Raw genomic sequence first — 57,671 nt, forward strand, 5'->3', positions numbered from 1 at the left:
CCGAAGACTTGCTCGGCTATCCCCTCTCCCATTGGCTGATCCCAGGCTTCTGGCGCAACATCATTCATCCGGCCGATCTGATCCGCGCCCAGACCTATTGCGATAATGAAGTGCTCGCCGGACGCGACCATTGCATCGATTACCGGGTCATCACCGCCGATGGTCGCTGCCTGTGGGTACGCGACATTGTCAGCCTGATCGAACATGGCCACGAGCCGGTGATGCGCGGGCTGATGATCGATATCAGCGAAGCCAAGCGCACCGAGGAGGCGCTGCGACTCTCCGAGCAGAAATTCGCCTCGGTGTTCCGTCAGTGCCCAGACATTCTGGTGATTGCGCGCCTGCTGGACGGCTGCTTGCTGGAGGTCAACAAAACCTTCGAAGAGCAGATTGGCCTGAGCGCCGACGAGGTGGTGGGCCAAACCGCGACCGAGCTGAACATCTGGGGTATCCAGGGCGTTGGCCCGAGCCTGCTGCAGCGCTTGCAGGCGGGGAGTATCCGCAACCTGGAGATGCCTTTTCGCCGCAGCAACGGCCAAGTGTTCACCGGGCTGATATCCGCCGAACCCTTCGACCTCGACACCACGCCAGCCCTGGTCGTAGTGGTGCGGGACATCAGTCAACTCAAGAAAACCCAACAACAACTGCAAACCTCCGAAGAGAAGTTCGCCAAGGCGTTCCACGCTTCGCCTGACGGCTTGCTGTTGTCCCGACAAAGCGACGGCCTGCTGATTGAGGTCAATGAAGGCTTCAGCCGCATTACCGGCTTCAACAGCGCCCTGTCGGTGGACCGCTCCACCCTGGACCTGGGGATCTGGGTCAACCTCAACGAGCGTAAGCAGATGCTCGACCTGCTGCAGCGTGACGGCTACGTCAAGGACTTCAGCTGCCATATCCGGCGCAACGACGGGCAGATACGACTCTGCGAAGTCTCCAGCCGCCCGTTACCCATCGGCAATGAAGACTGCATGCTGACCATCGCCCGAGACATCACCGAACGCCATCTGATGCAGGAAAAACTGCAACAGGCCGCCACCGTGTTCGAAAGCACAGCCGAAGGCGTTCTGATCACCGATACACAACAGCACATCAGCGCCGTGAACCGCGCCTTCAGTGAAATCACCGGCTATAGCGAAACCGAAGCCTTGGGCCATACGCCACGGCTGCTGGCCTCCGGCTTGCACGACAGCGCATTCTACGCCGCGATGTGGCACCAGTTGACGGCAGAGGGACATTGGCAGGGAGAGATCTCCAATCGCCGCAAGAACGGTGAGCTGTACCCCAGTTGGCTGACCATCAGCGCAGTGCGCAATCGTGATCAGCAGGTCACCCATTTCGTCGCCGTCTTCGCCGATATCTCCAGCCTCAAACACGCCCAGGCCAAGCTCGACTACCAGGCTCACCACGACCCGCTCACTGGTCTGCCCAACCGCACGCTGTTCGAAAGCCGCTTGCTGACGGCCCTCAACAACCAGCAGGAAAACGGTGGGCAGGGCGCGGTGCTGTTCCTGGACCTTGACCGCTTCAAGCACATCAACGACAGCCTGGGACATCCGGTCGGCGACCTGCTGCTCAAGGGCATCGCCGTGCGCCTGCGGGAGCAACTGCGTGATATCGATACCGTGGCGCGGCTGGGCGGCGACGAGTTCATCATCCTGCTGCCGGGCCTGCAGCAGCCCAGCGATGCCGAGCATATAGCCCTGAAGCTGCTGAACTGTTTCGCCGCGCCGTTTCAGGCCGGCGAACACGAGTTCTTCATCAGCGCCAGCATCGGCACCAGCCTCTACCCCCAGGATGGCTGCGACGTCGCCACACTGGTCAAGAACGCCGATGCGGCGATGTACCGCTCCAAGGCCAAGGGCCGCAACCGGGTGGAAAGCTACACCCGCGACCTCACCGCCCAGGCCAGCGAGCGCGTGGCCATGGAGTACGAACTGCGCAGGGCAATTGAACGTAACGAGCTGTCACTGTCCTTCCAACCGAAAATCAGCCTCGCCGATAACCGACTGGTGGGCGCCGAAGCCTTGGTTCGTTGGACCCACCCGACGTTTGGCGAGGTGCCACCGGAACACTTCATTCCCCTGGCGGAAGAAAACGGCATGATCCTGCAGATCGGCGACTGGGTCCTGGAGCGCGCCTGCCGACAGCTGTACGAGTGGAACAGTGCCTACGAAAGCCTCGGCCCACTGTCGGTCAACCTGGCCGGAGCGCAACTGCGCCAACCGAACCTGCTGATACGTATCGAACAACTCCTGAGAGAGAACCACCTGAAGCCCGGTTTACTGCAACTGGAAATTACCGAAAACTTCATCATGAGCCAGGCCGAAGAAGCCCTGACGGTGCTGCATCAACTCAAGAAGCTCGGTGTCCAACTGGCCATCGACGACTTCGGCACCGGCTACTCCTCCCTGAGCTACCTCAAGCGCCTGCCGCTGGACATTCTCAAGATCGACCAATCCTTCGTCCGCGGCCTGCCCGACGACCCCCACGATGCAGCTATCGTGCGGGCAATCATTGCCCTGGGCCGCAGCATGCAATTCACCATCATCGCCGAGGGCGTCGAAACCCTGGCCCAGCAGCAATTCCTGGCCGAAGAAGGCTGCGAACAGATCCAGGGCTATATTGTCAGCCTGCCCCTGGGCGCCGACGAATTCGCCGCGACGTTTCTGCGTATGACCGTATCGGATTTTTCGGATAGCACAGCTGAGAAACCGTCGCTATAATCCGCGGCCTACTGAGGGCCTATAGCTCAGTCGGTTAGAGCAGAGGACTCATAATCCTTTGGTCCACGGTTCGAGTCCGTGTGGGCCCACCATTTTGAAAGCCGCGCATTGCGCGGTTTTTTCATGCCTGCAAAATAGCTGATTCAGCTCCATACACAGAAATCAACCAAAGGTTTTCATAAAAGGCTCAGCACAGCTGCGGATCGCAGCCACCACATCAGGCGCCTGCTCACAAAACTCAGTCGAGCGAGCCAGCACATGCTCCAATGCCTGTAGTTGATTGCGAATTATCGTTTCCGGCTCGGCGATGCCACATACCTGAGCGAAGTCCAGCACACCTTGTCGAGAGGCAAACAGGGACTTGCTTCCAACCAGATCAAGTGCCAAAACGTCCGCAGGAATGTAGGCCGTCGTATTAACAATATCGTAGGCCGGAGCCAAGCGTGCGTTACGCTGAGTCGGCTCGGAGTACAACAGTCCAAAGTTTTTCAGGTGGGCATCACCGTTACCAACGATACAGCTCAAGGTTACGATGGCAAATAATTGCGCCAGTGAGTCCTCTATATGCTCCGAAGGGCAGAACAGGCGTATGGCCTTGGCAATAGCCGAATAGCTCTTACTATATTTTTGCTCGGCAGGAAGCCCCATCAGTACTGCCATATCCTCAAAACCAATGGGATTGAGTTGCTCGTCCCGGTCAAAGCGTCGCATGACAAACAGTTTGGCATTATCGGAAAGGTAAAACTCCGGAACAGGAATTCCCGCCTCTCTGGCCACGGACATGCACAGGAATTCGTTGATTGCCAATCCAGGAAATTCATCACGACCGCTTTTGATGATCAGATCAGAGGTTTTCGAGGTGAAACGCTGTGTGGCGCTATCCTGGCGCTCTGGAACCAGGACTTTGGGCTGCACACCCGATATCCCTGCACGCAAGATGTAGCGATCGACCAAATCGACAAAGATATCCTCCGCACCATCCCAGGCCAGGATCTCCTCCAGCTTTTCTCCAGGAAATTCTTGACGTCGCAGGAGTGTATCGACGTTCGCTGAGGTGATTGCCACTCGCCCGATAGGCGAGCTACTGCCAGACAAGGCCAGCAGCAGCATGGGATCGACGTTTGCTACTTTAGCCAAACGGTTACGCAACTGCTCCAGAACGTAACCCTCCGGCAAGTTCATCTGGAAGATTGGGTGCAGGTCGCGATGGCGATACTCATCCAGACGTACTGGCATCAACAAACTGATCGCCGCCTGTGCTGCCGCCTCTTCGCGGTAGCGAAACAGATAGTGCCCAGCGCTGCTGAGGATCTTTCCGCTGTCGCCCTCTGGCGTCGTAACCTGCAATGAGGCAACCATCAATCAAACACTCCTTGTATTTCATCCAGCGTAGGCATGACGGCAGTAATGACTGAAAGTTCGCAGTCCAGGGCTGCCACAACCCGTGCATAAGCAGCCATGCCCACCGAGAGGTCACCCTTTTCAATTGCGATGACTTTCTGTCGGGTAATACCAGCTAACCCCGCTAGCCTGGCTTGTGTCAGCCCACGATTGAGACGACGCTGCTTAAGCTGCTCGCCAAGCCGAACGGTGATGAGAGAATAATCCATGTTCTTTATACGTAACAATTATAGATAAATGTAGTGTATACAGGACTTTCCAAGTAAAGAAAAACAAATTCCCTTCAATGTTAGGAAGCACCTCCGTCTTTAGGCGCGCATTGCACGGTTTTCCTGTTTTTGAGAGGGTAGCCGCCTCACCAAGCCCGTTACCTAGCCCCCTCACCGAGAAGCCCATCATCGCCACCCCTACCCTCCCCCGACTGTTCCTAGAGCTATTCTGGCAACTCGCCATCCTGCTGGTGCCGGCCTTTTTCGTCACGGTGCTGCCTCCCCCGCTGGCTTTACTGACGGTGCTGTTCTTCGGTCTGTTGATGGGACTTGCGGCGCGCCTGGGCTTTCTGTCAGTGGGACGGGGCTGTGCCCGGTTGATGATTGGAGCCGTGTTTGGCCTGGGTTTCAGCCTGGGCAGGGCGCTGCCCGAGTGGTGGGGGATTCTGGTGGCAATCGTCGCCATCATCGGCGGGCTCGCCTGTGTCAGCAAATGGGAGCGACGTCTCGGCCTGGTGTCGCCCCCTGTCAAAGGACCCAGTGCCTGGGGCGGATCCGAGCCACAACTGACTCCGGAGGGTGAGTCGATCCGGACGTTCAACCACGGCGAAATCGCCATGGGCGGGCCGACCTATTGCGACTATCTGTTTCCCGATGGGGTGCTCCTGCAAGGCCTTGGTTCCTCAGCGGTGTTTTCCAGCGATGGGCGTTATTTCGCCGCGCCGGTGCCGTCCCGGCAGAGCTGGGGGCTGCTCGTTCTCGACCGTCATCAACGCCGGGTCTACCGCTGCGACAACAGTGAGTTCTGGGAGCTGGACACGCTGGACCTCAACAGCCTGAGCGGTCGCTATAGCCCGTTGGTGGACAACAGTGTTCGCCAGACCCGAATCGATGAACTGCTGCAAACCGCCGATGCCGCCAATCTGGTGCCCGTTGCTGATCTCTGGCTGGAGCCTGGCAGTTATCCGGACAATATTGCGCACACCTTCGAACGGCGCTCCGCTGACGGACAACAATGCCTGATAGGTGACATCGTCTTGCCCCCGGCTTTTCGCGATCTGCCCCAGCCTTTGGAACCATTGCGTTCACCGCGTTATGCCATCAGCGTCAATGGACAACCGTCAGCCCTGCTGATGGCTGCCAACACAGCATTGGTATGGAGCACCGATCAGCGCGCGCTGGTGTGTCAGGCCCAGGAGCACACCGAGCATCCGAGCGGCGACCGCTACTGGTTGTGGCAAGTTGATCAGGGCTGGCGGGCACTGCCTTCGCCGTGGGTGAAGCGTGAGGCCGAACCCTCTTTTTATTGGCATGACGTGTCGGGCCTCGACGCGCACCATGTACATATCGAGTCGTACCTCGACTACCCGCGTCCATCCCTTGGCCGCTATGGCTATCGCCTCGACAGCATCCACAGCGATACCGAAATCCAGGCGGGCCATGACGCCCAAGGTCGGGTGCAGGTCGCCGAGTTTCAATTGACCCGGATGAGCATTGCCATGCCATTGGACAGTCAGGGCCGGCGAGGTGAGTCGTTCATAGCGACGCAGCCGATGCTGGACGGTATCTGCGCGCATCTGATCTGGCTCTGCGACAACAACGAGGGGCTGGGGGCTTATCGCTGTCAGATCGGTGACTGGCAGTTGCCCGGGCGTTGGTTACTGGATCATCGAGTCTCCGACTGCGGCCGTTACCTGGCGCTGTTGCCTTTTGCAGACTCGATGACAGTCGCCACTCACGCCGCCGTTGTCGACGTGAAGGCGCGATGCCTTCTGGAGGGCCCCTCCATGTGGGTGGCCCGCCTACTCGATTTCCGTGATGGCCTGCTGAGCCTGGCGGCGATCATCGGCCGTCTGGATCAGAACCTGAACGGCAACGCACTGCAGCGCTTCAATGTGCCTGCGCCGAACGTCGGTAGCGATCCTTCGTTCTTTCATCCCGATGCGCAATCCCGTCTGTTCTACACCACCGTGGAATTGCAGGTGAGCGATTCACAGTTATGCCGTGTTGCCCCTTGGCGCCTGGTGGATCGACCGCAGGTTGCCATTGCCGAGGGCGACTTCATCCAGCCCTCTCCCACCCACCAGGATGCCGCCTGGCTGTTCGGCAGCGAGACGGAATATGCCGACAGTTGGGTTCGTGCGAATACGCCGCAGCTCGGAGGCCATCTGTTGACCGCATCCGGTTGCGCGTTGAGTGACCTTGCGCCCTCGATGATCTGGTCACCGGATGGCCGCTATCTCGCGCTGACCCGCATGGCCACCGATGTGACAGAACTTTGTGGAAGCTATCGCGGCTGGCAGTTGCTGCTACTCGATGTTCAAGCGCACACGCTACGGGTGCATTCGCAATGGTTGGGCAACCGTCCGCTGTTTGAAGGTTTCGACGACCAGCAGGTGCTCATACGCTGTTTTGAACGGGATTGGGAAGCGGAGGACGACGAGGACCCTGGTTCTATCCAGTCATTGCCATTGGCGCTATTGCTGCAACTGCCCGTTGAACAGCTGGTCTGCCAGGACGGTTTCTGGCTCAGGGCCTCGCACTTACATCTGGCGCCGTACTGGCAAGCGTTGGCGTTACCTGCCATCCACTATTTCGAGCACAGGAGCCTATAACATGCCTACCACCGATGCCCGCGCCGGAGCCCACCTTGTCTGACACCCGCCCTCCCGTCCTCGACGAAATCGATCGCCAATTGATTGCCGCCCTGCAAATCAATGCCCGGGAAAGCGTCGCCATGCTCGCTCGGCAACTGGGCATCGCCCGAACGACCGTGACCTCGCGGCTGGCCCGGCTGGAAAAAACCAAGGTGATTACCGGCTATGGCGTGCGCCTTGGACAGCGGGTGATCGATGGCGGCCTGCAGGCTTACGTCGGCATCAAGGTCCAACCGCGCTCCGGCAAGGATGTGCTACGGCGTTTGAGCGCCATGGCCCAGGTCCAGCAGTTATGCGCGGTCAGTGGCGAGTTCGATTATGTGGCCTGGCTGCGCACGGATTCGCCGGAACAGCTGGATCAGTTGCTGGACCAGATCGGCAGCGTGGACGGCGTGGAAAAGACCACCACCTCCATCATCCTCAGCAGCAAAATTGATCGGGGGCAGCCGGTCTAGGGCTGTGCCACCCGAATCAATGTGGGAGCGAGCCTGCTCGCGATAGCTTCAGTCCAGCCACCATCTACCTGGGCTGACAAACCGCTATCGCGAGCAAGCTCGCTCCCACAAGGAAGTGCGCTTCGTCATTACGACTTTTAAACGCATCAAAATGACGTTTAATAATTCATAACGACGACACATTGCGTCTTATTAACGTGTTTAACGCGCTCTAGAATGGCCGGCATCTTTCCTATACTCAGACGCGAGTCAGCGTCGAGTCGCCCCTCAAGGTCAGCCATGAACAAGCACAATCGCCACCCAGCAGACGGTAAGAAGCCCATCACCATTTTCGGGCCGGATTTTCCTTTCGCCTTTGACGACTGGATCGAGCATCCGGCCGGTTTGGGCAGTATTCCGGCTGACAATCTCGGAGCGGAGGTGGCGATCGTCGGGGCCGGGATCTCTGGCCTGGTGGCGGCGTACGAACTGATGAAGCTGGGCCTCAAGCCGGTGGTCTACGAGGCGTCGAAAATGGGCGGGCGGCTGCGCTCGCAGGCGTTCAATGGCGCCGAAGGGATTGTTGCCGAATTGGGGGGGATGCGCTTCCCGGTGTCGTCCACGGCGTTCTACCACTATGTCGACAAGCTGGGGCTGGAAACCAAGCCGTTTCCCAACCCGTTGACCCCGGCTTCCGGCAGCACCGTCATCGATCTCGAGGGCCAGACTTACTACGCGCAGAAATTGGCGGACCTTCCTGCGTTGTTCCAGGAAGTGGCCGACGCCTGGGCCGATGCGCTGGAGGACGGCTCGCGCTTCAGCGAGATCCAGCAGGCGATTCGTGACCGTGACGTGTCGCGCCTCAAGGCGCTGTGGAACACGTTGGTGCCGCTGTGGGACGACCGCACCTTCTATGATTTCGTCGCCACCTCCAAGGCATTCGCCAAGCTCTCGTTCCAGCATCGTGAAGTATTCGGCCAGGTCGGTTTCGGCACCGGCGGCTGGGATTCGGACTTCCCCAACTCGATGCTGGAAATCTTCCGCGTGGTGATGACCAACTGCGACGATCACCAGCACCTGGTGGTGGGCGGCGTGGAACAGGTGCCCCACGGTATCTGGAAACACGTGCCGGAACGTTGTGCACACTGGCCGAAAGGCACCAGCCTGAGTTCGCTGCACCTGGGCGCACCCCGCAGCGGTGTGAAGCGCATCGCTCGCGCCGAGGACGGCCGGTTCAGCGTGACGGACGTCTGGGGCGATACCCGGGAATACGCCGCGGTGCTGGTCACCTGCCAGAGCTGGCTGCTGACCACCCAGATCGAATGTGAAGAGGCGCTGTTCTCGCAAAAGATGTGGATGGCCCTGGACCGCACCCGCTACATGCAATCGTCGAAGACTTTTGTCATGGTCGACCGCCCGTTCTGGAAGGACAAGGACCCGGAAACCGGTCGCGACCTGATGAGCATGACCCTCACCGACCGCCTGACCCGCGGTACCTACCTGTTCGACAACGGCGACGACAAGCCAGGCGTTATCTGCCTGTCGTACTCCTGGATGAGCGATGCGCTGAAAATGCTGCCCCATCCCGTGGAAAAACGCGTGAAGCTGGCCCTCGATGCCCTGAAGAAGATCTACCCCAAAGTGGATATCGCCGCCCGGATCATCGGCGATCCGATCACCGTTTCCTGGGAAGCCGACCCGCACTTCCTCGGCGCCTTCAAGGGCGCCTTGCCGGGTCACTATCGCTACAACCAGCGCATGTACGCGCATTTCATGCAAGACGACATGCCGGCAGAACAAAGAGGGATCTTTATCGCTGGCGATGACGTCTCATGGACACCAGCCTGGGTTGAAGGCGCGGTACAGACCTCACTCAATGCCGTGTGGGGAATCATGAAGCACTTCGGCGGTGAAACTCACGCCGAGAACCCGGGTCCAGGTGATGTATTCAACGAGATCGGTCCGATCGCGTTGCCTGAATGACACGGCCCGAATAAAAGGAGTTGTCGATGCGCGTAGCCCTCTATCAATGCCCACCGCTGCCACTGGATCCGGTCGCCAACCTGCAGCGCCTGCATCAGGTGGCGCTGGAGGCCAGGGGCGCCGATGTGCTGGTGCTGCCGGAGATGTTCATGACCGGCTACAACATCGGCGTCGACGCGGTGAATGTATTGGCCGAGGTCTACAACGGTGAATGGGCGCAGCAGATCGGCCGCATTGCCAAGGCCACCGGCCTGGCGATTCTCTATGGCTACCCTGAGCGCAGCGAGGACGGGCAAATCTACAACTCGGTCCAGTTGATCGACGCCAAGGGCGAGCGCCTGGCCAACTATCGCAAGAGCCATCTGTTCGGTGACCTCGACCATGCGATGTTCAGCGCGGGTGATGACTCGCTGCCGATCGTGAGCCTCAACGGCTGGAAGCTCGGTTTCCTGATCTGCTACGACCTGGAGTTCCCGGAGAACGCCCGACGCTTGGCCCTGGCCGGCGCCGAGTTGATCCTGGTCCCGACCGCCAACATGCAGCCCTACGAATTCATCGCCGACGTGACGGTGCGCGCCCGGGCTATCGAAAACCAGTGCTTCGTGGCCTACGCCAATTACTGCGGCCACGAAGGTGAATTGCAGTATTGCGGCCAGAGCAGCATTGCCGCGCCGGATGGCAGCCGTCCGGCCCTGGCGGGACTGGATGAAGCCTTGATCGTGGGGGAGCTGGACCGTCAATTGATGGAAAACTCACGCGCAGCCTACAACTACCTGCATGACCGCCGTCCTGAGCTTTACGGCGACCTGCACAAGCACTGATTGAGAACATCCTGCAATCCGCTAGCATGAGCGCATCTCTGCCTTGGAAGCGCTCATGCCGGCCCCCGATTCCCTCCGCCCCTCCACTGAAACCCTGGTCAATGGCCTGAAGGTGACATTGCGTCATGCAGCCGGTCTCAAACGCAGCGCGGCCGTGCTGCGGGTAGCCGCCGGCAGCCATGATGCGCCATTGGCCTGGCCGGGCATGGCGCACTTCCTTGAGCACCTTTTCTTCCTCGGTACTGAGCGTTTTCCTGCGGGAGAACATTTGATGGCCTACGTGCAACGGCATGGCGGCCAGGTCAACGCACGCACCAGCGAACGCACCACGGACTTTTTCATCGAACTGCCGCCCGCTGCCTTCGCCGGCGGACTGGACCGGTTGCAGGACATGCTTGCCCATCCGCGCCTGGACGAAGCCGACCAGTTGCGGGAACGGGAAGTGTTGCAGGCGGAGTTCATTGCCTGGTCCCAGGACCCGGCGGCCCAGCGCCAGATTGCCCTGCTGGAAGGCCTCTCGATGGCCCACCCGCTGCGGGGTTTTCACGCCGGCAACCGTGACAGCCTGGCCGTATCGCAGCCTGAATTCCAGACGGCACTGCAGGACTTTTATCGACGGTTCTACCACAACGGCCAAATGACCCTGAGCCTGGTTGGCCCGCAAAGCCTCGATGAGTTGAGCGCTCTGGCAGAATCATTCGGCAACGACCTGCCCGCCGGCGACGTAGCTGCCCGGCAGTCACCACCGAAACTGATGGAATCGGCCGATACCGGTTATCAACAGCTCAGCGACCGTCGCCTCGATCTGCTATTCGCCTTCGAAGACCTGCCCAGCGCTTCACCCCAAGCTTTGGATTTTCTCTGCACCTGGCTGAACACCGGCAAACCGGGCGGCTTGCTGGCCACGTTGCGTCAACGTGGTCTGGCTGACAGCCTCAACACCACGCCGTTGTATGAATTTGACGGACAGGCGCTGCTGCACATCGAACTCAAGCTCGACGAGCCTCAACGGCACGACGAAATACAGCCGTTGCTGCGCGACTGGTTGGGATTTTTTGCCGCCCAGGATGACTGGGCATCCTTGCGCAAGGCGTTGACTGCCCTGCTCCATTGCCGGCAGGAGACCGCATCGGCGCTGCAATTGGCGCGCTCGGACAGTGAAAGGCGGGGACTCCCCCTGTCGGAGAACGATCTTGTGAGGCTCAGAGAAATCCTCAGGCAGCTGCACCCTGCGACTCACATCACCGAAGCATGGCAACTGCCCGCGCCCAACCCGTTCCTGCAAACGGCCGTCGAGCCACCCCGCGCCGGTCTGATACGCGGTCAGACAAGCGCCCACCGCGGTTTGCGGACCTTCGCCCAGGACCGCTCCCGGGGGCGACGCGACCGCTCACCCATGCAATTCAGACAGGGACTGACGGAGCACCCCCGTGAAGGCGTGGTGTACCTGCGCTGGCGACTGGCGGCTCAAACGCCTCACGGTCTTCAGTCCAGGCTGGAACAGCACCTGCAGGAATTGCGAGAGGAGGCCCGGCAGGCCGGTGTTGAAGTCACCATGGAGATCTCCGGAAACCAAAGCCTGCTGAAGCTGATCGGTTTGCAGCCACCGATACCGCTGGTGCTCGAACAGGTCCTGACAAAGTTGAGGGAACCGCTGCCCAACGCTGTAGACGAAACCCCGCTGATGCCGATTCGACATTTGTTGCAGGCGCTGGCGGATCACTGTCGACCGTCGTCTCCACCAGAAACCAGGCCACGGCCCGACAGCGACCAAAGCCTGTGGGCGACCGCCGAATGGGACGGCTTGGCCATCGGCCTTTCTGAAACAGCCCAGGGCGCCATGGGGCCTGCCCTGGCCAGGGTCCCCGGCATTGCCGCCCAGCCAGTCGAGCCGGCGCCGCTCTTGGCGCAGCGTATCTGGCACAGGTTGCCGACCCAGGGCGACGAGCAGGCCGTGTTGCTGTTTTGTCCGACACCCACCCTGGCGTTGCCCGACGAAGCCGCCTGGCGATTACTGGCACAGCTGTGTCAGACGCCGTTCTACCAACGCCTGCGGGTCGAGTTGCAGCTGGGCTACGCGGTGTTCAGCGGATTGAGGCAGATCGATGGGCAAACCGGTCTGCTGTTCGGTGTCCAGTCGCCCAGCGCCTCGGCGACTGAATTGATCACGCACATGGAACAGTTCCTGGAAGCGCTACCGCAACTGATCCGACAGATCGACGATTCGACCTTGCTCGGCCAGCAACGGGCACTCGCCTCCCAGTTCCACAGCGACACCCTGCCCTGCGCCCAAGCGGCCGAACTGCTTTGGCAGGGTAAACTGGCCGGCCGCCCGTCGGATTACCTTGAGCAACTTTGCGATGCGGTCGCCGGACTGAATCGCGAGCAATTGCTCGATGCCGCCCGACGCCTGATCGACGCCGAAGGTGGCCGGTATTGCCTGAGCAACGGTGTTTGCCCGGATGAACATTGGCACATAGCGAAATGATCATTACAGCGTCTGCAATGAGCTTTCTCGGAGAATCGAGGCGTGGAATTTTGTTTAATTTAGTAACATAGCAGCCTAAGCATCTGAACATCTCCGAACGGAGGTGGACTATATGTATAGATCTCAACCGTCCCACCCCAACCAAAGGAGTATTTCCATGTCCTGGTCCAAACCCGCATATATCGACCTGCGTATCGGTTTCGAAGTCACCATGTACTTCGCCAGCCGTTAATTGCTGCAGTCGGTTGAATGCGCAGCAAACGCCTCGGTCTCCCGGGGCGTTTTTTATTTCGGTTTGCAGATGGAGCGGCCATGTTCGTCCAGATTCTAGGTTCCGCCGCTGGCGGCGGTTTCCCTCAATGGAACTGCAATTGCGCCAATTGTGCAGGTTTTCGCAACGGCAGCCTGCGGGCCCAGGCGCGCACCCAGTCGTCCATCGCGATTTCCGATGACGGAGTGAGCTGGGTATTGTGCAACGCCTCTCCGGACATCCGCGCCCAGCTCCAGAGCTTCGCGCCGATGCAGCCTGGCCGTTCCCTGCGCGACACGGGCATTGGCGCGATCATCCTGATGGACAGCCAGATCGACCACACCACCGGCCTGCTCAGCCTGCGGGAAGGCTGCCCGCATCAAGTCTGGTGCACCGACATGGTCCACGAAGACCTGAGCAGCGGTTTTCCCCTGTTCAACATGCTGACCCACTGGAACGGTGGGCTGAGTTGGAACCGCATCGAACTCGACCAGAGCTTCACCGTGCCAGCCTGCCCGAACCTGCGCTTTACCCCGCTACCCCTGCGCAGCGCCGCGCCCCCTTATTCGCCACACCGCTTCGACCCGCACCCGGGGGACAACATCGGCTTGATCGTCGAAGACCTGCGTACCGGCGGCAAACTGTTCTACGCACCGGGCTTGGGCAAGGTGGATGGACCGCTGTTGGAGATCATGGCCGGCAGCGATTGCCTGTTGGTGGATGGCACGATGTGGGACGACGATGAGATGCAGCGCCGCGGCGTCGGCACCCGCACAGGTCGGGAGATGGGCCATCTGGCGCAGAACGGTCCCGGCGGTATGCTCGAAGTGCTGGAGCAACTGCCCGAGCCACGCAAGGTACTTATCCATATCAACAATACCAACCCGATTCTTGATGAAGATTCACCGGAACGGGCCGAACTTGTACGCCGAAAGATTGAAGTGGCCTACGACGGAATGAGTATTGAGTTGTAGCAAGGGTGGGATGATTGTGGGAGTGAGCGTGCGCTGTGTCAGCCTGGTTGTGCTGGCCGGGCTGGCCCCATCGCGAGCAGGCTCGCTCCCACAGTAGTCCGAGTGCGCCACAGAACCCATGTGGGAGCGAGCCTGCTCGCGATGAGGCCAGCCCAGACGCCACAGAACCCACGGTTATTCCCCGGAGAACCGCAATGACTGATACCCCCCTTTCCCCCGCCGAGTTCGAAGCGGCCCTGCGTGCCAAGGGTGCGTATTACCACATCCATCACCCGTATCACGTGGCGATGTATGAAGGCCGTGCCACTCGCGAGCAAATCCAGGGCTGGGTCGCCAACCGCTTTTACTATCAGGTGAACATTCCGCTGAAGGATGCTGCGATCCTGGCCAATTGCCCGGATCGGGAGATCCGCCGCGAGTGGATCCAGCGCCTGCTCGACCACGACGGTGCACCCGGCGAAGATGGCGGCATCGAGGCCTGGCTGCGGCTGGGCCAGGCCGTGGGGCTGGATCCCGATCAACTGCGTTCCCAGGAACTGGTGCTGCCAGGGGTACGATTCGCCGTGGATGCCTACGTCAACTTCGCCCGCCGGGCCAGCTGGCAGGAAGCCGCCAGTAGCTCGCTGACCGAGCTGTTCGCCCCGCAGATCCATCAGTCTCGCCTGGACAGCTGGCCACAGCACTACCCGTGGATCGATCCGGCCGGCTATGAATACTTCCGCACGCGCCTCGGTCAGGCCCGCCGTGACGTGGAGCATGGCCTGGCGATTACCTTGCAGCATTACACCACCCGCGCGGGTCAGGAGCGCATGCTGGAGATTCTCCAGTTCAAACTGGACATCCTCTGGAGCATGCTCGACGCCATGAGCATGGCCTACGAACTGAACCGCCCGCCCTATCACAGCGTGACCGGACAACGGGTCTGGCACAAAGGAATCCCCTTATGAGTTTCGACCGCAGCAAAACTCCTCGCTGGCGCCCCGGCTATCGCTTCCAGTACGAACCGGCGCAGAAAGGTCATGTGTTGCTCTATCCTGAAGGCATGATCAAGCTCAACGACAGCGCTGCGCTGATCGGTGGCCTGATCGACGGTGAACGGGATGTCGCGGCCATCATCGGCGAGCTGGCCAAGCAGTTTCCCGACGTGCCCGAACTCGGTGACGACATCGAGCAGTTCATGGAGGTCGCCCGTGCAGAGCACTGGATCGAACTTGCCTGACCAGCCGGCGATCGGCTTGCCGCTGTGGTTGCTGGCGGAGCTGACCTATCGTTGCCCGCTGCAATGCCCCTACTGCTCCAACCCGCTGGACTTCGCCGAGCAGGGCAAGGAGCTGAGCACCGAGCAGTGGTTCAAGGTGTTTCGCGAAGCCAGGGAAATGGGCGCCGCGCAGCTAGGCTTTTCCGGTGGCGAACCGCTGGTGCGCCAGGACCTCGCCGAACTGATCGGCGAAGCGCGCAAATTGGGTTTCTACACCAACCTGATCACCTCCGGCATCGGTTTGACCGAACAGAAAATCAGCGATTTCAAGAAGGCCGGCCTGGATCATATCCAGATCAGCTTCCAGGCCAGCGACGAGCAGGTGAACAACCTGCTGGCCGGCTCGAAGAAAGCCTTCGCACAGAAACTGGAAATGGCCCGGGCAGTGAAGGCCCACGGCTACCCGATGGTGCTCAACTTCGTCACCCATCGGCACAACATCGACAAGATCGACCGCATCATCGAGCTGTGCATAACCCTTGAGGCCGACTTCGTCGAACTCGCCACCTGCCAGTTCTATGGCTGGGCGCAGCTCAACCGGGTGGGGCTGCTGCCTACCCGGGAACAACTGGAGCGCGCCGAACGCATCACCAACGAATATCGCGCCAGGCTCGAAGCCCAGGGCCATCCGTGCAAGCTGATCTTCGTCACCCCGGACTACTACGAAGAACGTCCCAAGGCCTGCATGAACGGCTGGGGCAGCCTTTTCCTGACGGTGACGCCGGACGGCACCGCGTTGCCTTGTCACGGCGCCCGACAGCTGCCGGTGCAATTTCCCAACGTGCGCGACCACAGCATGCAGCACATCTGGTACGACTCCTTCGGTTTCAACCGCTTCCGCGGCTATGACTGGATGCCTGAGCCGTGCCGCTCCTGCGATGAAAAGGAACAGGACTTCGGCGGTTGTCGCTGTCAGGCGTTCATGCTCACGGGCGATGCCAGCAATGCCGACCCGGTGTGCAGCAAATCCGAACACCACGGGGTGATCCTCAAGGCCCGGGAAGAAGCCGAGCATGCCACCCAGACCATCGAACAACTGGCCTTTCGCAATGAACGAAACTCGCACCTCATCGCCAAAAGCTGACCCCTTCAGCGCCGCCCAGGCCGTTGCGGCGGGGATCGACTTCGCCGAGTTGAAGCTCGGCCCACTGGGTCTGTTCTGGAACGAATATCGCCCGGAAGACGGGGCCTGCCGGATCTGGCAGTGGCAAGACGCCCAGGCCCGCTGCCTGACCCCGGACGGCTTCAGCGCGCGCAGCCGGGTCTATGAATATGGCGGTGGATCGTTCTGCCTGGGCGACGACAGCGTGCTGTTCGTCAACGACGCGGACCAGCAGCTGTACCGCCAATCGCTGAACGGCGAGAGGCCCGTGGCGCTGACGTCGGGAGACTGTCGCTACGGGGATCTCGGTTTTGCCGCCGGCCAGGTATTGGCGGTGGAGGAGCAGGCCAACCGGCATCGCCTGGTAGCGATTGACCTGGCAGATCGACAACGGCATCTCTTGGTCGAAGGCGCCGACTTCTATGCCGCGCCAACCATGAGCCCGGACGGCCAACGGCTGGCCTGGATCGAGTGGAGCCGTCCGCATCAACCGTGGACAGCCACGCGACTGATGCTGGCCGAGCGCACCGCTTCCGGTTGGAGTGAAGCACACTGTGTGGCGGGCGACACTGAAGAGGAATCCATCCAACAGCCGCGTTTCGATCATGCCAGCCGCTTGTACTGCCTGAGCGATCGCGGCGGCTACTGGCAGCCGTGGGCTGAGTCGACGGACGGCTTGCAACGGCTGCCCTGCGCTGAAGCCGATCATGCTCCCGCACCCTGGCAACTCGGCGGTTGCACCTGGTTGCCATTGGACAGCACCACGTACCTGGCGAGCTGGACCGAGGCGGGTTTCGGGCGGCTCGGCCTGTGCCGCAGCGACGCTGGGCAGGAAGATTTCACCGGCGCCTACAGCCGCTTTCGCAGCCTGGCACTGGACGAGCGATTCATCTACGCCATCGTCGCCTCACCGGTCAGTCCGTCCGCAGTCATCGCGATCGAACGCCACAGCCACGACACACAGGTCCTGGCCGGCGGCGTCGCGCCTCTGCCCGTCGAGCAGATCAGTCGCCCGCAGACCCTGCACTATCCGTCGACGTCGGGCATGGCCCATGGGTTCTTTTACCCAGCCATGGGAGCGGAAACCAAGCCGCCATTGCTGGTTTTCATTCATGGCGGTCCCACCTCGGCCTGTTATCCCCTGTTCGATCCGCGCATCCAGTACTGGACCCAGCGCGGCTTCGCCGTCGCGGACCTCAATTACCGTGGCAGCAGCGGCTATGGCCGAGCCTATCGGCAAGCGCTGCATTTGAACTGGGGCGTGGTGGACGTCGAGGATGCCTGCGCGGTGGTTGGCTACCTGAACGAGCAAGGCCTGATCGATGGCCGCTGTGCGTTCATTCGCGGTGGCAGCGCCGGTGGCTACACGACGCTCTGCGCGCTGGCGTTTCACGACGTATTTCTTGCTGGCGCCAGCCTTTATGGTGTCAGCGATCCGGTCGCCCTGGGTCGCGCCACGCACAAGTTCGAAAGCGATTACCTGGACTGGCTGATCGGCGACCCGCAACAGGACGTCGACCGTTACCGCGCCCGTACCCCGCTGCTGCATGCCGACCAGATCCGCGCGCCGGTGATTTTCTTTCAGGGCGAACTGGACGCCGTGGTGGTGCCACAGCAAACCCGCGATATGGTCAGGGCACTGGAGGACAACGGCGTGACAGTCGAAACGCACTACTACGCGGATGAACGCCACGGCTTTCGCAAGGCGACGAACCAGGCCCATGCGCTGGAGCATGAGTGGTTGTTCTATCGGAAGGTGATGGCGTTGTAAGGAGATGAAGAACCTGTGGGAGCGAGCCTGCTCGCGATAGCGGTGGATCAGTCGACATCCATGTTGGATGACAGACAGCTATCGCGAGCAAGCTCGCTCCCACATGGGTTTTGCTGCAATGTTCAGCGTTTGGCGATGATATAGACCGCATGGACGATGCCGGGGATGTAACCCAACAGAGTCAGCAGAATATTCAGCCAGAAAGCCCCGCCGAAGCCGACTTGCAGGAACACGCCCAATGGCGGCAACAGAATGGCGATGATGATGCGAATGAAATCCATGGTGGGCTCCTGATGGGCGATGGCTACATTGCCATATAGCACATTGACCCATGACCGCTCGTCAGGGTTCAAACCATCAGTGAGTAGGGCGAAGCCAGGCACGAACAAAAAACGCAGGCAAAAGAAAACCCCGCCGAAGCGGGGCTTTGCAGACTGTTTCCCTGATATCCCTTTCACTCCACCTTCCTGGCGGAATCCTACGTGTCCGTGTTGTTTCTCTGCGCATCCTGCGCGACGTCCATGTGAAGTAGATTAGCCTTGGATCCAATCGACCGATAGAGGGAAATCGACATCACGTAATGTAAGCATTTGCTTACATTACCCTGTTTTCAGAACTGCGCCGCTTCCAGCAGGAACAGCGACTCACTGCCCGCCTTCACCGAAGCGCTCAAGGAATGGACCCGTGGCAGCAGGCGGGCGAAATAGAACCGCGCGGTTCCCAGCTTGCTGGCATAGAAGTCGTCCTGGCTTTCCTTGCCCAATGCCGCCTTGGCCATCAACGCCCACATGTAGGCGTAGGCGGTGTAACCGAACGCTTGCAGATACTCCACCGACGCCGCGCCGATTTCGTTCGGGTTGCTTTTCGCCCGGTCCAGCAGCCAGTCGGTCAGCTCGTCCAGGGTAGCGACGGCATCATTCAACGGCCGGGTGAACTCGGCTAGATCGCTGCTTGCAGTGGCGGTGAAGTGACGGATTTCGTCGGCGAACAGCTTGTAGAACGCGCCGCCGCTGCCGACGATCTTGCGCCCCACCAAGTCCAGTGCCTGGATACCGTTGGTGCCTTCGTAGATCTGGGTGATGCGAACATCACGCACCAACTGCTCCTGGCCCCACTCGCGAATATAACCGTGGCCGCCGAAAATCTGCTGGCCATGCACAGTGGTTTCCAGACCCAGATCCGTCAGGAACGCCTTCGCCACCGGCGTCAGCAACGCAACCAGATCTTCGGCGCGCTTGCGGGTGGCTGGGTCTTCGCTGAACTTGGCGGTGTCCAGTTGCATCGCCACGTAGGTGGAGAATGCCCGGCCACCTTCGTTCGAGGCTTTCATGGTCAGCAACATCCGGCGCACATCGGGGTGGACGATGATCGGGTCGGCGACTTTGTCCTTGTTCTGCGCACCGGTGGGCGAACGGCTCTGCAAGCGATCACGGGCGTATTCGATCGCGTTCTGGTAGGAGCGCTCACCAGACGCCAGGCCCTGGATACCAACACCCAAGCGTTCGTAGTTCATCATGGTGAACATCGCCGCCAGGCCTTTATTCGGCTCACCGACCAGATAACCCACGGCTTCGTCGAAGTTCATCACGCAGGTGGCAGACGCCTGGATGCCCATCTTGTGTTCGATCGACCCGCAGTTGGCCGCGTTGCGCGCGCCCAGGCTGCCGTCGGCATTGACCATGAACTTGGGCACCAGGAACAACGAAATGCCTTTCGGGCCAGCCGGCGCATCCGGCAGTTTTGCCAGCACCAGGTGAATGATGTTCTCGGTGAGGTCGTGCTCGCCGCCGGTGATGAAGATCTTGGTACCGCTGACCTTGTAGGAGCCGTCGGCCTGGGGTTCGGCCTTGGTGCGAATGATCCCCAGGTCCGTCCCGGCATGGGGCTCGGTCAGGCACATGGAGCCCGCCCAGATGCCGGCGTACATGTTCGGTAGATACGCCGCTTTCAACTCTTCGCTGGCATGGGCGTTGATCGACAGGCAAGCCCCGGCGGTCAGCATTGGGTACAGACCGAAGGACAGGCTTGCGGAGTTGACCATTTCTTCGACCTGGGCCGAAACGGCCTTGGGCATGCCCATGCCACCGTAGGCAGGATCGCCGCCGACACCGACCCAGCCGCCTTCAGCGTAAGTCTGGTAGGCCTGTGGGAAACCTGCCGGCGTGGTGACGGCACCGTTCGCCCAATGGCAGCCTTCTTCATCAGCGGCACGGCTGAGGGGCGCAATGCTTTTGCTGGTGACTTTGCCGGCTTCTTCGAGAATCGCTTCGACGGTTTCAGCGTCGACGGTCTCGGCCAGTGCCGGCAGCTCGGCCCAGAGTTTCGCGACCTCGAACACTTCATTGAGGACGAAGCGCATATCGCGCAGGGGCGCTTTGTAGTCAGCCATGGCAAACCTCGCAGGATCTAAACAGTTGGTCCGTGGGAAAACGGTTTTAGCAATGGTCGGAGTGTACCTCAACAACTTTTGCGACACATAGGGTCAACACATGACTGTTTTGTTATTTTTAGTCAAAACAAAAAGATCGCAGGCTTCGCTAGCTCCTACATGAAATGCGTATTCCCGGTAGGAGCTGGGAAGCCTGCGATCCCTGTTGGCATTCCCTCTAAATCAAAGCGCAAACAGCTCGGCCGGCAGCTTCATCAGACAGTCGCTTCCCGCCTCGATGGCGGCCCGATGGGCAGCCGTGCGCGGCAACAGGCGCTTGAAGTAGAACTCGCAGGTCGCCAGTTTGCCCCGGCAGAAATCTGCGTCACCGCTACCACCGTCGAGTTGCGCCTGGGCCACCAGCGCCATGCGCAACCACAGGTAGGCCAGGATGATATAGCCGCTGTACATCAGGTAATCCACGGAGGCGGCGCCCACTTCGTCCGGGTTCTTCATGGCGGCCATGCCGACCCCGGTCGTCAGTTCGCCCCACTGCCGGTTGAGTCCGTCGAGTTGCGCGATGAAATCCTTTAGCTGCGGGTGTCCGGTATTCGCGGCGCAGAATGTGTGAACGATCTTGGTGAACCCGCGCAGCAACTTGCCCTGGCTGCCCAACACCTTGCGTCCCAACAGGTCCAGGGCCTGGATTCCGTTGGTGCCTTCATAGATCGGCGCGATGCGGCAGTCCCGCACCAACTGCTCCATCCCCCATTCGCGGATGAAACCGTGGCCGCCAAACACCTGCATGCCATGGTTCGTCACCTCCAGTCCGGTTTCGGTCATGAAGGCCTTGCAGATCGGAGTGAGGAACGCCAGCAGATCCTCAGCCTGCTGACGTGCGTTTTCATCGGCGCCCAGGTGCGCCGTGTCCAGCAGTTGCGCGGTGAAATACGTCAGTGCCCGATTGCCTTCATTGAAGGCTTTCATGGTCAGCAGCATCCTGCGCACATCGGGATGGACAATGATCGGATCCGCGACTTTTTCCGGTGCCTTGGGGCCGGTGAGCGAGCGCATCTGCAAGCGGTCGTTGGCGTATCTGATCGCGCCCTGGAAGCTCGTTTCTCCCAGGCACAAGCCCTGCATGCCGGTGCCGAGCCGCGCATGATTCATCATGGTGAACATGCAATTCAGGCCCTTGTTGGGCTCGCCAATCAGGAATCCCTTGGCGTCGTCGAAATTCAACACGCAGGTGGCAGAAGCCTTGATGCCCATCTTGTGTTCGATCGAACCGCAGGTCACGCCATTACGTTCCCCCGCCTCGCCCGTGGCGTCAGGCAGGAACTTGGGCACGATGAACAGCGAGATGCCCTTGGTGCCGGCGGGGGCATCCGGCAGTTTGGCCAGCACCAGGTGAACGATGTTTTCACTCATGTCGTGTTCACCGGCAGAAATGAAAATCTTGCTGCCGGAGACCTTGTAGCTGCCGTCGGCCTGGGGCACGGCGCGGGTCTTGATAATGCCCAGGTCCGTGCCGCAGTGAGCTTCGGTCAGGCACATGGTGCCGGTCCATTGACCGGCGGTGAGCTTGCTCAGGTAGGTCTGTTTCTGCTCTTCGGTGCCATGGGCGTGAATGGCCGACATGGCGCCGTGGGTCAGGCCCGGATACATGCCCCAGGACGTGTTGCTGGACGCGATCATTTCGCTGATGACCAGGCCCAGGGAACCGGGCAGACCCTGGCCACCATAGCTCGGATCGGCGGCCAAGCCGTGCCAGCCGCCCTCCACGTACTGTGCGAAAGCTTCTTTGAAACCGGTAGGCGTGGTCACCACACCGTTGTCGAAATGACAGCCCTCTTCGTCGCCGGAACGATTGAGCGGCGCCAGTACGTTTTCACAGAAGCGCGCACCTTCCTCGAGGATCGCGTTGACCATGTCCGGGCTGGCATCGCTGGCCCCCAGTTCGGCATAACGGCCATGAAAATCGAAAACGTGGTCGATCAGGAAGCGCATGTCACGCAGGGGAGCTTTGTACTCGGGCATGGTGGTTTTCTCCGGTAGCAGATCGCTCAAACCTACTGCCGGCCACCAAGGCCCACAATCACAGTCCAGGCGCTGAATGCGCCGTCATCACTCAACCCGCGGCGGCTTCCATGCGTACCGCGCCACGGCGGTTCTGACCGAAGGCAACCACACAATTGCGTCCGGCGCCCTTGGCGTTATAGAGGGCCTGGTCGGCGGACTTGAGGACTTCTTCAGGGGTGCGCTGCTCGACACGTTCCGCGACGCCGATGCTGACCGTTACCGACACGCTGGACGCACCCGCGCCGGAACGCCGCTGGCGGCCTTGTTGGTCATCCTGGGGTCGGCTGTCCGGATTGCGCAGTTGAATGCTGTACGTCTCGATGGACTGACGGATGACCTCAAGGTGAGGCATGCACTCGTCGATGGTCTTGCCTGCAAACACCAGCGCAAACTCCTCGCCACCGTAGCGATAAGCCCGACCGCCGCCGCCGATTTTCGACAGTTTACTGGCCACCAGGCGCAGCACCTGGTCGCCCACGTCGTGGCCATGGGTGTCGTTGAATTTCTTGAAGTGATCCACATCGCTCATGGCAAGCACATAGTTGCGACCCAGCCGTTGCATGCGCTCGTTCAGTGCCCGCCGTCCCGGCAAGCCGGTCAGCTCATCACGAAACGCCATTTGATAGGCCTCATGGGCAACCGCCGCAGCGATCATCAGCATCACCTGGCTGCACATGATGTTCAGGGTGAATGGCAGGATGAAGGTTTTCGGCAACATCCAGAACAGCCCCAGCACGCCCACCAGTTGCGCGGCATGCAAGGGCCGGGGATTGCGCCAGTATTGCCATGACAGCAACAGGAATACGCCGATGAACACCGGATAGGACAACTGGATCAGGCTCATCCACGCACCATGCAACGCCGGCCAGCGGATCTCCGAAAGCCACAGCAGCAAGGCTTGAGGAAAGCTCTGTTCCAAGGCCAATGCCACACTGCCAAAGGCCAGCAGCACCGCAAACCGCGCCACCATGTCCTGGAACAGGTGGGTGCGCTCCTGCCATGCCGCGAACAGGCCAAACAACAGCGGCAACAACAGACAGACCAGGTGGAACACCACGGCCGCGTCTTCTCGCACCTTGCCGTTGTCCCGGTAGAAATCGGTCTGGGTGTCCAACAGAAAGTAGCCGATGTACACCGTGACCATCAGAAACAGCTCACGTTGACGTCGGTAAACCGCGCAGTACGCACCGCCCAGCAGCAACACCAGCGTAGGAAGAACGTTGAACAACGAGGTGAAGAAAACGTTGAGATCCTTGACGTAGGCAGCCGCAAGCCCCGCCAGCAACAGCAACAGCGAAGGTAGGAAATGACTGAAACGTACAGCGGAAGAACGCGGCAAGGGTAAAGCTCCAACCCGGCTGATCAAAGATGGCATTGTGCCTGCAATCGGGGCAGTAAGGCACGGGAGATGTGACAGATGTCACACTGCCATCGCTGTAACGGCAGGAAGGGATGTTTTCTTAAAGGCCTATTGGATGAATATTGTTTCAGGATCAGCGCATACCCCCTGTGGGAGCGAGCCTGCTCGCGAAGCGGTGTATCAGATAATTTTTTTGTCGACTGACACACCGCATCGCGAGCAGGCTCGCTCCCACAGTTTTTTCCTGCGGGCATGAAAAAGCCGCTGCGTCCCGAAGGAGGCAGCGGCTTTCAGAAGATACCGCCTGAGGCTTAGTAACCCAGTGCGAAGTCTCCTTCTTTCATGTCCATCAAGTTATTGGCGCCCGACAACATGGCAGCCACGTGGGTACGGGTACGCGGCAGGATGCGCTGGAAGTAGAAGCGCGCCGTCTGCAGCTTGGCGGTGTAGAAAGCCTCTTCGGTGGTGCCGGCAGCCAGTTTTTCCGCCGCCAGACGCGCCATGTCGGCCCAGAAGTAGGCCAGGCAGGCGTAACCGGAGTACATCAGGTAGTCCACCGAGGCCGCGCCGACTTCTTCGCGGTCCTTCATGGCCGCCATGCCAACCTTCATGGTCAGCTCGCCCCACTCCTTGTTCAGCGCGGCCAACGGTCCGACGAACTCCTTGACCGCTTCGTTGCCTTCGTTGCCCTGGCAGAACTTGTGGACGATCTTGGTGAAGCCCTTGAGCGCTTCGCCCTGGGTCATCAGCACTTTACGGCCCAGCAGGTCGAGGGCCTGGATGCCGGTGGTGCCTTCGTACAGCATCGAAATGCGACTGTCGCGAACGTTCTGCTCCATGCCCCACTCGGCGATGAAGCCGTGGCCGCCGTAGATCTGCACGCCGTGGTTGGCCGATTCGAAGCCGACTTCGGTCATGAACGCCTTGGCGATCGGCGTCATGAACGCCAATAGCGCATCGGCCTTTTTCTTCTCTTCCTCATCGACGCCGTACTTGACGATGTCGACCTGCTTGGCGGTGAAGTAGACCATCGCCCGGTTACCTTCGGCAAAGGCCTTCATGGTCAGCAGCATGCGACGCACGTCAGGGTGCACGATGATCGGGTCAGCGGGCTTGTCCGGCGCTTTCGGGCCCGTCAGGGAGCGCATTTGCAAGCGGTCACGGGCGTATTTCAAGCCGCCCTGAAAGCCGATTTCAGCGTGGGCCAAGCCTTGCAAAGCGGTGCCCAGGCGTGCGGTGTTCATGAAGGTGAACATGCAGTTCAGGCCTTTGTTCGCCGGGCCGATCAGGAAACCGGTGGCCGCGTCGAAGTTCATCACGCAGGTAGCGTTGCCGTGGATGCCCATCTTGTGTTCGATCGAACCACAGCTCACCGCGTTGCGCTGGCCGATGGTGCCGTCGGCGTTAGGCAGGAACTTGGGCACGATGAACAGCGAAATGCCCTTGGTACCGGCCGGAGCGTCCGGCAGACGCGCCAGAACGATGTGGACGATGTTGTCGGCCATGTCGTGTTCGCCGGCCGAAATGAAGATCTTGGTACCGGTTACCTTGTAGGAGCCATCGGCCTGTGGCTCGGCCTTGGTGCGCAGCATGCCCAGGTCGGTGCCACAGTGGGGTTCGGTCAGGCACATGGTGCCAGTCCATTCACCGGACACCAGCTTGGTCAGGTAAGCCTCTTGCTGCTCGGGCGTACCGTGCTCGGAAATCGTGTTCATCGCGCCGTGGGACAGGCCCGGGTACATGCCCCACGACCAGTTGGCTTCGCCGACCATTTCGCTGACGGCCAGGCCCAGCGACTCCGGCAGGCCCTGACCACCATGCTCGACGTCATGGGCCAGGCTTGGCCAGCCGCCTTCAACGAATTGCTTGTAGGCTTCCTTGAAACCGGTCGGGGTTTTCACGCCGGACTCGCTCCAGGTGCAGCCTTCGGTGTCACCCACACGGTTCAGCGGAGCCAGCACCTGCTCACAAAACTTGGCGCCTTCTTCGAGAATGGCGTCAACCATGTCCGGAGTTGCGTCCTGGCAAGCCGGAAGGCTCTGATAATGCGCTTCATAGCCAAGCAGTTCATCACGAACGAAGCGAATATCACGCAAGGGGGCCTTGTAGTCAGGCATAGCGATAACCTCTGCTGATGTAACCGGGGATGAACGACCGCGTGGATTTGTTATGGCGGTCAAACAGTTGTTTGAAACATACGTTTACGCCTAAATCTTGTCAAGCGCCGATCTTTTGCCGTTCGTCATCGCCCCCTCAAAAAAACTCAGGTACGTCCATCCCGTGCGGTTTACACCCACAGCGAGTGAAGGAAAAGATTAGTTGAGCGTGAGGGAGTTAGAGACGAAAACGCCGCGAATAATCGCGGCGCTTTCGCAAATCGGGGAACTCAAGATCAGGCGAAGGTATCGATCAACGTACCCAGCATTTCGTCGGACGCTTTAGCCACGCTCACGCCCGCTTGCACCTGGAACTTGCCCTGGGCCATTTCAACCATGTTGCTGGCCAGGTCCGACTGCTGGCTGCGATCCACCGACCGCAGGCGATCGACCTGGACTTCGGACGACTGACTGGTAACCGCCCGCTCGATGGTGTTGTTGGCGATTTGAGATGAAGCCTGATCGACACGGTTCTGCCCTGTCTGAATAGTACTCAGACCAGCATAGAATGCGGTACTTCCTGAGATTTCCATGGCAAGGCTCGTATCTTGAAGGGTCGACAAGGCCATTGAATCAGAAGCACTGGGAAAAGGCCCGACAAAAACACTAATGGCACAGTGCCTTGTTATAGGCAAACCCTAATCCAGCAGGTCCAGATGCAGGTACCCGGCCACGGCTTCCGCCGTTACGCCCTTGATTCGTGGCACCCGGCCCAGGCACGGTGCCGGAAGGCGTTCGGCGAGCGTGGCCAGATTTTCCTCCAGGCGCGACGTCTTGGGGTCGACGATATTCGCCACCCAACCAGCCAATTGCAGGCCATCCCGGGCGATGGCTTCGGCGGTGAGCAACGCGTGACTGATACAGCCCAACCGTACCCCCACTACCAGAATTACCGGCAGCCCCAGGGCCATTGCCAGGTCCGAGAGATTGTCCTGATCAGCCAACGGAACGCGCCAACCGCCCGCGCCCTCAATCAAGGTGAAATCGGCTTGCAGGGCCAGCACGTCACGCATCGGCCCCAACAACGACTGCACCGTCAACGCCACGCCGGCTTCCCGGGCCGCCAGATGCGGCGCAATGGCCGGCTCGAACGCCACCGGGTTGACTTGGGCATACGTCAGCGGCACCGAGCATTCCGCGAGCAGGGCCAGGGCGTCGGCATTGCGCAGGCCCTTGGGCGTGACTTCGCAACCGGAGGCCACGGGCTTTCCGGCGGCGGTGCTCATGCCGGCCTGTCGTGCTGCGTGCAGCAGGCCGGCCGCAACAGTGGTCTTGCCCACGTCGGTATCGGTGCCGGTGATGAAGTAAGCCTGGCTCATAGAGGTTTCTCCAGCACGGCGTAGACCACCTGATAGGTCGCGGGCAACCCTTCTACCCGACGAAATTGCTCGTAGGCTTCAATCATCCCCAGGATCCTCGCTCTGCCGGTCAACCCTCCCGGGCGGCCGGGATTCAGATTATGGGCACCGAGGGATTTCAATTCATGGGTCAGGCTGCGTACGTCCGGGTAATGCAACACATGGGGGCGGTTCTCGAGGCTGATGACCTTCAACCCGCTTTCCATGCACAGTTGTCGATAGGTTTCGAACTCCCGGAAACGGTTGACGTGCACCAGGCCGTCCACCTGGCGCCAGCTTTCGCGCAACTCATACAACGTACCGGCACAGAGGCTGGTGAAGGCAAAGACCCCGCCCGGCTTCAGTACACGATGGGCCTCATTCAACACCGAGGCAAAGTCCGCACACCACTGCACCGCAAGGCTGGAGAACACCAGGTCGCAGCTCGACGCTTGCAGGGGCAGGCGCTCCGCGTCCCCGGCCACGAAATGCGCAGCCCCACCCTGGGGACGGGCACGGTTGAGCATGCCTTCGGCGATATCCAGCGCAACGCCGCTGGCCACGCCGAAGCGCGCGCCCAGCGCACGGGTGAAGTGACCGGTGCCGCACCCCACGTCCATCCAGCGTCCCGGCACGAGCGAGGCAGGTAACTGCTCCAGCAACTGTTGACCCACGTCGCGCTGCAATTCCGCCACGCTGTCGTAGCTGGCCGCCGCCCGGGAGAAAGAGGCTGCCACCTGGCGCTTGTCAGGCAAGGCCCCGGGCAATTTGGGAAGGGATAGGTCAGTCATCACCGGCCTCATGAAAAAAGGCCTGGATCGCCCCCGCGACACCGTGCGGGTCTTCCAGAAGAAATCCATGACCGGCCTGTTCGATCAGGCCGATCTCGACGTCCGGCAACAATGCCAGCAATTCACTCGCGGCTTCGGCCGGCACCAGGGCGTCGAGCCCGGCAAACAGATGCAATTGCGGGCCACGGAAGCGTTGCAAAGCGGCACGGGTATCCAGCTGCGCCAGCACTTGCAGACCGGCCATCGACACCTCCGGCGCGGTGTTCGGTGCGCCGGCCAGCAGCAGCCTCGCCAACCCACGGGGGTCGCTGCAGCCCTGGGCGCATAACAAACTGAAACGCTTGAGGGTCAGGCGTGGATCGGCGGCACACCCGTCGAGGAAACCGTCGAAGGTGTCACTGGCCATCGCGCTCGGCCATTGCTCATGAGCCACAAACGAAGCATTGCTCGCCAGGGTCAACAGCCCGCAGCAATGCTCGCCCCGGCGCGCGGCCAACTCGGAGGCCAGCATGCCGCCCAGGGACCAGCCGCCCAACCAGGCATCCTGGGGCACGCTGGCGTCCAACTCGTCGAGCCATTCCTCGGGATTACTCGTTACCAGGGCCGGCAATGGCTCGATTTCCACCCGCAGATGTTCGTCGAGCCCGTGCAACGCAGCGGCCAGCGGTTCCAGCGGGGAAACGCCCAACCCCCAACCAGGCAGCAATATCAATCGATCACGCATGGCTTGCCTCCGGCCCCAGCAGAGCAAAACACTCGGCCAGTGCATTCAACAATAGTTGCACCTGGGCCTCGCTGTGGGCGGCCGTCAGGGTCACACGCAAACGGGCGCTGCCGGCCGGTACGGTGGGTGGCCGTATCGCGGTGACCATCAGACCCCGTTCGCGCAGCATTTGCGACAGGCGCATCGCTCGCCCGGCATCGCCGATCAGAATCGGCTGGATCGGCGTGAAGCTGTCCATCAGTTGCAGGCCAATCTGCTCCGCGCCATGGCGAAACTGACGGATCAACACTTGCAAATGCTCGCGCCGCCAATGCTCGCTGCGCAACAACTCAAGACTTTTGAGCGTGGCGCAGGCCAGGGCCGGCGGTTGGCTGGTGGTGTAGATATAGGGGCGGGCAAACTGGATCAGGCTCTCGATCAGCTCTTCACTGCCTGCCACAAAAGCGCCAGCGGTGCCGAAGGCCTTGCCCAGGGTGCCGACCAGCACCGGCACGTCGTCCTGGCTGAGGCCGAAGTGCTCGACGATACCGCCTCCGCTCGCGCCCAACGGACCGAAACCGTGAGCATCGTCGACCATCAGCCAGGCGCCCCTGGCCTTGGCTTCACGGGCCAGGGCCGGCAGATCGGCAATGTCGCCGTCCATGCTGAAGACCCCGTCGGTGACCACCAGCGTATTGCCGGTGGCTTTCTCCAGACGGCTGGCCAGGCTCCGGGCGTCGTTGTGCAGATAACGGCTGAAACGCGCGCCGGACAGTATCCCGGCGTCGAGCAACGACGCGTGATTGAGCCGGTCCTCCAGCACCGTATCGCCCTGCCCGACCAGTGCGGTCACGGCGCCGAGGTTGGCCATGTAGCCGGTGGTGAACAGCAGCGCCCGCGGACGACCGGTGAGATCGGCAAGGGCCTCCTCCAGGGCGTGATGGGGACCGCTATGGCCGATCACCAGATGGGAAGCACCGCCACCCACCCCCCAACGGGTCGCCCCGGCACGCCAGGCTTCGATCACCTGCGGGTGATTGGCCAGGCCCAGGTAGTCGTTATTGCAGAACGCCAGCAACGGTTGCCCATCCACCACCACCTCCGGGCCCTGGGGGCTTTCGAGCAGCGGACGTTGGCGATAGAGGTTTTCGGCACGACGGGCAGCCAGGCGTGCGGCGAGATCGAAGGGCATGCTGGCCTCGGGGTGACCACTATTCAAAGATTGAAGGGTTCCCCTGTGGGAGCGAGCCTGCTCGCGATGGCGGTGTGTCATTCGACGTAAATGTTGAATGCTCTATTGCTATCGCGAGCAGGCTCGCTCCCACAGGTCCCCCATTCCAAACAGAAAAATCGGGGTTGATCACACAGCCGCGTTATAGAACTGCTCGCTGCTCTTCTGCTCCACCAGCGCCTGTTCAATCGCGGCCTGGTGCACTTCGTCGGCATGTTCTTCGCGGACTTCGGGCTGGATGCCCAGGCGAGCGAACAGTTGCATGTCCTTGTCGGCCTGCGGGTTGGCGGTGGTCAGCAGCTTGTCGCCGTAGAAAATCGAGTTGGCGCCGGCCAGGAAGGCCAGGGCCTGCATCTGTTCGTTCATCGCTTCGCGACCGGCGGACAGGCGAACATGGGATTTGGGCATCAGGATCCGCGCCACGGCGAGCATGCGGATGAAATCGAACGGGTCGACATCCTCGGCATTTTCCAACGGCGTGCCGGCGACCTTGACCAGCATGTTGATCGGCACCGACTCCGGATGTTCTGGCAGGTTCGCCAACTGGATCAGCAGGTTGGCGCGGTCATCGAGGGACTCGCCCATGCCGAGGATGCCGCCGGAGCAGATCTTCATCCCCGAATCACGCACGTAGGCCAGGGTTTGCAGGCGCTCGCTGTAGGTACGGGTGGTGATGATGCTGCCGTAGAATTCCGGCGAGGTATCGAGGTTGTGGTTGTAGTAATCCAGGCCGGCCTGGGCCAGTGCCTCGGTCTGCTCCTGGTCGAGACGCCCCAGGGTCATGCAGGTTTCCAGGCCCATGGCCTTCACGCCTTTGACCATTTCCAACACGTAGGGCATGTCCTTGGCCGACGGATGCTTCCACGCCGCGCCCATGCAGAAACGGGTCGAACCGATGGCCTTGGCACGCGCGGCCTCTTCGAGGACCTTCTGCACTTCCAGCAGCTTTTCCTTGTCCAGCCCGGTGTTGTAGTGGCCGGATTGCGGACAATATTTGCAATCTTCCGGGCAGGCGCCGGTCTTGATCGAGAGCAGCGTGGAAACCTGAACGCGGTTGGCGTCGAAATGCGCACGATGCACGGTCTGCGCCTGGAACAACAGGTCATTGAACGGCTGGACAAAGAGTGCTTTGACTTCGGCCAAAGACCAGTCATGACGCAGGTTGGCAGTGATGCTGGCGCTCATGGGTATTTCCTTGATTATGCTTGGCTGGCGACTGGGGACACGCAATACCCACAGGCGCGACACGGATGTTCGGCATATTTAAGGAAGAGTCATGCGCTGTCAACCACCATACGAAGGACCGGTTTACATCTGGTTAAAAAACAAGCAATTCTGTCTCCTGTGTGGCGACGCTACCGATACGCAGCAGCCAATCTGCATACCCTGCGAAAGCGAATTGCCCTGGCTCGGCGATCAATGCGTCATTTGCGCCCTGCCGCTGCCCATGGCCGGGCTCCGTTGCGGGCAATGCGCCACGCAACCACCAGCTTTCGAGCGCGTCCTGGCGCCCTGGGCTTATGATTTCCCTGTGGACAGTCTGATCACCCGTTTCAAGCACCAGGCAAAATGGCCTCTCGGGCGCCTCATGGGCGAACTGTTGGCGCAGTCGCTGCAACATCATTTCGACGAAGGCCTGGAGCGGCCCGACGCGCTGGTGCCGGTACCGCTGGCGGGTCGACGCTTGCGCCAGCGCGGGTTCAACCAGGCGACCCTGCTGGCGCGCTGGCTCGGTGCTGAGTTACAGATTCCCTGCGAAGAACATCTGCTGCTGCGCATCCACGACACCCCGGCGCAACAGGCACTCGATGCCAGGGACCGGCGCCGGAATCTGCGCCAGGCCTTTGCCCTCGCGCCCGATGCCCCGTTGCGCAACCGCCACCTGGCCCTGGTAGACGATGTGCTCACCACCGGCGCAACCGCCCAGACGCTGGCCCAATTGCTGCTCGATGGCGGTGCGGCCCGGGTCGATGTGTATTGCCTGGCGCGCACGCCCAAACCCGGTGAGCCGGCTTGACGCGCGGCGGCCGAGGCGCCAACGTCCATTCATTCACCCTCGCGCGCAGTTTCCGCCATGTCCTTACCTACGCTTCTGACCCAACACATTGTCCGGCGTCCGCAACGCATCGCCCTGTTGCAACATATTGCCGAGCAAGGCTCCATCACCCGTGCCGCCAAGAGCGCGGGCCTGAGCTACAAGGCGGCATGGGATGCCATCGATGAGTTGAACAACCTGGCGGACCAGCCGCTGGTGGAACGCAGCGTCGGTGGCAAGGGCGGTGGCGGTGCCAGGCTGTCGGAAGAAGGGCAACGGGTGCTGCGCCTGTACCTGCGCCTGCAAGCCTTGCAGGCGCAGTTGCTGGAGGCGAGCGAAGACGCCGGGGACCTCGGCCTGCTGAGTCGCCTGATGCTGCGCACCAGCGCTCGCAATCAGTTGCACGGCAAAGTCCTTGGCATCGACGCCCAGGGCCATAACGACCGGGTGCGCCTGGAACTGGCCCGTGGCCTGGTCATCGAGGCACAGATCACCCACGACAGTACGGTGCGCCTGGAGCTGGCTATCGGCACCGAGGTGGTTGCGCTGATCAAGGCCGGCTGGCTGGAATTGTTCCCCAACGGGCCCCTGGAGAAATCAGGCTTAAATGCCCTACAAGGCGTCATCGAACATATCGCCACGGCCACCAACGGTCCCAGCGAGGTGCGTATCGGCTTGCCCAACGGCCAGACCTTGTGCGCCCTGGCCGATCCGCTACAACTGCAAGCGCGCAACCTGGGCACCGGCTCACCGGTGCAAGTGGTGTTTTCGGCAACGAATGTGTTGCTCGGGACACCGTTATAAAGGTACTGAAACAAAAGCTTCATCGACCCGCTTTAAGGTGACTGCCAAAACCAGCAGGGAGCCTGAGATGAGCCTATTAGAAGAAAACCAATCCACCGACCTGGAAAAGATCGTCGGCCTGAGCCGCCGTAGCTTTATCGGCGCCGGCGCCTTGTGTGGCGCGGCCATGTTCCTGGGTGGCAACCTGTTGAGCCGCAGCGCCCTTGCCGCCGCCGTCAGCGAAGGCAACAGCAAGTTGCTGGGCTTCGACAGCATCGCTGCCGCCACGACCGACACCCTCACCCTGCCACCCGGCTACAAGTCCTCGGTGTTGATCAGTTGGGGTCAGCCGTTGCAGAAGAACGCCCCCGCATTCGACCCGAGTGGCAATGGCACCGCGCGTGACCAGGAAATGCAATTTGGCGACAACAACGACGGCATGAGCCTGTTCCCGTTCCCGGGCGACGAGAACCGAGCGCTGATGGCAATCAACAACGAATACACCAACTACCGCTACCTCTTCGCCCATGGCGGCCAGCCGCAGTCGGCCGAAGACGTGCACAAGGCCCAGGCCAGCGAAGGCGTATCGGTGATCGAAGTGAAGCGCCAGGGCGGCCAGTGGCAATTCGTCCAGGCATCGCGCTACAACCGCAGGATCCATGGCAACACCCCGATCGAACTGAGCGGGCCGGCCGCCGGACATGAACTGCTGAAAACCGGCAGCGACAAGAGCGGTAAGAAAGTCCTCGGTACTTTCCAGAACTGCGCCAATGGCATGACGCCGTGGGGCACCTACCTGACCTGCGAAGAAAACTTCACCGACTGCTTTGGCAGCAGCAAGTCCGATTTGCAGTTCGATGAAGCGCAAAAGCGCTACGGCGCCACCGTCACCAGCCGCGAGATCAACTGGCACTTGTACGATCCACGCTTCGATCTGGCGAAGAATCCCAACGAGCTCAATCGCCATGGTTGGGTAGTGGAAATCGACCCATTCGATCCAGCGTCCACCCCCGTCAAACGCACCGCCCTGGGCCGCTTCAAACACGAAAACGCCGCCCTGGCACAAACCGGGGATGGTCGCGCCGTGGTTTATATGGGCGACGACGAGCGTGGTGAATTCATCTACAAATTCGTCAGCCGCGAGCGCATCAATCACAAGAACCCCAAGGCCAACCGCAACCTGTTGGACCATGGCACCTTGTATGTGGCGCGCTTCGACGCCGGTGACAGCAATCCGGACCACCCGAAAGGCAAGGGCCAGTGGATCGAACTGACCCATGGCAAGAACGGCCTCGACGCCAGCAGCGGCTTCGCCGACCAGGCCGAAGTGCTGATCCACGCGCGCCTGGCCGCCAGTGCCGTGGGCGCCACACGAATGGACCGCCCGGAGTGGATCGTAGTCAGCCCGAACGACGGCCAGGTCTATTGCACCCTGACCAACAATGCCAAGCGCGGCGAAGACGGCCAACCGGTGGGCGGGCCCAACCCTCGGGCCAAGAACGTCTATGGGCAGATCCTGCGCTGGCGCACCGACCGCGACGACCACGCGTCCATGACCTTCAGCTGGGACCTGTTCGTAGTGGCCGGAAACCCGACCGTACATGCCGGTACACCGAAAGCCGGTTCGTCCAACATCAACCCGCAGAACATGTTCAACAGCCCCGATGGCCTGGGCTTCGACAAGGCCGGCCGGCTGTGGATCCTCACCGATGGTGACGTCAGCAACACCGGGGATTTCGCCGGCATGGGCAACAACCAGATGCTCTGTGCCGACCCCAACAGCGGCGAAATCCGTCGGTTCATGGTCGGGCCGGTGGGCTGCGAAGTGACCGGCATCAGCTTCGCGCCGGACCAGAAGGCCTTGTTCGTCGGGATCCAGCACCCTGGCGAAAACGGCGGTTCGACCTTCCCCGAGCACCTGCCCAACGGCAAGCCGCGCTCGTCGGTGATGGTGATTACCCGCGAGGACGGCGGAATCATCGGCGCCTGATAGGGCCCCATCGCGAGCAGGCTCGCTCCCACAAGGATCAGCAACATTGAAGATCCGATGTGGGAGCGAGCCTGCTCGAGATGGCTTCAGCACAGCCACCACCTATCTGCCTCCGTCTGCGCTAACATGCTGGGCCGGACGCGGCAGCCCTGCCGCTGCGCAGGAGTCAGCATGTCCCATCCGTTCGAAACCCTCACGCCCGACCTGGTGCTCGATGCCGTAGAAAGTATCGGCTTCCTCAGCGACGCCCGTGTGCTGGCTCTCAACAGCTACGAGAACCGCGTCTACCAAGTCGGCATCGAAGACGCCGAGCCGCTGATCGCCAAGTTCTATCGCCCCCAGCGCTGGACCAACGAAGCGATCCTGGAAGAACACCGCTTCACCTTCGAGCTGGCCGATTGCGAAGTGCCGGTAGTGGCGCCGCTGGTTCACAACGGCGCCAGCCTGCACGAACACGCCGGGTTTCGTTTCACCCTGTTCCCTCGCCGCGGTGGCCGAGCACCGGAGCCAGGCAATCTCGACCAACTCTATCGCCTGGGGCAATTGCTCGGACGCCTGCACGCGGTAGGCGCCAGCCGCCCGTTCGAACACCGCGAGGCCCTGGGCGTGAAGAACTTCGGCCATGACTCACTGGCGACCGTATTGGAAAGCGGTTTCGTGCCCCGCAGCCTGCTTCCGGCCTACGAGTCGGTGGCAAGGGATCTGCTCAAGCGTGTCGAAGAAACCTACGCCGCCACGCCCCATCAGAACATCCGCATGCACGGTGACTGCCACCCGGGCAACATGATGTGTCGCGACGAGGTTTTCCACATCGTCGATCTGGACGACTGTCGCATGGGCCCGGCGGTACAGGATCTGTGGATGATGCTGGCCGGCGATCGTCAGGCATGCCTGGGCCAGTTATCGGAATTGATGGACGGCTACCAGGAGTTCCATGACTTCGACCCACGGGAACTGGCGTTGATCGAACCTTTGCGCGCCCTGCGCCTGATGCACTACAGCGCCTGGCTGGCCCGTCGCTGGGACGACCCGGCATTCCCCCGCAGCTTCCCGTGGTTCGGCAGCGAGCGCTATTGGGGCGACCAGGTGCTGGCATTGCGCGAGCAACTGGCGGCGCTCAATGAAGAGCCGTTGAAGTTGTTCTGAAGAGCGCACTTCAACCATCACCACAATCCCCTGTGGGAGCGAGCCCGCTCGCGATCGCGGTGTGTCAGACAACATATTCGTAAGCTGATACACCGCGATCGCGAGCAGGCTCGTTCCCACAGGAGGTATTTGCGTTGTTGCTCAAAGGTTCGCCCAAAACCTGACAAATCTACTTACAATCACTCCTTTGTTAGCTGCCTAAGCAAGGATTCTGCATGCAAGCCGCCAACCCGCGTCGCGGGTACATCCTGGGCCTGAGTGCCTACGTCATCTGGGGATTGTTCCCCATCTATTTCAAAGCGATAGCCAGCGTGCCGGCCGTGGAGATCATCATCCACAGGGCGCTGTGGTCGGCGCTGTTCGGCGCGGCGCTGCTGATGGTCTGGAAACACCCAGGCTGGTGGCGCGAGCTGCGGGACAATCCGCGTCGCTTCGCGATCCTGGCCTTAAGTGGCACATTGATCGCGGCCAACTGGCTGATCTACGTCTGGGCGGTGAACAATGGTCGCATGCTCGAAGCCAGCCTGGGTTACTACATCAACCCGCTGGTGAATGTGCTGCTGGGGATGCTGATCCTCGGCGAACGGCTGCGGCGCATGCAATGGCTGGCGGTGGGGTTGGCAGCGGTTGGCGTGGCGCAGCAGGTCTGGCAGGTCGGCAGTTTGCCGTGGGTGTCCCTGGCGTTGGCGTTGACCTTCGGCTTCTATGGTCTGATTCGCAAGCAAGCCCCGGTCAAAGCCTTGCCAGGGCTGGTGGTGGAAACCTGGATGCTGGTACCGATCGCCATAGCATGGTTGCTGTTCAACCCGACCGCCACCAGTGCCCAGGCAGCGTTCTGGACTACCTCCGAAGCCTGGTGGCTGGTGGCGGCCGGCCCGGTGACACTGGTTCCGCTGGTGTGCTTCAACGCCGCCGCCCGGCATCTGCCCTACACCACGCTGGGCTTTCTCCAGTACATCGCACCGACACTGGTGCTGCTGCTGGCAGTGCTGCTGTTTGGCGAGCATCTGTCGTCCAGCACCTTGGTGGCGTTTCTGTTTATCTGGGCCGGACTTGCGGTATACAGCATCGACGCCGTGATCAGTATGCGCCGACGCAACTGATCAAAAATCGTACATCCCTCTACAGGCCACGCTTGACGTGGCCTGCGTTGATCCACCCCAAGGTTATCCACAGCGTCATCCCCGCCGTTTGTGCACAAGCCCTTGAAAATTGGCGATTTTTTGATCATCGCCGGCAAAGACCCGCCGGGCCTGGGCTGGCGCCGGGTCTCTACAGGTTATCCACAGGCAGGTGCAGCTTTTCCTTGGATAACCGGCCTCACGCCTCATCGCTCAGTTTGAGTTCCACCATCAATTCGTCGGCCAAGGTCTCCAAGCGTTCCTGCAACGTGTCCAACGACAGCGTCAGCGGCACGCCCAGGATCGCTTCGGCGTGAAACAGCAGTTCGCTGCTCATCGGTGCCGGCCCGACATGGGTCACCAGCCGCTCGACATTGACCCCCTGCTCGCTCAGCAACCGGGTGATGTCCCGCACGATGCCGGGACGGTCGTTACCCACCAGCTCCATGGCAATGGGTTTCCAACTGCAGGACTCCTCGATCGTGCTCTGCGCGATGAGCACGCGAATGCCATGGCTCGCCAACCCCTGCAAGGCTTCGATCAGTTCCTCATGGGATTCGGCCGGAGCGCTGAGGCGCAGTATTCCGGCAAATTGCCCCGCCAGATGCGACATGCGGCTTTCCAGCCAGTTACCGCCGTGCTCGGCAATGCATTGGGCGATGCGCTCGACCTGCCCGGGTTTGTCCGGGGCGAAAACGGTGATGACGAGATGGTCCATGGCGCAGCCCTCTTGTTATGGGAAGAAAGAGTATAGGCAGCATGAGCTGGGTAGGAGCTGTCGAGTGCAACGATGCTGCGATCTTTCCCATACCAATTGATTCGGGAGCGAAAGATCAAAAAGCAAAGATCGCAGGCTTCGCCAGCTCCTACACTCGGCGGCTGCATTTATCATTCTGAGGTCCACTTACAATCGTGTACAAGTCATAAGATTTATATGGAACAATTCATCGGTTTTTTGAGAACATCAGACGTCTCGTCGTGACCGTACTGCTTTAGTCGGTCGCGGAACGACGCAATTAGTCTAATTTTCACAACCGCAACTGTTCATGTAGTATTCCGCAGCGAGCACTACATAATGTTGGACCGATGTCTGCCAAGGCGCAGTCGCATCCCTGAAAGCCCCATCAGCAAGGCTTAACGCCCATGATAGGTCCCACCCAGCCGCCAGCGATGGCATGTACTGGTTCCGGGGTTTGTGGTTTAAATGTCCCGAGGCTTCATTGTCAAAATCGAAGAGCTGAAAAGCGAAATAGCTGAGCAGAGTGAGAGGCAAGCAATGACTGAACACGTTCAAGTCGGTGGCCTTCGGGTCGCCAGAGTCCTGTTCGACTTCGTGAACAACGAAGCCATCCCCGGTACCGGTCTGACCGCCGACCAGTTCTGGGCCGGTGCCGACAAGGTCATCCACGACCTGGCACCGAAGAACAAAGCCCTACTCGCCAAACGCGATGATTTCCAGGCTCGGATCGATGCCTGGCACCAGTCGAAGGCCGGCCAGGCCTTTGATGCCGTGGCTTACAAAGCCTTCCTGCAAGACATTGGATACCTGCTGCCAGAAGTGGCGGATTTCCAGGCTACGACCCAAAACGTCGATGACGAAATCGCCCGCATGGCCGGCCCGCAGCTGGTGGTGCCGGTGATGAATGCCCGTTTCGCCCTCAACGCTTCGAACGCCCGCTGGGGTTCGTTGTACGACGCGCTGTACGGCACCGACGCCATCAGCGAAGCCGATGGCGCGGAAAAAGGCAAAGGCTACAACAAGGTTCGCGGCGACAAGGTCATCGCTTTCGCCCGTGCCTTTCTCGACGAAGCAGCCCCCCTGGCGGCCGGCTCCCACGTCGACTCCACCGCCTACAAGATCGTCGACGGCAAACTGGTGGTCGCCCTCAAGGGTGGCAGCAACAGTGGCCTGCGTGACGATGCCCAACTGATCGGTTTCCAGGGCGACGCCTCGGCTCCCACCGCGGTACTGCTCAAGCACAACGGCCTGCACTTCGAAATCCAGGTCGATGCCAGCACCCCAGTCGGCCAGACCGACGCCGCCGGCGTCAAAGACATCCTGATGGAAGCCGCGCTGACCACCATCATGGACTGCGAAGATTCGGTCGCCGCCGTCGATGCCGATGACAAGGTAGTGATCTACCGTAACTGGCTCGGCCTGATGAAAGGCGATCTGTCGGAACAGGTCGCCAAGGGCGGTCAGACATTTACCCGCACCATGAACCCGGACCGCGCGTACACCGCCGTCGACGGTTCGAGCCTGACGCTGCACGGTCGCTCGCTGTTGTTCGTGCGCAATGTCGGTCACCTGATGACCATCGACGCGATCCTCGACAAAGATGGCAACGAAGTGCCGGAAGGCATTCTCGACGGTCTGGTGACAAGCCTGGCGGCGATCCACAGCCTCAACGGCAATACGTCGCGCCGCAACAGCCGCACCGGCTCGGTGTACATCGTCAAGCCGAAGATGCATGGTCCGGAAGAGGCCGCGTTCACCAACGAGCTGTTCGGTCGCATCGAAGACGTGCTGAACCTGCCGCGCAACACCCTCAAGGTCGGGATCATGGATGAGGAGCGCCGCACCACGGTCAACCTCAAGGCCTGCATCAAGGCTGCCAGCGAGCGCGTGGTGTTCATCAACACCGGTTTCCTGGATCGCACCGGCGACGAAATCCACACCTCGATGGAAGCCGGCCCGATGGTGCGCAAGGCCGACATGAAAGCCGAGAAGTGGATCGGCGCCTACGAAAACTGGAACGTCGACATCGGCCTGAGCACCGGCCTGCAAGGTCGTGCGCAGATCGGCAAGGGCATGTGGGCCATGCCGGACCTGATGGCGGCGATGCTCGAACAGAAAATCGCCCATCCGATGGCCGGTGCCAACACCGCTTGGGTTCCATCACCGACCGCCGCCGCGTTGCATGCGCTGCATTACCACAAGGTCGACGTGTTCGCCCGTCAGGCCGAACTGGCCAAGCGGACCCGCGCTTCGGTAGACGATATCCTGACCATCCCGCTGGCGGTCAACCCGAGCTGGACGCCGGAGCAGATCAAAAACGAGTTGGACAACAATGCCCAGGGCATCCTCGGCTACGTGGTGCGCTGGATCGACCAGGGCGTCGGCTGCTCCAAGGTGCCGGACATCAACGATATCGGCCTGATGGAGGACCGGGCGACGCTGCGCATTTCCAGCCAGCACATCGCCAACTGGCTGCGCCATGGCATCGTCACGCAGGACCAGGTGATGGAAAGCCTCAAGCGCATGGCGCCAGTGGTGGACCGCCAGAACGCCAGCGATCCGCTGTACCGTCCGTTGGCACCGGACTTCGACAGCAACATCGCTTTCCAGGCAGCGGTCGAGCTGGTGATCGAAGGCACCCGGCAGCCTAACGGCTACACCGAGCCGGTGCTGCACCGTCGTCGCCGCGAGTTCAAGGCGGCCAATGGTCTGTGATTGAGCGGTAGCGATAAATGAGGAAGGCCCTGATCTTGCGATCAGGGCCTTTTTTGTTTGCATAACCGCCTTTGCTGATCATCCCCACGCTCTGCGTGGGGATGCCGCAACGGACGCTCCGCGTTCGGCTCTTCGGGACGCGGAGCGTCCCCGGCTGCATTCCCACGCGGAGCGTGGGAACGATCGCCACAGGCTAGAGATCCATCCCCAGCTCCCGCTTGACCAACTCCAGCAACTTCTCCGTATCTATGGGCTTGAGCAGAAAATCCACCACGCTCAGGTGCATCGCCTCGATGGCGTCCTTCACGTCGGCATCGCCGGACACGATGATGATCGGCAGCGCGGCCCGCTCCGACTCGCGGATCAGGCGCACCAGTTCCAGGCCATCGACATTGCCCATACGCAGATCGGTGATCAGCAGGCCGATCGACGGCTTGGTTTCCAGCATCCTGAGTGCGGTTTCGCCGCTGGCGGCGGTCATGCAATGGATGCCATCCAGCGCCAGGATTTCCGACAGCAGCTCGCGAGCGTCCTTGTCGTCATCGACGATCAAGACTCGCTGCGGCGGCAGGTCAGGCTCCAGCATGACGGCACTCAACGCTTCGCGCTCGGCGTCACTCAAAATATCGTGATCGGACATGATGCTCTCTACATTCCTTGAATCGATCCCCTGGCACAGTGGTCAGACATCGTTCGGCAGCGCTTCAATGTGCACTTCGTCGGATTTTTTTCCAAGAACATTCAATGAAGATTTTTCCAGGGCTCGTGCAGGACTTTTTCTGTAGGTCGTCCCCCTTTGCAGGAACCTAGACTTACGTCCAATGGGCACTCCCCCCTCAGAGGTCGACCATGGGGAACAGATCCGACCACAACAATTCAAAAAAGATTGCGCAATGGTTATGAAAAAAGCGGACGCCTTCATCCAGGCGGGGAAAACCGCGGTGTTGCAGAACATCCAGGGCACGTTGCAGTTCCTCCAACGCTTCCCCCCGTTCAACCAGATGGAAAATGCTCACCTGGCGTACCTGGTGGAACAATGCCTGCTGCGCTTCTACGCGCCAGGTGAAACCATCATCAAGCCGGCCGACGGTCCGGTGGAGCACTTTTACATCGTCAAGCAGGGCCGGGTGGTAGGGGAGCGTCCGCATTCGGCCAAGGGTGGCACCGAGACCACTTTCGAAATCACCACCGGCGAATGCTTTCCCCTTGCCGCACTGCTCGGGGAAAGGGCCACGCGCACCGAGCACCGGGCCGGCGAAGACACGTTCTGCCTGCAATTGAACAAGCAGGCTTTCATCAAATTATTCGCCTTGTCCGGCCCGTTTCGCGATTTCGCCCTGCGCGGGGTCAGCAGCCTGCTCGACCAGGTCAACCAGCAGGTCCAGCAAAAATCCGCGCAGACCCTGGGCACCCAATACTCCCTGAATACCCGCCTGGGTGAGCTGGCGATGCGTCATCCGGTGAGCTGCAGCCCTGACACGCCGTTGCGCGAAGCCGTGAAGCTGATGCACGAGCAGCAGGTCGGTAGCATCGTGGTGGTGGACGAACACAAGGCGCCGGTGGGGATTTTCACCCTGCGTGACCTGCGACAGGTCGTGGCCGACGGTTCCGGGGACTTTTCCCAGGCCATCGCGGCGCACATGACCCAGGCACCGTTTTTTCTCTCGCCGGATCACAGCGCCTTCGACGCGGCCATCGCCATGACCGAACGCCACATTGCCCATGTCTGCCTGGTCAAGGAACAGCGCCTGTGTGGCGTGGTATCGGAACGGGATCTGTTTTCCCTGCAGCGAGTCGACCTGGTGCACCTGGCCCGGACCATTCGCAGCGCCCCCCGGGTGGAAAACCTGGTGGCCCTGCGGGGCGAAATCGGCCAACTGGTGGAACGCATGCTGGCCCACGGCGCGTCGTCGACCCAAATCACCCACATCATCACCTTGCTCAACGATCACACCGTGAGCCGCGTCATCGAGCTGACCCTGGCCGAAAAAGGCGATCCGGGAGTGCCGTTCAGTTGGTTGTGCTTTGGCAGTGAAGGCCGGCGCGAGCAAACCCTGCACACCGACCAAGACAACGGCATCCTGTTCGAGGCCCGGGACGCGGCCCATGCGGCGCAGATCCGCGGCCTGCTGCTGCCCATCGCCCAACAGATCAACCAGAGCCTGGCGCTGTGCGGCTTCACGCTGTGCAAGGGCAATATCATGGCCGGCAACCCGGAACTGTGCCTGTCCCGCGCCGAATGGTCCCGACGCTTTGCCGCCTTCATTCGCGAAGCGACGCCGGAAAACCTGCTGGGCTCCAGCATTTATTTCGACCTGCGGGTGGTCTGGGGCGACGAGCAAGGCTGCAATCAGTTGCGCCGGCAGATCCTCGATCAGGTGGGCGATAACCGTCTATTCCAGCGCATGATGGCCGAGAACGCCTTGCGCCATCGCCCTCCGGTCGGGCGTTTCAGGGATTTCGTGCTGAGCCGTAAAAACGGTGAGAAAGCCACCCTGGACCTGAAAGTGCAAGGCCTGACGCCCTTCGTCGACGGCGCCCGCCTGCTGGCGCTGGCCAATGGCATCGAGGCCAACAACACCCTGGAGCGTTTGCGGCAACTGGTCGCCCGGGAGGTGATCGATCCCCTGGATGGTGCGGCCTATGAAGAGGCCTACCACTTCATCCAGCAAACCCGTATGCAGCAACACCAACTGCAGACCCGCGAGAACCTGCCCTACTCCAACCGTGTCGACCCCGACAGCCTCAATCACCTGGATCGGCGGATCCTGCGTGAATCCCTGCGCCAGGCTCAACGCCTGCAAAGCAGCCTGACCTTGAGGTATCAACTGTGAACCTGTTTTCCTGGTTGCGCCCGGCCTCGCCGACGTTGCCGGACGCGTTGCAGCGGCGCCTGGAAAACCTGTCGCCGCCCTCGCCCCTGGATGAGCGCAGCCTGCGGGAGCAGCGCTGGGTGGTGGTGGACCTGGAAACCACCGGCCTGAACTTGAACAAGGATCAGGTGCTGTCCATCGGGGCGGTGGTGATCGAAGACGGTGCCATCGATTTCAGCCAGCAGTTCGAGCGCACCTTGCAATGCGAGAAGCAGAAGCTCGGGCCGAGTGTGTTGATCCATGGCCTGGCACCCAGCGCAATCGCCGCGGGCAGCGACCCGGCCGAAGCATTGCTGGCGTTCATGGAGTTCGTCGGCGACAGTCCGCTGCTGGCCTTCCACGCGCCCTTCGACGCCCACATGCTCGGTCGCGCCCTGAAAGACCACCTGGGCTACCGCTTGCAGCACGTGTTCCTCGACGTAGCCGACCTGGCGCCGATGCTCTGCCCCCAGGCAGCGCTGCGCAAGAGCGGCCTGGACGACTGGATCGAGGCTTTCAAGCTGCAAGTGGTTGATCGTCACAATGCCAGCGCCGACGCCCTGGCCACGGCGGAACTGGCACTGATCCTGTTCAGTCGCGCCCGCCAGCAACAGATCCACAGCCCGCTCAACCTGCAACAGTGCCTGGGCCAGTGGAAGCGCCGGCAGCAGGCGCCTTCCATGTAACACTGACCCAGCATGGCTGACCTGTAGGAGCATGGCTTGCCCGCGATGCAAACAACTCGGTCAGGCTGTTAATCCCGGATGATGCTATCGCGGGCAAGCCTTGCTCCCACAGAGTCAGCTAAATCCACAGACAGTATCCCGATCAGCTCCAATTGCATTCCCGCCCCCGCCTCTGCCACAATCGCGAACAATTCTCGTTACTTAAAACATCGGTGATGCTCCGTGTCGTCAGTCCCTAGCCCCCGCAACGATCTGGTTGGTGCGTTGTACCGTGATCATCGCGGTTGGCTGCTGGCGTGGTTGCGGCGCAACGTGGCCTGTCCGCAACGGGCCGAGGACTTGAGCCAGGACACCTTCGTGCGCCTGCTCGGCCGTAATGAGCTGACGGCCCCCCGCGAGCCCCGGGCATTCCTGGTGGCAATCGCCAAAGGCCTGCTGTTCGATCATTTCCGTCGGGCCGCCCTGGAGCAGGCTTACCTCACCGAACTGATGCTGATTCCCGAAGGCGAACAGCCGTCGCTGGAAGAACAGCAATTGATCCTCGAAGACCTCAGGCAGATCGATCGCCTGCTCGGCAAGCTGTCGAGCAAGGCTCGCGCCGCGTTCCTGTATAACCGGCTGGACGGCCTCGGCCATGCCGAAATCGCCAAGCGCCTGGGGGTTTCGGTGCCACGGGTACGCCAGTATCTGGCGCAGGGCATCCGACAGTGCTACATCGCACTCTATGGGGAGCCGACATGAGCCCGGCCCATTCCAAACCGGTCTCGGCCAGCGTGTTGGATGCCGCCATTGCCTGGCAGTTGTCGCTGGATTCAGGCAGCGGCAGCGCTCAGGAGCGCGAAGCGTTCGCCCGCTGGCACGCCGCCGATGAAGAACATGCCCGGGCCTGGCGGCAGTTGGGCATGCTCGACCAGCGCTTCAGCGTTGCCAACGGACCGGCGCGGGCCGCGCTACTGCAATCGCGGGTGAGTATCCGTCGCCGGATACGCAAAGTGGGCAGCAGCCTGGCCAGCATTGTCGCGGTCATCGGCCTGACATTGTTTGCCGGTGAACGTTATCTGCCGCTGGACTACTGGCTGGCCGACCAACGCACCGCAACCGGCGAGCAACGTACCCTGCGCCTGGCCGACGGCACGCTGATCAACCTCAACACCCACAGCGCGCTGGACGTGCGCTTTGACGCTAAACAACGACGCATTGTTCTCCAGGAGGGCGAGATCCTGGTGGAGACCGGCCACAACGACCCACGTCCGTTTATCGTCGAAACCCGCGAAGGCAGCCTGCGCGCCCTGGGCACGCGGTTCCTGGTCAAGCGCGAGGACGACGGCACTCGCCTGAGCGTATTGCAATCCGCCGTGGCCGCCCACCCACAGGCCTCGGGGCAAGAACAGATTCTGCGCGAAGGCCAGCAGGTGCTGATGCGCCGTGACGGCCTTGGCCCCACCCTGGCCCTGAGCCCCGGCGCCGATGCCTGGACCCGTGGCATGCTGGTGGTAGAGAACGCTCGCCTTGAAGATCTGGTGCATGAGTTGGGGCGCTATCGACGCGGCTACCTGGGGGTCGAGCCCAAAGTGGCGGATTTGCGCATCACCGGCAGCTTTCCGCTGCATGACACCGACCTGGCCCTGAGCGCGCTGCTGCCGACCTTGCCGGTGCAGATTGAGCATCACACGCGGTGGTGGGTGGTGGTGCAACCCAGCACCGGGGCCAAGGCCCGATAAAAGGTGATCCATGGGATCGCCTTCGCAAGCAGGCTCGCTTCCACAATGCATTGGCGCGCATCCATCCCTGTGGGAGCGAGCCTGCTCGCGAAGGGGCCGTCAGCCCTGCACAAAACAGGTCTGGTTTAAATCCTGAATCTAAATTATTTTCATCTACCCCTATCACTTTTGCATTTTCATTCGGCATCCAGGCAATTGAGAAATATTTCCATTCAGGAGCCGCCGTATGTCCCGCCCGCTAGACACCCTGTTGCGCCCCAGCCTGTTGGCCGTTGCCATCGTCCTTGCCGTCCCGTTGGCCAGCGGCCCACTCCTGGCGGCCGAACAGCCGTCCAGCGTGCGCACTTACAACCTGCCCGCCGCGTCACTGGCCAGCACCCTGAACCAGATCGCCAGTCAGGCCGGTCTCGCTCTGAGCCTGAGCCCGACATTGGCCGCAGGCAAAACCTCGGCCCCGGTCCAGGGCCAGTTCGATGCCGCGGGCGCATTGCGTGAAGCCTTGCGCGGCACCGGCTTGCAACTGCAACAGAGCAGCACCGGCACCTACAGCCTGGTGGCCGTGCCCGAAGGCGTCATGGCCCTGCCGGAAACCAGCGTGATCGGCGCCGGCCTGAGCGAAAGCGCCTGGGGCCCGAGCGAGAGCTATGCAGCCACTCGCACCGCCGCCGGCACCAAGACCGATACGCCGATCGTCGAACTGCCGCGCTCGGTCTCGGTGGTGACACGCCAGCAGATGGAGGATCGCTCGGTCCTCAACCTCAACGATGCCCTGCGCTACACCGCCGGTGTGCAGAGCAGCGGCTACGGCTCGGATTCGCGTAACGACTGGCTGCTGGTGCGCGGTTTCATACCGACTCAGTTTCTCGATGGCCTGCCGCTGCCCAAGGGCAACTACATCACGCCGAAAATCGAGCCCTGGAACCTGGAGCGCATCGCCGTGCTGCGTGGTCCGGCATCGTCGGTCTACGGCCAGACACCACCCGGCGGCATGCTCGATATGGTCAGCCGTCGCCCACAAGCCGAGAGCAGCCACGAAGTCGAGTTGCAGGCCGGCAGCTATGAACACAAGCAGATCAACTTCGACAGCACCGGCCAGATCGATGACGAAGGCCAATTCCTCTATCGGCTCAGCGGCACCGTGCGCGACAGCAATGCCCAGGTCGATCACATCCCGGACAAGCGCTACAACATCGCCCCGAGCCTGACCTGGAACATCAACGACGACACTCGCCTGACCTTCCTGTCCCAGTACACCCGCGACGACACTGGCATCACCGGGCAATTCCTGCCCTTGCAAGGCACCAAGCTGTCCTCGCCGGCCGGCAAGATTTCCCACCACAAGAACCTGGGCGATCCGGACTGGGAATTCTACGACCGCACCTACTACGCCCTCGGCTATGCCTTCGAACATCGCTTCAATGACACCTGGCAGTTCCGCCAGAACCTGCGCTACACCAAGAGCGACCTGGAATTCCAGGGCCTCACCGCCGGCGGGTCGTTCTTCCCGGCGGGCCCCGATCAAGCCGTGAGCGCCGACGGCACGGTCAAACGCAGCGCCGGTATCGTTAACGAAGACATCAGTCAGTTCGCCGTCGATAACAATTTCCAGGCCGACTTCCAGACCGGTGCCCTGAGCCATACGCTATTGCTTGGCCTGGACCATCAGCGTTCCAACAGCAATTCGCGCTGGAAATGGGGATCCACCGGCGTCCCGACCACCAATATCAACAACCCGATCTATGGGCAGGATTTTTCCAACGTCCAGTACTTCGATATGTACGACTACAACCAGAAGACCCAGCAGACCGGTCTGTATATCCAGGACCAGATGGCCCTGGACAACTGGCGCCTGACCCTAGGCGGTCGTGAGGACTGGATTCACACCGGCACCGAGTTCCACAACCTGAACAACGCCACGAACACTCAGCGCGATAAGAAATTCAGCGGTAACGCCGCACTGAGCTACGTCTTTGATAACGGCGTGACGCCTTATATTTCTTTCGCCCAGTCGTTCCAGGCGGCGGCCGGCTCGACCGTCAACAGCACCGACGCGTTCAAACCGACCGAGGGCGAACAGTACGAGGCTGGCATCAAGTACCAGCCCCCAGGCACCAAGACCCTGCTGACAGCCGCAGTGTTCGACCTGACCCAGAAGAACAACTCCGTGACCGAAAACAACATCACCCGCCAAGTCGGCGAGGTGCAGGTACGCGGCCTGGAGCTGGAAGCCTCCGGTGACGTCACCGACAATCTGAAACTGATCGGTTCCTACACCTACAACGACAGCGAAATCACCAAGGGCACCGCAGCTGAAAAGGGCAAGCGCATGGCCCAGGTGCCACGCAACCAGGCCACCGCGTGGGCCGACTACACCTGGCACAACGGCCTGCTCGACGGCTTCGGTGTCGGTGCCGGTGTGCGTTACGTCGGCGACACCTACGGCAACACCACCAACACCGATTGGGGTCATGTCGGCTCCTACACCGTCTACGACGCATCGGCCCATTACGATCTGGGGCGTGTGAGCAGCTCCCTCAAAGGCGTATCGGTGGCGGTGGACGCAAAGAACATCTTCAACAAGGACTACCTCTCCACCTGCGACGGCTTCTATTGCTACTACGGCGATCAACGCAACGTGGTCGCCAGTGTGAATTACAAGTGGTAACTGGCCGCCTTCATTTGAAGAGTCCGTGGCGAGGAAGCTTGCTCCCTCGCCACGATGAATCACACAGCTCTTGAGTGAAGCGCTTTCGCAATCGGACCCCCTCATGAAAAGTAAAACCATCCGCCGCTGGTCCTTCGTCCATACGTGGTCCAGCCTGATCTGCACAGTGTTCCTGCTGATGCTGGCAGTCACCGGGTTGCCGCTGATTTTCCATCACGAGATCGAACACCTGCTGGGCGATGCTCCGGAGTTTCGGGACATGCCCGCCGATACGCCGCGGCTTGACCTCCAGCAACTGGTGGAAAAGGCCAAGGCCCATCGCCCAGGTGAAGTGGTGCAGTATTTTGGCTGGGACGAGGACGAGCCCAACGGCGTCGTCACCATCATGGCCCCGACACCGGGTACCGAACCCAATGCCTCCCATACTTTCATGCTCGACGCCCGTACCGGCGAGGCCCTGGAGACACCTGCGGCCAATGGCGGCTTCATGATGGTCATGCGGCGCCTGCACGTGGACATGTATGCCGGACTGCCTGGCAAATTATTGCTGGCATCGATGGGACTGCTGTTCGTGGTCGCCATCGTTTCCGGCGTGGTCCTGTACTTGCCGTTCATGCGGCGCCTGAAGTTCGCCACGGTGCGCCAGGACAAGTCCCCGCGTCTGCGCTGGCTCGACCTGCATAACCTGATCGGCGTGGTCACGCTGGTCTGGGCATTGACGGTTGGAGTCACCGGCGTAATCGCCGCCTGCGCCGACCTGATCATCGCGGCGTGGCGCAACGACAGTCTCAGTGCCATGGTCGAGCCCTACCGCAACGCGGCGCCACTGGAGCAACTGGCGCCGGCCACCCGCCTGCTGGACATCGCCAGGAACGTCGCACCCGGCATGGAGCCGAGCTTCATTGCTTTCCCCGGCACCTTGTTTTCCAGCGCACACCACTATGGCGTGTTCATGAAGGGCAGTACCCACCTGACCGCCCATCTGCTGACACCGGTACTCATCGACGCCAGCACTCTGGACGTCACCGCCGTGGCCGAACGACCGTGGTACATGGACCTGATGAGCCTGTCCCTGCCGCTGCACTTCGGCGACTACGGCGGCAGGCCGATGCAGATCTTCTGGGCGGCCCTGGACGTGCTAACGATCATCGTCCTCGGCAGCGGCGTTTACCTCTGGGTGGTGCGGCGTAGAACGAACCTGCGCGTGGCTGCCGATAGGGAGGCCGTCTCGTGAAGCCCCGGCAGTCAAGTGTCTGGAAAGTGTTCGGCATGCCCGCAGCCATTGGCGCCCTTTGCGCAGCTGGGCTATTCAGCGCCTTGCTCGGCGATGGTCTGTGGGATGCGGTGAGCTGGCTGGGGCTGGGTATCCCTTCTGTCGTGGCGGTGTGGGGACTGGTCCCGCGCCGCTGAGTCACCAAGGCGCTCTAACCGATTGAGCCCCCTCCACAGACCAGTCATACGATGACACCATCCTCGGGCGCCCTGAAACTCGCCCAATCGCTGACATATTTGTTGACAAATTATTCCTTGCACTCCTATAAAGGCTAATGTTGTACGACAACCTACAACAGCGACACCAACTCCAAAAATAATCGATGGTGAAGTGATGAAGATTAAAGGCATCCGCTGGTGGATGGTCGGCCTGGTCACGGCCGGCCTGATGGTCAACTACCTGGCGCGCAATACCCTCTCGGTGGCCGCTCCGACCCTGATGAGCGAGATGAATATCTCCACCGAGCAGTACTCCCATATCGTCGTCGCCTGGCAAATCTGCTATGCGCTGATGCAGCCGGTGGCCGGTTACATCATCGATGCCATTGGCACCAAGATGGGCTTCGCCATTTTCGCCTTCGCCTGGTCTATCGCCTGCGCCGCCGCAGCAATGGCCTCGGGCTGGCAAGGCCTGGCATTTTTCCGTGGCTTGCTTGGCCTGACAGAAGCGGCCGGGCTGCCCGCCGCCGTCAAGGCATCGACCGAATGGTTCCCCGCCAAGGAGCGCTCGGTCGCCATCGGCTGGTTCAACATCGGCTCGTCGATCGGTGCTGTCCTCGCGCCGCCGCTGGTGGTCTGGGCAATCCTGAACAGTGGGTGGGAACTGGCATTCCTGATCGTCGGTGGCCTGGGCATCGTCTGGACGTTTCTCTGGCTGGTCCTCTATAAGCACCCCCGTGACCAGAAGCGCTTGAGCGACACCGAGCGCGATTACATCATCAGCGGCCAGGAAGCCCACTTCCAGGAGCAGAATCCGAAGAAAGGCAACTGGAAAAAGATCATCGCCAGCCGCAACTTCTACGCCATCGCCAGCGCCCGGATCCTCTCCGAGCCGGCCTGGCAGACCTTCAACGCCTGGATCCCGCTGTATCTGATGACCGAGCGGCACATGAACATCAAGGAGATCGCGATGTTCGCCTGGCTGCCGTTCCTGGCCGCCGACCTGGGTTGCGTGCTGGGCGGTTACCTGAGCCCGTTCTTTCACAAATACTGCAAGGTGTCGCTGTTCACCTCCCGCAAGATGGTCTTGCTGTTCGGCGCGTCCTGCATGGTTGGCCCGGCCTGCATCGGCCTGGTGGACAGTCCGTACACCGCAATCGCCCTGCTGTGCATTGGTGGCTTTGCCCACCAGACCCTGTCGGGTGCGTTGTATGCCATCACGTCCGACTCGTTCGGCAAGAATGAAGTCGCCACCGCCACCGGCATGGGCGGCATGTTCGGTTACCTGGGCGCCGCGGCCTTCACGCTGTTGTTTGGCGTGATGGTGACAAAAATCGGCTATAGCCCGCTGTTCGTGCTGCTGGCGATTTTTGACGTGATTGCTGCGTTCATCGTCTGGACCGTCGCCCGGGAACTCAAGCAACAACCGGCAACGCCAGCCCCGTTGGAGCCGCAGGCCCTTCAACCGGCCGTGTGATCCGAGGCACAGACCGGGCCGCAGGGCTCGGTCACCCTTGCCTTGCGCATTGATGATCGCGCTATGCTGCGCGACATCCTTCCCTGATCGAGACGCTGCCATGTCCGTTCCCAGCATGACGCTGTTCCACAACCCCGCCTCGCCCTTCGTTCGCAAGGTCCTGGTGCTGCTGCACGAAACCGGCCAGCAGGACCGCGTGGCGTTACAGCTCAGCCAGCTCACGCCCGTCAAACCGGACCAGAAACTCATCGATGACAACCCGTTGAGCAAGATCCCGGCCCTGCGCCTGGCCAACGGCAGTGTGATCCACGACAGCCGCGTCATCCTCGATTACCTCGATCACCAGCACGTCGGCAACCCACTGATCCCCCGTGACGGCGCGGCCCGCTGGCGGCGCCTGACCCTGGCCTCCCTGGCTGACGGGATCATGGATGCGGCGGTGATGGTCCGCTATGAAACCGCCCTGCGGCCGGCGGAAAAGCACTGGGACGAATGGCTCGACGCCCAACGGGACAAGATTCGCCGCGCCTTGGGCATGCTCGAAGCCGAAGCGATTGCCGAACTGGCCAGCCATTTCGACGTGGCGTCCATCAGCGTCGCCTGCGCCTTGGGTTACCTGGACCTGCGCCATCCCGACCTGGAATGGCGCAAGACCCATCCGCAGCTGGCGGCGTGGTTTGCCGAGGTGAGCTTGCGGCCTTCAATGGTCGCTACCGTGCCCAGGATCTAGATCTTTCTCCAAATGTGACGACCTCATCGCGAGCAGGCTCGCTCTCACAAAGGACAGCCCCGGACCTGTGGGAGCGAGCCTGCTCGCGATAGAGGCCCACCGGATCCAACGGAAACAACTCAGATACAAGCGCCACGAGCACTTCCCTCACCCGCCGATCTTCGCGCAACCCCAGCGACCGGCTCATTTCACCTCTCCCAGATCGAAGGTCATGGCAGGCGCCGGTTTCGATCCGACCCCGTACCAATCCAGTTTACGGGTCAGCACCATGAACACACCCAACAGCCCGAACAGCAACAGCGAGCCCATCAACAGTGCGTAGTCTTCGGCACTCAACAAGCCGTAGAGCAAGGCATACAGCGCCGCCAACCCCGCCGAGAAGCCCAGGCCATGGTTCACGCTGCGCAGCACATGGCAGACGTAGAACCCGATCAACAGTACACAGGCACTGGCCGACACCAGGTACGCCGGGGCAAAGCCGATGTGTTCCGACAGAGACAACAGCAGCAGGTAGAAGAATGCCAGCGCCACGCCCACCAGGGCATATTGGACCGGGTGCACCGCCAGGCTCTTGAGCACTTCGAAAAGGAAGAAGCCGGCGAAGGTCAGGGCGATGAACAGCAACGCATATTTGATCGCACGATCGCTCTTGAGGTACTGGTCCACCGGGTCGATGAAGCTCACGCCGAAGGCACGGCTGCGGAACGTCTCACAGCTCTCGCCCGACACGCAGTTCTGCAACGCTTCTTCAAGGTTGGTCGAGAAGAACGAGGTCTGCCAGTCGGCGCTGAAGCCCTTCTCGTTGATGTCGCGGCTGACGGGCAAGTAGTTGCCGATGAAGCTCGGGTGCGGCCAGTCGGCGGTCAAGTGCACTTTGCTGGTCTTGCCCACCGGCAGGATCTGCAACTCGCCGGTGCCTTGCAGGCTCAGGTCGAAACCGAAAGTCAGTTCGGCGTTGTTCTGGGCGTTGACCATCGGCAGCGGCACATGCACCCCCTGCCCCACCCAGCCGACCCGCGAGCCGGGCAGGAAGTCCACCGTCTGCTGGTTGAGTTTCAGAGTCAGCGCATTCTCGATACCCCGGATGTCGCTGATGCCCACGGTCAGGTACGGTTCGTCGAAGCGGTAATCGGCCATATCCTTGGCGGCCAAGCCATAGCGCTCAGGCACCTTGAAGCGTCCATCGATCCGGTTGTCGGCGTGGAACAACCGCGCCTCGTAGATTCCCCGGGCACGGGTTTCGGTCCGAACCTGGCCGTCGAGTTCGAACTGCTCCGGCAGGAAATACAACTCACCGCTCTGCTCAACGGTTTCCAAGAAGCGGACACCGGTTTTTTCGTTGGTATTCCAGACCCGCACGTCCTTGCGAAACGGCACCACGATCATCGGCCCGATGAGCTGCTGGCTGTGGCTGGAGCTGCTGGCGATCTCCTGCAACACACCGTCGCGCAGGGACTGGCGCTCGTCGATGAGGCCGTTGATCATCAACAGCGGAATCATCAGCAAGAGAATCAATAGGGCGATCATGCCCAGTTTTATGGCGAGGCTGCGGTTCATGTGGGGCTCTCCCTGTTCGAATGGGGAGAGTCTGGCGGCGCTGTGTGGGCTGTTTATGTAGGCAATGTGGAGATTGTGTGGAGACTAGAGAACCTGTGGGAGCGAGCCTGCTCGCGAAAGCGGTGTGTCATTGAGGATGATGTCGACGGGTTCACCGCATTCGCGAGCAGGCTCGCTCCCACAAAGGCTATGCGCCGAATCTCAGGGCAACCGCAGCACCACTTCCACCCCGCCCTCGACATTGCCGATAGCGAATTCGCCTCCATGCAGCTGCACCACTTCCTCCACGAAATTGAGCCCCAGGCCGGTGCTCTTGCGGCCGGTGTCCGGGCGCGGCAGGGAATAGAAGCGCTCGCTCAGGCGCGGCAGGGCGTAGTCGGGAATCGGCTCGGCCTGGTTGAACAGGCGGATCTCGACACGATTGCCGCTGCGCGCGGCACTGACGCGCAACACGCCTTCGGCGGGGGTGAAATCCAAGGCATTGTCCAGCAGGTTGCCCAAGGCCTGGCGCAACAGAAACGCTTCGCCGGTCAGCGTCAGGTCGGCGGCGATGTGCCGCTCGACCCGCAGTTGCCGGCGTTCGATCCAACCGCTACGGGCCTCCAGCAGTTCATCCAGCAGCGCCGCCAGCGGCACCGCGACCTGTTCTTCCAGGCCCTGGCGCTGCTCGACCTGGGCCAGGTTGAGCAACCGTTCGATCAGCTGTTGCATGCGCACGCTTTCACTGTCGATGTTGCTGACAAAGCGCTGGTGCTGCGCGGCGGGCATGTCGCTCTGCAACAGCTCGGCGGCGCCGCGAATCGCCGCCAGCGGGCTCTTGAGTTCGTGCGTCAGGGTGTGCACGTAGCGCTCGACGTAGGCCTTGCCTTCGAGCTGCGTACGCATGTGCTCCAGGGCGTGCGCCAGTTGCTCGAACTCGCCGCCGCGATAATGCGGCACTTCCACTCGCTGCCCTTGGCTGACGGCTTGGGCATAGGCGGTCAAGCGGCGTAGCGCCGAGCTGAGCCACCACGACAGCAACGCCCCCAGCACCAGGCCGAGGCCGATCAAGCCGACACCATAGAGCAGTAGTCGCCGTTCCGTGCGGTCGATATAGGGCTGTAGCGAGCTATTGGGCTTGGCCACCGTGACCACGCCGATGATCCGGCCGTTATCGCGGATCGGCGCACCGACGTGCATCACCGAAGAGCTCGGGTCATCCGCGACGCTGCGGCTCGAGCGGGCACCGTACTGGCCACGCAGGGTCAGGTAGACATCGTTCCAGTTCGAGTAGTCCTGGCCCACCGCCACGCCGCTGGAGTCGAGTACCACGATGCCCTTGGCATCCGTGACGTAGATGCGATGGCTGACCTGGTTCTTCGGTAAGCCCCAGATCGTCGCCGCCGGTTGACGCTCGCCGTAGGCCTTGAGCAGCTGCGGCCAACGATTCTGGTTGAGCGTCCCAGCCTTGAAATCATCCCGCAGGATCTCGGCCATCAGGTTGGCCGTGTCCACCAGGGTTTCCTCGGTGGACTGACGAACGCCGGGACGGATCTGCTCGATCACCGTGCCGAGCACGAAATACCCGGTCAAGCCGATGAACAGCACATAGACCAGAAAGATGCGGATTCCCAACGGCATCAGCTATGCCCCGGGCTGTAGCTATAGCCGAGGCCACGATGGGTCTGGATCGGTTCGGCCTCGGCCCTGACCAGGCGCAACTTGGCGCGCACGCTCTTGATGTGGCTGTCGATGCTGCGCTCGTAGCCGGCATCGCTGGCCACGCCCAGGGCGTCGAGCAGTTGTTCGCGACTGAATACCCGTTCGGGCTGCTCCAGCAGACAGTTCAGCAGGCGGAATTCGTGGCGAGTGAGGTTCAGCGGTTTACCGCGATAATTGATTTGCACGCGATCGCTGTCCACCTGGAACAACGCCGCGCCCAGTTCCCCGGCCGGTCGTGGCACTGGCGCTGGCGCTACCCGCTTGAGGATCGCCCGGACCCTGGCGGCCACTTCGCGAGGGCTGAAGGGTTTGACCACGTAATCATCGGCACCGATCTCCAGACCCACGATCCGGTCGATCTCACCATCCCGGGCTGTCAGAAAAATGACCGGAACGTCGCTGAAACGTCTGAGATTTTTGCAAGTCTCGAAACCACTGATATCCGGCAGCCCCACGTCGAGGATGATCAGGTCCGCGGGGGTGCTTTTCTGGTGTTCGAGCGCGGCGGCCCCAAGGCTCAGCCAAGTGGTCTCGAAGCCCTCCCCTTGCAGGGCGAACACCAGCGTATCGGCGATGGCGGCTTCGTCTTCGACAATCAGAATATGAGGCATGTCTTGCGAGCCCGACAGTAAAGTTGCCGGAACGGTGCCCCAAGCCTTGGGGCACGTCAATCGGGGAAATCAGCAGTCGGGCTTGTCCGCCGTGAAACGTCGGGCCGGGTTCACCGCCGCACCGAATTCGCGCAGGGCCTTGGCGCCGATCAATAGCGGGTAATTGAAACTGCTGCGGTCGGTCAGGTTGACCTCGACGGTACGCTTGACGTTACCCAGGCACAGCTCCAGGTCCACGACCGGGCGTTTGGTGGGGGCGATCTTTTCATCGTCGTCCTCATCCTCCTCGGAACGGGTCTTGATCTTGCTGATGCGTGCGATCTTGTGCTCGTAGACCTTGTTGCTCGCGTCCTTGGTCGCCAGGCGGAAGCGCACCCAGTCATCACCGTCGCGGGTAAACGTTTCAATGTCCTTGGCCGACAGCGAGGCGGTCAGGGCCCCGGTGTCCATCTTGGCCTTGAGCACCTCACCGCCGATTTCCGGCAGCGCGATGTATTCGTAACGTCCATAGAGGGTCGGTTCGGCGGCCAGCACGGGAAGGGCCACCAGGGAAAGCAGGGCGAAAATGGATTTCATGCAATAGGGCTCCGTGTGGGTGGCTTTTTAGACCGTGAGCGGCGGATTCGTTCGGTTGCTCCAGAAAGGCAACCAGCATATCGCTCAAAAGGTGAAACATTCGTCCACCACAATTTGGCCTGCCGCCCGAAGCTGCTTATCATGGCCCGCCCACCCGCTTGCAAGAGTCATTTATGCGCCGCCTGCTCACCGGCTGTTTCGTCACCCTGCTGCTGTTGCTCAATACCCTGGTGCTGTTCGGGCCGTTGATGGTGTTCGCGCTGCTCAAGCTGATCCTGCCCGGACGCCTTCGCGACTATGCCTCGTGGGGGGTGATGTGGATCGCCGAAACCTGGGCCGAGATCGACAAACTGATCTTCGCCCTGTGCATCCCCACCCGTTGGGACATTCGCGGCGGCGAAGGCTTGCGTGGCGATACGTCTTACCTGGTCATCAGCAATCACCAATCCTGGGTGGATATTCCCGCCCTCGTCCAGACCCTCAACCGGCGCACGCCGTTCTTCAAGTTTTTCCTCAAGAAGGAGCTGATCTGGGTGCCGTTCCTGGGATTGGCCTGGTGGGCGCTGGATTATCCGTTCATGAAGCGCTACACCAAGGCTTTCCTGGCAAAGAACCCGGAACTGGCCGGCAAGGACCTGGAAATCACTCGGGCGGCCTGCGAGCTGTTCAAGCGCCAGCCCGTCACCGTGGTGAACTACCTCGAAGGGACACGCTTTACCGCCGCAAAAAGCCAGCAGCAGCAATCCCCCTTTACCCACTTGCTCAAGCCCAAGGCCGGTGGCGTGGCGTTCGTGCTGGCGGCCATGGGCGAACAACTGGACGCGATACTGGATGTCACCGTGGTGTACCCGCAGGAGCGGATTCCGGGGTTCTGGGATTTGATCAACGGTTCCGTGCCGAGGGTCATCATCGACATCCAGACTCGTCCGCTGGATCCTGCACTGTGGCAAGGCGATTACGAAAACGATCCGGTGTTTCGCCAGTACGTCCAGAACTGGGTCAACCAGCTCTGGACCGAAAAGGACCGGCGCATCGT

At 61.2% G+C, this 57,671-nt stretch carries 47 protein-coding genes and 1 tRNA gene (2 of these 48 only partly in view); 29 read left to right on the forward strand and 19 right to left on the reverse strand.

Translation table 11 applies throughout. From position 1 onward, the window contains the following. Both FGE05_RS00270 and FGE05_RS00275 read left to right on the forward strand, forming a co-directional pair. Positions 1-2,723, forward strand: the 3' portion of a protein-coding gene (locus tag FGE05_RS00270) for a bifunctional diguanylate cyclase/phosphodiesterase (RefSeq protein ID WP_139640619.1). It extends 1,021 nt beyond the left edge of the window; only the last 2,723 of its 3,744 coding nucleotides appear in the window; the start codon falls outside the window, past its left edge; it ends in the stop codon at positions 2,721-2,723. 15 nt (positions 2,724-2,738) lie between these two features. Then, positions 2,739-2,815: transfer RNA gene (locus FGE05_RS00275), tRNA-Ile, on the forward strand. Between the two features lie 70 nt (positions 2,816-2,885). Here FGE05_RS00275 and FGE05_RS00280 read toward each other — a convergent pair. Continuing rightward, complete coding sequence (locus FGE05_RS00280; RefSeq protein WP_139640621.1) at positions 2,886-4,082, reverse strand: type II toxin-antitoxin system HipA family toxin; 1,197 nt, start codon at positions 4,080-4,082, stop codon at positions 2,886-2,888. Next, a complete protein-coding gene (locus FGE05_RS00285; RefSeq protein WP_139640623.1) occupies positions 4,082-4,333 on the reverse strand; it encodes a helix-turn-helix transcriptional regulator in 252 nt (83 codons plus the stop codon). The genes FGE05_RS00280 and FGE05_RS00285 overlap by 1 nt, the downstream gene beginning before the upstream one ends. Before the next feature lie 251 nt (positions 4,334-4,584). On the opposite strand from FGE05_RS00285, the gene FGE05_RS00290 reads away from it, so the two are divergent. The 11 genes from FGE05_RS00290 (at position 4,585) to FGE05_RS00340 (ending at position 18,071) form a co-directional block, all read left to right on the forward strand. Continuing rightward, on the forward strand, positions 4,585-6,948 hold the full coding sequence (locus tag FGE05_RS00290) for a hypothetical protein (RefSeq protein ID WP_257225542.1): 2,364 nt from the start codon (positions 4,585-4,587) through the stop codon (positions 6,946-6,948). Positions 6,949-6,983: 35 nt separating this feature from the next. Beyond that, positions 6,984-7,445: an Lrp/AsnC family transcriptional regulator gene (locus FGE05_RS00295; RefSeq protein WP_024779396.1), complete on the forward strand. Its 462-nt coding sequence runs from the start codon at positions 6,984-6,986 to the stop codon at positions 7,443-7,445. A 279-nt stretch (positions 7,446-7,724) separates the two neighbouring features. Then, positions 7,725-9,407, forward strand: coding sequence for an NAD(P)/FAD-dependent oxidoreductase (locus tag FGE05_RS00300; protein WP_139640625.1), 1,683 nt, complete (start codon positions 7,725-7,727; stop codon positions 9,405-9,407). 26 nt (positions 9,408-9,433) lie between these two features. Further along, on the forward strand, positions 9,434-10,228 hold the full coding sequence (locus FGE05_RS00305) for a carbon-nitrogen hydrolase family protein (protein ID WP_139640627.1): 795 nt from the start codon (positions 9,434-9,436) through the stop codon (positions 10,226-10,228). Between the two features lie 55 nt (positions 10,229-10,283). Then, entirely contained in the window at positions 10,284-12,716 is a 2,433-nt protein-coding gene (gene pqqF / locus FGE05_RS00310; protein ID WP_139640629.1) for a pyrroloquinoline quinone biosynthesis protein PqqF, read from the forward strand. Positions 12,717-12,873: 157 nt separating this feature from the next. Then, positions 12,874-12,948 carry a pyrroloquinoline quinone precursor peptide PqqA gene (gene pqqA / locus FGE05_RS00315; protein WP_003177660.1) on the forward strand — a complete coding sequence of 25 codons (75 nt, stop codon included), beginning with the start codon at positions 12,874-12,876 and terminating at the stop codon, positions 12,946-12,948. Positions 12,949-13,028: 80 nt separating this feature from the next. Beyond that, positions 13,029-13,940, forward strand: coding sequence for a pyrroloquinoline quinone biosynthesis protein PqqB (gene pqqB / locus FGE05_RS00320; protein ID WP_139640631.1), 912 nt, complete (start codon positions 13,029-13,031; stop codon positions 13,938-13,940). A gap of 194 nt (positions 13,941-14,134) precedes the next feature. Continuing rightward, entirely contained in the window at positions 14,135-14,887 is a 753-nt protein-coding gene (gene pqqC, locus FGE05_RS00325) for a pyrroloquinoline-quinone synthase PqqC (protein WP_139640633.1), read from the forward strand. Further along, complete coding sequence (gene pqqD, locus FGE05_RS00330; RefSeq protein WP_042730665.1) at positions 14,884-15,159, forward strand: pyrroloquinoline quinone biosynthesis peptide chaperone PqqD; 276 nt, start codon at positions 14,884-14,886, stop codon at positions 15,157-15,159. Before pqqC ends, pqqD begins: the two co-directional genes overlap by 4 nt. Further along, positions 15,131-16,282, forward strand: coding sequence for a pyrroloquinoline quinone biosynthesis protein PqqE (pqqE, locus tag FGE05_RS00335; protein WP_139640635.1), 1,152 nt, complete (start codon positions 15,131-15,133; stop codon positions 16,280-16,282). Before pqqD ends, pqqE begins: the two co-directional genes overlap by 29 nt. Next, entirely contained in the window at positions 16,248-18,071 is a 1,824-nt protein-coding gene (locus FGE05_RS00340; protein WP_139640637.1) for a S9 family peptidase, read from the forward strand. The genes pqqE and FGE05_RS00340 overlap by 35 nt, the downstream gene beginning before the upstream one ends. Positions 18,072-18,193: 122 nt before the next feature. On the opposite strand, the gene FGE05_RS00345 is transcribed toward FGE05_RS00340, so the two are convergent. From FGE05_RS00345 to bioB, 11 genes are all read right to left on the reverse strand, one after another. Continuing rightward, positions 18,194-18,352 (reverse strand): YqaE/Pmp3 family membrane protein, encoded by a 159-nt coding sequence (locus tag FGE05_RS00345; RefSeq protein WP_003177654.1) that lies wholly within the window; start codon positions 18,350-18,352, stop codon positions 18,194-18,196. A gap of 329 nt (positions 18,353-18,681) precedes the next feature. Further along, on the reverse strand, positions 18,682-20,460 hold the full coding sequence (locus FGE05_RS00350; protein ID WP_139640639.1) for an acyl-CoA dehydrogenase C-terminal domain-containing protein: 1,779 nt from the start codon (positions 20,458-20,460) through the stop codon (positions 18,682-18,684). Between the two features lie 222 nt (positions 20,461-20,682). After that, entirely contained in the window at positions 20,683-22,479 is a 1,797-nt protein-coding gene (locus FGE05_RS00355) for an acyl-CoA dehydrogenase C-terminal domain-containing protein (protein WP_139640640.1), read from the reverse strand. Positions 22,480-22,570: 91 nt separating this feature from the next. Continuing rightward, positions 22,571-23,860: a GGDEF domain-containing protein gene (locus FGE05_RS00360; RefSeq protein WP_139640643.1), complete on the reverse strand. Its 1,290-nt coding sequence runs from the start codon at positions 23,858-23,860 to the stop codon at positions 22,571-22,573. 332 nt (positions 23,861-24,192) lie between these two features. Continuing rightward, positions 24,193-25,998, reverse strand: a complete 1,806-nt coding sequence (locus FGE05_RS00365) for a phenylacyl-CoA dehydrogenase (protein ID WP_139640645.1) — start codon at positions 25,996-25,998, stop codon at positions 24,193-24,195. A gap of 275 nt (positions 25,999-26,273) precedes the next feature. After that, positions 26,274-26,570: a pyrroloquinoline quinone biosynthesis protein PqqE gene (locus FGE05_RS00370; protein WP_139640647.1), complete on the reverse strand. Its 297-nt coding sequence runs from the start codon at positions 26,568-26,570 to the stop codon at positions 26,274-26,276. A gap of 105 nt (positions 26,571-26,675) precedes the next feature. After that, positions 26,676-27,356: a dethiobiotin synthase gene (gene bioD, locus FGE05_RS00375; protein WP_139640649.1), complete on the reverse strand. Its 681-nt coding sequence runs from the start codon at positions 27,354-27,356 to the stop codon at positions 26,676-26,678. Beyond that, on the reverse strand, positions 27,353-28,165 hold the full coding sequence (gene bioC / locus FGE05_RS00380; RefSeq protein WP_139640650.1) for a malonyl-ACP O-methyltransferase BioC: 813 nt from the start codon (positions 28,163-28,165) through the stop codon (positions 27,353-27,355). Before bioC ends, bioD begins: the two co-directional genes overlap by 4 nt. Then, positions 28,158-28,889 carry an alpha/beta fold hydrolase gene (locus FGE05_RS00385; protein ID WP_139640652.1) on the reverse strand — a complete coding sequence of 244 codons (732 nt, stop codon included), beginning with the start codon at positions 28,887-28,889 and terminating at the stop codon, positions 28,158-28,160. Before FGE05_RS00385 ends, bioC begins: the two co-directional genes overlap by 8 nt. Further along, positions 28,882-30,060, reverse strand: coding sequence for an 8-amino-7-oxononanoate synthase (bioF, locus tag FGE05_RS00390; protein WP_139640654.1), 1,179 nt, complete (start codon positions 30,058-30,060; stop codon positions 28,882-28,884). The genes FGE05_RS00385 and bioF overlap by 8 nt, the downstream gene beginning before the upstream one ends. 168 nt (positions 30,061-30,228) lie before the next feature. Further along, positions 30,229-31,284, reverse strand: a complete 1,056-nt coding sequence (gene bioB / locus FGE05_RS00395) for a biotin synthase BioB (RefSeq protein WP_139640656.1) — start codon at positions 31,282-31,284, stop codon at positions 30,229-30,231. Positions 31,285-31,375: 91 nt separating this feature from the next. Here bioB and FGE05_RS00400 point away from each other — a divergent pair, with 91 nt between their 5' ends. The 5 genes from FGE05_RS00400 (at position 31,376) to rarD (ending at position 37,156) form a co-directional block, all read left to right on the forward strand. Next, positions 31,376-32,116 carry a ComF family protein gene (locus FGE05_RS00400; protein WP_139640658.1) on the forward strand — a complete coding sequence of 247 codons (741 nt, stop codon included), beginning with the start codon at positions 31,376-31,378 and terminating at the stop codon, positions 32,114-32,116. A gap of 57 nt (positions 32,117-32,173) precedes the next feature. After that, positions 32,174-32,938: a TOBE domain-containing protein gene (locus tag FGE05_RS00405; protein ID WP_139640660.1), complete on the forward strand. Its 765-nt coding sequence runs from the start codon at positions 32,174-32,176 to the stop codon at positions 32,936-32,938. Positions 32,939-33,005: 67 nt separating this feature from the next. Beyond that, on the forward strand, positions 33,006-34,907 hold the full coding sequence (locus FGE05_RS00410; protein ID WP_139640662.1) for a PhoX family phosphatase: 1,902 nt from the start codon (positions 33,006-33,008) through the stop codon (positions 34,905-34,907). A gap of 171 nt (positions 34,908-35,078) precedes the next feature. Beyond that, complete coding sequence (locus FGE05_RS00415; protein WP_139640665.1) at positions 35,079-36,053, forward strand: serine/threonine protein kinase; 975 nt, start codon at positions 35,079-35,081, stop codon at positions 36,051-36,053. Between the two features lie 215 nt (positions 36,054-36,268). Continuing rightward, entirely contained in the window at positions 36,269-37,156 is an 888-nt protein-coding gene (gene rarD / locus FGE05_RS00420; RefSeq protein ID WP_139640667.1) for an EamA family transporter RarD, read from the forward strand. A 217-nt stretch (positions 37,157-37,373) separates the two neighbouring features. On the opposite strand, the gene FGE05_RS00425 is transcribed toward rarD, so the two are convergent. Continuing rightward, positions 37,374-37,892 (reverse strand): glycine cleavage system protein R, encoded by a 519-nt coding sequence (locus FGE05_RS00425; RefSeq protein ID WP_139640669.1) that lies wholly within the window; start codon positions 37,890-37,892, stop codon positions 37,374-37,376. 558 nt (positions 37,893-38,450) lie between these two features. Between FGE05_RS00425 and FGE05_RS00430 the strand changes: the two genes are divergently transcribed. Then, positions 38,451-40,628 (forward strand): malate synthase G, encoded by a 2,178-nt coding sequence (locus tag FGE05_RS00430; RefSeq protein WP_139640671.1) that lies wholly within the window; start codon positions 38,451-38,453, stop codon positions 40,626-40,628. A gap of 193 nt (positions 40,629-40,821) precedes the next feature. On the opposite strand, the gene FGE05_RS00435 is transcribed toward FGE05_RS00430, so the two are convergent. Then, positions 40,822-41,268: a response regulator gene (locus FGE05_RS00435; RefSeq protein WP_139640673.1), complete on the reverse strand. Its 447-nt coding sequence runs from the start codon at positions 41,266-41,268 to the stop codon at positions 40,822-40,824. A 253-nt stretch (positions 41,269-41,521) separates the two neighbouring features. Here FGE05_RS00435 and FGE05_RS00440 point away from each other — a divergent pair, with 253 nt between their 5' ends. The 9 genes from FGE05_RS00440 (at position 41,522) to FGE05_RS00480 (ending at position 52,190) form a co-directional block, all read left to right on the forward strand. Beyond that, positions 41,522-43,462, forward strand: a complete 1,941-nt coding sequence (locus FGE05_RS00440) for a putative nucleotidyltransferase substrate binding domain-containing protein (protein WP_139640675.1) — start codon at positions 41,522-41,524, stop codon at positions 43,460-43,462. After that, positions 43,459-44,166 carry a PolC-type DNA polymerase III gene (locus tag FGE05_RS00445; RefSeq protein ID WP_139640676.1) on the forward strand — a complete coding sequence of 236 codons (708 nt, stop codon included), beginning with the start codon at positions 43,459-43,461 and terminating at the stop codon, positions 44,164-44,166. Before FGE05_RS00440 ends, FGE05_RS00445 begins: the two co-directional genes overlap by 4 nt. A 222-nt stretch (positions 44,167-44,388) precedes the next feature. Continuing rightward, entirely contained in the window at positions 44,389-44,907 is a 519-nt protein-coding gene (locus tag FGE05_RS00450; RefSeq protein ID WP_139640678.1) for an RNA polymerase sigma factor, read from the forward strand. Next, positions 44,904-45,887 carry a FecR domain-containing protein gene (locus FGE05_RS00455; RefSeq protein WP_139640680.1) on the forward strand — a complete coding sequence of 328 codons (984 nt, stop codon included), beginning with the start codon at positions 44,904-44,906 and terminating at the stop codon, positions 45,885-45,887. Before FGE05_RS00450 ends, FGE05_RS00455 begins: the two co-directional genes overlap by 4 nt. 226 nt (positions 45,888-46,113) lie before the next feature. After that, a complete protein-coding gene (locus FGE05_RS00460; protein WP_139640682.1) occupies positions 46,114-48,552 on the forward strand; it encodes a TonB-dependent siderophore receptor in 2,439 nt (812 codons plus the stop codon). A 103-nt stretch (positions 48,553-48,655) separates the two neighbouring features. Further along, positions 48,656-49,786 (forward strand): PepSY domain-containing protein, encoded by a 1,131-nt coding sequence (locus FGE05_RS00465; RefSeq protein ID WP_024779429.1) that lies wholly within the window; start codon positions 48,656-48,658, stop codon positions 49,784-49,786. After that, positions 49,783-49,962 (forward strand): hypothetical protein, encoded by a 180-nt coding sequence (locus tag FGE05_RS00470; protein WP_139640684.1) that lies wholly within the window; start codon positions 49,783-49,785, stop codon positions 49,960-49,962. Before FGE05_RS00465 ends, FGE05_RS00470 begins: the two co-directional genes overlap by 4 nt. Before the next feature lie 196 nt (positions 49,963-50,158). After that, a complete protein-coding gene (locus FGE05_RS00475; RefSeq protein ID WP_139640686.1) occupies positions 50,159-51,460 on the forward strand; it encodes an MFS transporter in 1,302 nt (433 codons plus the stop codon). Between the two features lie 100 nt (positions 51,461-51,560). Next, the gene (locus FGE05_RS00480) at positions 51,561-52,190 is read left to right on the forward strand and encodes a glutathione S-transferase (protein ID WP_053190510.1); all 630 of its coding nucleotides are present in this window, start codon (positions 51,561-51,563) and stop codon (positions 52,188-52,190) included. 183 nt (positions 52,191-52,373) lie between these two features. Here FGE05_RS00480 and creD read toward each other — a convergent pair whose 3' ends face one another. The 4 genes from creD to FGE05_RS00505 all read right to left on the reverse strand — a co-directional run bounded on the left by creD (position 52,374) and on the right by FGE05_RS00505 (position 56,635). Then, the gene (gene creD, locus FGE05_RS00490; RefSeq protein ID WP_139640690.1) at positions 52,374-53,747 is read right to left on the reverse strand and encodes a cell envelope integrity protein CreD; all 1,374 of its coding nucleotides are present in this window, start codon (positions 53,745-53,747) and stop codon (positions 52,374-52,376) included. 201 nt (positions 53,748-53,948) lie between these two features. Beyond that, positions 53,949-55,367 carry a two-component system sensor histidine kinase CreC gene (creC, locus tag FGE05_RS00495; protein ID WP_139640693.1) on the reverse strand — a complete coding sequence of 473 codons (1,419 nt, stop codon included), beginning with the start codon at positions 55,365-55,367 and terminating at the stop codon, positions 53,949-53,951. Then, the gene (creB, locus tag FGE05_RS00500; protein WP_139640695.1) at positions 55,367-56,059 is read right to left on the reverse strand and encodes a two-component system response regulator CreB; all 693 of its coding nucleotides are present in this window, start codon (positions 56,057-56,059) and stop codon (positions 55,367-55,369) included. The genes creC and creB overlap by 1 nt, the downstream gene beginning before the upstream one ends. A gap of 69 nt (positions 56,060-56,128) precedes the next feature. Next, positions 56,129-56,635 (reverse strand): ATP-dependent zinc protease, encoded by a 507-nt coding sequence (locus FGE05_RS00505; RefSeq protein ID WP_139640697.1) that lies wholly within the window; start codon positions 56,633-56,635, stop codon positions 56,129-56,131. A gap of 173 nt (positions 56,636-56,808) precedes the next feature. Between FGE05_RS00505 and FGE05_RS00510 the strand changes: the two genes are divergently transcribed. Next, positions 56,809-57,671: the 5' portion of an acyltransferase gene (locus tag FGE05_RS00510; RefSeq protein ID WP_139640699.1), read on the forward strand. It continues 25 nt past the right edge of the window; only the first 863 of its 888 coding nucleotides appear in the window; its start codon is at positions 56,809-56,811; its stop codon lies beyond the right edge, outside the window.

Source organism: Pseudomonas sp. ICMP22404, from assembly GCF_006227205.1.
Taxonomy (GTDB): Bacteria; Pseudomonadota; Gammaproteobacteria; order Pseudomonadales; family Pseudomonadaceae; genus Aquipseudomonas.

What these genes read in the sequence shown, in the direction of transcription:
- FGE05_RS00280 (WP_139640621.1), bottom strand. Translation starts at nt 4,082, where the DNA reads ATGGTTGCCTCATTGCAGGTTACGACGCCAGAGGGCGACAGCGGAAAG.
- FGE05_RS00285 (WP_139640623.1), bottom strand. Translation starts at nt 4,333, where the DNA reads ATGGATTATTCTCTCATCACCGTTCGGCTTGGCGAGCAGCTTAAGCAG.
- FGE05_RS00300 (WP_139640625.1), top strand. Translation starts at nt 7,725, where the DNA reads ATGAACAAGCACAATCGCCACCCAGCAGACGGTAAGAAGCCCATCACC.
- FGE05_RS00305 (WP_139640627.1), top strand. Translation starts at nt 9,434, where the DNA reads ATGCGCGTAGCCCTCTATCAATGCCCACCGCTGCCACTGGATCCGGTC.
- pqqF (WP_139640629.1), top strand. Translation starts at nt 10,284, where the DNA reads ATGCCGGCCCCCGATTCCCTCCGCCCCTCCACTGAAACCCTGGTCAAT.
- pqqB (WP_139640631.1), top strand. Translation starts at nt 13,029, where the DNA reads ATGTTCGTCCAGATTCTAGGTTCCGCCGCTGGCGGCGGTTTCCCTCAA.
- pqqC (WP_139640633.1), top strand. Translation starts at nt 14,135, where the DNA reads ATGACTGATACCCCCCTTTCCCCCGCCGAGTTCGAAGCGGCCCTGCGT.
- pqqD (WP_042730665.1), top strand. Translation starts at nt 14,884, where the DNA reads ATGAGTTTCGACCGCAGCAAAACTCCTCGCTGGCGCCCCGGCTATCGC.
- FGE05_RS00340 (WP_139640637.1), top strand. Translation starts at nt 16,248, where the DNA reads ATGAACGAAACTCGCACCTCATCGCCAAAAGCTGACCCCTTCAGCGCC.
- FGE05_RS00345 (WP_003177654.1), bottom strand. Translation starts at nt 18,352, where the DNA reads ATGGATTTCATTCGCATCATCATCGCCATTCTGTTGCCGCCATTGGGC.
- FGE05_RS00350 (WP_139640639.1), bottom strand. Translation starts at nt 20,460, where the DNA reads ATGGCTGACTACAAAGCGCCCCTGCGCGATATGCGCTTCGTCCTCAAT.
- FGE05_RS00355 (WP_139640640.1), bottom strand. Translation starts at nt 22,479, where the DNA reads ATGCCCGAGTACAAAGCTCCCCTGCGTGACATGCGCTTCCTGATCGAC.
- FGE05_RS00365 (WP_139640645.1), bottom strand. Translation starts at nt 25,998, where the DNA reads ATGCCTGACTACAAGGCCCCCTTGCGTGATATTCGCTTCGTTCGTGAT.
- FGE05_RS00370 (WP_139640647.1), bottom strand. Translation starts at nt 26,570, where the DNA reads ATGGAAATCTCAGGAAGTACCGCATTCTATGCTGGTCTGAGTACTATT.
- bioD (WP_139640649.1), bottom strand. Translation starts at nt 27,356, where the DNA reads ATGAGCCAGGCTTACTTCATCACCGGCACCGATACCGACGTGGGCAAG.
- bioC (WP_139640650.1), bottom strand. Translation starts at nt 28,165, where the DNA reads ATGACTGACCTATCCCTTCCCAAATTGCCCGGGGCCTTGCCTGACAAG.
- FGE05_RS00385 (WP_139640652.1), bottom strand. Translation starts at nt 28,889, where the DNA reads ATGCGTGATCGATTGATATTGCTGCCTGGTTGGGGGTTGGGCGTTTCC.
- bioF (WP_139640654.1), bottom strand. Translation starts at nt 30,060, where the DNA reads ATGCCCTTCGATCTCGCCGCACGCCTGGCTGCCCGTCGTGCCGAAAAC.
- bioB (WP_139640656.1), bottom strand. Translation starts at nt 31,284, where the DNA reads ATGAGCGCCAGCATCACTGCCAACCTGCGTCATGACTGGTCTTTGGCC.
- FGE05_RS00400 (WP_139640658.1), top strand. Translation starts at nt 31,376, where the DNA reads ATGCGCTGTCAACCACCATACGAAGGACCGGTTTACATCTGGTTAAAA.
- FGE05_RS00405 (WP_139640660.1), top strand. Translation starts at nt 32,174, where the DNA reads ATGTCCTTACCTACGCTTCTGACCCAACACATTGTCCGGCGTCCGCAA.
- FGE05_RS00410 (WP_139640662.1), top strand. Translation starts at nt 33,006, where the DNA reads ATGAGCCTATTAGAAGAAAACCAATCCACCGACCTGGAAAAGATCGTC.
- FGE05_RS00415 (WP_139640665.1), top strand. Translation starts at nt 35,079, where the DNA reads ATGTCCCATCCGTTCGAAACCCTCACGCCCGACCTGGTGCTCGATGCC.
- rarD (WP_139640667.1), top strand. Translation starts at nt 36,269, where the DNA reads ATGCAAGCCGCCAACCCGCGTCGCGGGTACATCCTGGGCCTGAGTGCC.
- FGE05_RS00425 (WP_139640669.1), bottom strand. Translation starts at nt 37,892, where the DNA reads ATGGACCATCTCGTCATCACCGTTTTCGCCCCGGACAAACCCGGGCAG.
- FGE05_RS00430 (WP_139640671.1), top strand. Translation starts at nt 38,451, where the DNA reads ATGACTGAACACGTTCAAGTCGGTGGCCTTCGGGTCGCCAGAGTCCTG.
- FGE05_RS00435 (WP_139640673.1), bottom strand. Translation starts at nt 41,268, where the DNA reads ATGTCCGATCACGATATTTTGAGTGACGCCGAGCGCGAAGCGTTGAGT.
- FGE05_RS00440 (WP_139640675.1), top strand. Translation starts at nt 41,522, where the DNA reads ATGGTTATGAAAAAAGCGGACGCCTTCATCCAGGCGGGGAAAACCGCG.
- FGE05_RS00455 (WP_139640680.1), top strand. Translation starts at nt 44,904, where the DNA reads ATGAGCCCGGCCCATTCCAAACCGGTCTCGGCCAGCGTGTTGGATGCC.
- FGE05_RS00460 (WP_139640682.1), top strand. Translation starts at nt 46,114, where the DNA reads ATGTCCCGCCCGCTAGACACCCTGTTGCGCCCCAGCCTGTTGGCCGTT.
- FGE05_RS00465 (WP_024779429.1), top strand. Translation starts at nt 48,656, where the DNA reads ATGAAAAGTAAAACCATCCGCCGCTGGTCCTTCGTCCATACGTGGTCC.
- FGE05_RS00475 (WP_139640686.1), top strand. Translation starts at nt 50,159, where the DNA reads ATGAAGATTAAAGGCATCCGCTGGTGGATGGTCGGCCTGGTCACGGCC.
- FGE05_RS00480 (WP_053190510.1), top strand. Translation starts at nt 51,561, where the DNA reads ATGTCCGTTCCCAGCATGACGCTGTTCCACAACCCCGCCTCGCCCTTC.
- creD (WP_139640690.1), bottom strand. Translation starts at nt 53,747, where the DNA reads ATGAACCGCAGCCTCGCCATAAAACTGGGCATGATCGCCCTATTGATT.
- creC (WP_139640693.1), bottom strand. Translation starts at nt 55,367, where the DNA reads ATGCCGTTGGGAATCCGCATCTTTCTGGTCTATGTGCTGTTCATCGGC.
- creB (WP_139640695.1), bottom strand. Translation starts at nt 56,059, where the DNA reads ATGCCTCATATTCTGATTGTCGAAGACGAAGCCGCCATCGCCGATACG.
- FGE05_RS00505 (WP_139640697.1), bottom strand. Translation starts at nt 56,635, where the DNA reads ATGAAATCCATTTTCGCCCTGCTTTCCCTGGTGGCCCTTCCCGTGCTG.